This is a genomic window from Bacteroidales bacterium (assembly GCA_023228145.1).
Taxonomy (GTDB): Bacteria; Bacteroidota; Bacteroidia; order Bacteroidales; family CAIWKO01; genus CAIWKO01.
In genome coordinates this window covers 1-46206 of record JALOBU010000023.1, presented here as the reverse complement: position 1 = coordinate 46206, position 46206 = coordinate 1, and the positions used below count along the sequence as shown (strand labels likewise).

General features: G+C 41.6%; 32 protein-coding genes and 1 riboswitch. Of the genes, 15 read left to right on the top strand and 17 right to left on the bottom strand.

Going from position 1 to position 46206, the window contains the following annotated elements; genetic code table 11:
* The 3 genes from M0R16_10790 to M0R16_10780 form a co-directional block, all read right to left on the bottom strand.
* Positions 1-9176: HYR domain-containing protein (locus M0R16_10790; protein ID MCK9613360.1), on the bottom strand; the 9176-nt coding region annotated here is incomplete at its 3' end.
* Between the two features lie 639 nt (positions 9177-9815).
* Positions 9816-10742: a 4Fe-4S cluster-binding domain-containing protein gene (locus M0R16_10785; GenBank protein ID MCK9613359.1), complete on the bottom strand. Its 927-nt coding sequence runs from the start codon at positions 10740-10742 to the stop codon at positions 9816-9818.
* A gap of 8 nt (positions 10743-10750) precedes the next feature.
* Positions 10751-11632: a hypothetical protein gene (locus M0R16_10780; protein ID MCK9613358.1), complete on the bottom strand. Its 882-nt coding sequence runs from the start codon at positions 11630-11632 to the stop codon at positions 10751-10753.
* Positions 11633-11727: 95 nt separating this feature from the next.
* Here M0R16_10780 and M0R16_10775 point away from each other — a divergent pair, with 95 nt between their 5' ends.
* Entirely contained in the window at positions 11728-12444 is a 717-nt protein-coding gene (locus M0R16_10775; protein MCK9613357.1) for a hypothetical protein, read from the top strand.
* A gap of 20 nt (positions 12445-12464) precedes the next feature.
* A complete protein-coding gene (locus M0R16_10770; protein MCK9613356.1) occupies positions 12465-13607 on the top strand; it encodes a 1-acyl-sn-glycerol-3-phosphate acyltransferase in 1143 nt (380 codons plus the stop codon).
* Between the two features lie 2 nt (positions 13608-13609).
* Here M0R16_10770 and M0R16_10765 read toward each other — a convergent pair whose 3' ends face one another.
* Positions 13610-14062 carry a hypothetical protein gene (locus M0R16_10765; GenBank protein ID MCK9613355.1) on the bottom strand — a complete coding sequence of 151 codons (453 nt, stop codon included), beginning with the start codon at positions 14060-14062 and terminating at the stop codon, positions 13610-13612.
* A gap of 223 nt (positions 14063-14285) precedes the next feature.
* On the opposite strand from M0R16_10765, the gene M0R16_10760 reads away from it, so the two are divergent.
* From M0R16_10760 to M0R16_10730, 7 genes are all read left to right on the top strand, one after another.
* Positions 14286-14840: a DUF5063 domain-containing protein gene (locus M0R16_10760; GenBank protein ID MCK9613354.1), complete on the top strand. Its 555-nt coding sequence runs from the start codon at positions 14286-14288 to the stop codon at positions 14838-14840.
* Positions 14841-14845: 5 nt separating this feature from the next.
* Entirely contained in the window at positions 14846-15958 is a 1113-nt protein-coding gene (locus M0R16_10755) for a DNA replication/repair protein RecF (protein MCK9613353.1), read from the top strand.
* On the top strand, positions 15958-16245 hold the full coding sequence (locus M0R16_10750; protein ID MCK9613352.1) for a DUF721 domain-containing protein: 288 nt from the start codon (positions 15958-15960) through the stop codon (positions 16243-16245). The genes M0R16_10755 and M0R16_10750 overlap by 1 nt, the downstream gene beginning before the upstream one ends.
* A gap of 7 nt (positions 16246-16252) precedes the next feature.
* On the top strand, positions 16253-16978 hold the full coding sequence (locus M0R16_10745) for a DUF2807 domain-containing protein (protein ID MCK9613351.1): 726 nt from the start codon (positions 16253-16255) through the stop codon (positions 16976-16978).
* A 3-nt stretch (positions 16979-16981) separates the two neighbouring features.
* A complete protein-coding gene (locus M0R16_10740; GenBank protein MCK9613350.1) occupies positions 16982-17524 on the top strand; it encodes a hypothetical protein in 543 nt (180 codons plus the stop codon).
* 40 nt (positions 17525-17564) lie between these two features.
* On the top strand, positions 17565-19652 hold the full coding sequence (locus M0R16_10735; GenBank protein ID MCK9613349.1) for a hypothetical protein: 2088 nt from the start codon (positions 17565-17567) through the stop codon (positions 19650-19652).
* Between the two features lie 119 nt (positions 19653-19771).
* Complete coding sequence (locus M0R16_10730; protein ID MCK9613348.1) at positions 19772-20731, top strand: aminodeoxychorismate synthase component I; 960 nt, start codon at positions 19772-19774, stop codon at positions 20729-20731.
* 17 nt (positions 20732-20748) lie between these two features.
* On the opposite strand, the gene M0R16_10725 is transcribed toward M0R16_10730, so the two are convergent.
* Positions 20749-20946 carry a hypothetical protein gene (locus tag M0R16_10725; GenBank protein MCK9613347.1) on the bottom strand — a complete coding sequence of 66 codons (198 nt, stop codon included), beginning with the start codon at positions 20944-20946 and terminating at the stop codon, positions 20749-20751.
* 171 nt (positions 20947-21117) lie between these two features.
* Between M0R16_10725 and M0R16_10720 the strand changes: the two genes are divergently transcribed.
* The 4 genes from M0R16_10720 to M0R16_10705 all read left to right on the top strand — a co-directional run bounded on the left by M0R16_10720 (position 21118) and on the right by M0R16_10705 (position 26530).
* Positions 21118-21495 (top strand): RidA family protein, encoded by a 378-nt coding sequence (locus M0R16_10720; protein ID MCK9613346.1) that lies wholly within the window; start codon positions 21118-21120, stop codon positions 21493-21495.
* A 150-nt stretch (positions 21496-21645) separates the two neighbouring features.
* Positions 21646-23808: a S46 family peptidase gene (locus tag M0R16_10715; protein MCK9613345.1), complete on the top strand. Its 2163-nt coding sequence runs from the start codon at positions 21646-21648 to the stop codon at positions 23806-23808.
* A gap of 76 nt (positions 23809-23884) precedes the next feature.
* Positions 23885-25330, top strand: coding sequence for an LptF/LptG family permease (locus tag M0R16_10710; GenBank protein MCK9613344.1), 1446 nt, complete (start codon positions 23885-23887; stop codon positions 25328-25330).
* A 3-nt stretch (positions 25331-25333) separates the two neighbouring features.
* Entirely contained in the window at positions 25334-26530 is a 1197-nt protein-coding gene (locus M0R16_10705) for a glycosyltransferase (protein ID MCK9613343.1), read from the top strand.
* Positions 26531-26603: 73 nt separating this feature from the next.
* Here the strand turns inward: M0R16_10705 and M0R16_10700 are convergent, their stop codons facing one another.
* Positions 26604-28979 carry a TonB-dependent receptor gene (locus M0R16_10700; GenBank protein ID MCK9613342.1) on the bottom strand — a complete coding sequence of 792 codons (2376 nt, stop codon included), beginning with the start codon at positions 28977-28979 and terminating at the stop codon, positions 26604-26606.
* A 54-nt stretch (positions 28980-29033) separates the two neighbouring features.
* A riboswitch (TPP riboswitch) is annotated at positions 29034-29130 on the bottom strand.
* Positions 29131-29163: 33 nt separating this feature from the next.
* On the bottom strand, positions 29164-32043 hold the full coding sequence (locus M0R16_10695; protein ID MCK9613341.1) for a PD-(D/E)XK nuclease family protein: 2880 nt from the start codon (positions 32041-32043) through the stop codon (positions 29164-29166).
* A 190-nt stretch (positions 32044-32233) separates the two neighbouring features.
* Between M0R16_10695 and recR the strand changes: the two genes are divergently transcribed.
* A complete protein-coding gene (recR, locus tag M0R16_10690; GenBank protein ID MCK9613340.1) occupies positions 32234-32914 on the top strand; it encodes a recombination mediator RecR in 681 nt (226 codons plus the stop codon).
* A gap of 10 nt (positions 32915-32924) precedes the next feature.
* Here the strand turns inward: recR and M0R16_10685 are convergent, their stop codons facing one another.
* The 10 genes from M0R16_10685 to M0R16_10640 form a co-directional block, all read right to left on the bottom strand.
* On the bottom strand, positions 32925-34271 hold the full coding sequence (locus M0R16_10685) for a TolC family protein (GenBank protein ID MCK9613339.1): 1347 nt from the start codon (positions 34269-34271) through the stop codon (positions 32925-32927).
* Complete coding sequence (locus M0R16_10680) at positions 34234-37296, bottom strand: efflux RND transporter permease subunit (protein MCK9613338.1); 3063 nt, start codon at positions 37294-37296, stop codon at positions 34234-34236. Before M0R16_10680 ends, M0R16_10685 begins: the two co-directional genes overlap by 38 nt.
* Positions 37293-38417, bottom strand: coding sequence for an efflux RND transporter periplasmic adaptor subunit (locus M0R16_10675; GenBank protein MCK9613337.1), 1125 nt, complete (start codon positions 38415-38417; stop codon positions 37293-37295). Before M0R16_10675 ends, M0R16_10680 begins: the two co-directional genes overlap by 4 nt.
* A 187-nt stretch (positions 38418-38604) precedes the next feature.
* Positions 38605-39516: a ribonuclease Z gene (locus tag M0R16_10670; protein ID MCK9613336.1), complete on the bottom strand. Its 912-nt coding sequence runs from the start codon at positions 39514-39516 to the stop codon at positions 38605-38607.
* Positions 39517-39590: 74 nt separating this feature from the next.
* Complete coding sequence (locus tag M0R16_10665; GenBank protein MCK9613335.1) at positions 39591-40862, bottom strand: alginate export family protein; 1272 nt, start codon at positions 40860-40862, stop codon at positions 39591-39593.
* Between the two features lie 63 nt (positions 40863-40925).
* Complete coding sequence (locus M0R16_10660) at positions 40926-41681, bottom strand: phosphate ABC transporter ATP-binding protein (GenBank protein ID MCK9613334.1); 756 nt, start codon at positions 41679-41681, stop codon at positions 40926-40928.
* Between the two features lie 2 nt (positions 41682-41683).
* Positions 41684-42541 carry an ABC transporter permease subunit gene (locus tag M0R16_10655; GenBank protein MCK9613333.1) on the bottom strand — a complete coding sequence of 286 codons (858 nt, stop codon included), beginning with the start codon at positions 42539-42541 and terminating at the stop codon, positions 41684-41686.
* The gene (pstC, locus tag M0R16_10650; protein ID MCK9613332.1) at positions 42538-43428 is read right to left on the bottom strand and encodes a phosphate ABC transporter permease subunit PstC; all 891 of its coding nucleotides are present in this window, start codon (positions 43426-43428) and stop codon (positions 42538-42540) included. Before pstC ends, M0R16_10655 begins: the two co-directional genes overlap by 4 nt.
* Before the next feature lie 12 nt (positions 43429-43440).
* Positions 43441-44406, bottom strand: a complete 966-nt coding sequence (locus tag M0R16_10645; protein ID MCK9613331.1) for a substrate-binding domain-containing protein — start codon at positions 44404-44406, stop codon at positions 43441-43443.
* 68 nt (positions 44407-44474) lie between these two features.
* The gene (locus tag M0R16_10640; protein ID MCK9613330.1) at positions 44475-44909 is read right to left on the bottom strand and encodes an Rrf2 family transcriptional regulator; all 435 of its coding nucleotides are present in this window, start codon (positions 44907-44909) and stop codon (positions 44475-44477) included.
* Positions 44910-45033: 124 nt separating this feature from the next.
* Between M0R16_10640 and M0R16_10635 the strand changes: the two genes are divergently transcribed.
* On the top strand, positions 45034-46200 hold the full coding sequence (locus M0R16_10635; GenBank protein ID MCK9613329.1) for a DUF4831 family protein: 1167 nt from the start codon (positions 45034-45036) through the stop codon (positions 46198-46200).
* The last annotated feature ends 6 nt before the right edge of the window (positions 46201-46206 follow it).

Genomic DNA, 46206 nt, shown 5'->3' with positions numbered 1-46206 from the left:
CGGTTGAACACGGTGAGCTCGTTGTCGGGGTATTCTTCAATGCCAGCCACCATAAATCTGTCGTTTATTCCGTCTCCGTCGGGTGAGAAGGCCTGCGGGAATCTGACATCGTAAGGTGTGATGGTAAGGGGCGTACAATCGTCTTCTCCTTCGTCTCCGGCGCTGCCGTTTCCGTCAGAGTCGCTGATGTATCCGTTGTCGGAGATATCTTCCACGTACACGCCGAGTGAGCCGAAAGCCGTTCCCAGTGCACTGTTGCAAAATTCCTGCGTAGCACCGTAAATTTCGAGGTTGACGGTGAAAACGATGGTAGCATTTTGCCCCACTTCGAGGTAACTTTGTGAAGCGTCGAGCAGGTTGATGTCGGCGTTGCCGTCAAAGAGGTTGTTAGGTGTGATGGTATTGTTGGTGTTTGGCGGGTCGATGATGGAGTATTTTAACGGCCATCCGAACACGGTGTGCAGGTTGTCTGTCACCTGTATATTTGTGAGCAGGTCGTTTCCGAGGTTTTCCACCGTAATCATATAGGTAATGTTGAAGGTATGGTCTGGCATCTCTTCAACATTTGAGAGCATTTTTGCAATTCCGAGCACGGGATTGATGATTTGTTCAACGGTGACGTAAACAGTGGCAACAGAGCAGAGTCCTGTAGAGTCGCAGACCTGGTAGTCGAACTGGTCGTTACCATAGAAGAGGTAGTCGGGTGTGTAGGTTACGGTTCCGTTCACATAATCTATGGTTACTGTTCCGTTGTCGGGTCCGTTGAAAATGTTGATGGAAGCGGGGTTTAGGTTGTTTCCGCAATCGAGGTCGTTTTCGAGTATGGGGATGATAACGGGCGTGTTTTCAGCAGTAATAACGGTATCGTTTATAGCCAGCGGCATGCTTTCCACATACACGGATTGTATGCAGGTGCTGGTGTTTCCGTGAATGTCCGACACTACCCATGTTACGTTTGTGAATCCGAGCGGGTAAATATCTATGTCGTCATTGTTCACGCCAGATATGACACAGTTATCTGCGAAAGTGGGGAACCCGAGGTTAATGATGGTCGCATTGCATTCTCCCGGCAGTGTGTTCACGGCGAGGTTTTCCGGGCAGTTTATCACAGGTACGATGGTGTCAAGCACGGTAACCACGGCGGAGCATGATGCCACATTTCCATAAATGTCTGTTGCTGTCAGGGTAACGATATTTTCTCCTACATTGGAGCAAAGGAATTCGTTGGGGAATACTGTCAGCGAGGCGATGCCGCAGGCATCATTGGAGCCATAGTCCACATCTTCCGGTAGGATAGCCGCTTCTCCGTTATTGTCCAGATAAATGCTGATGTTCTGGCAAAGAGCCTGTGGCGGGATGTTGTCCACCACGGTAACAATGGCGACACAGGAGCTGAAGTTTCCGCTGGGGTCTGTTACAGTGAGTACCACGGTATTTGGCCCCACACTGCCGCAGTCGAAGTAGTTGGGCGTTACTGCCAGTGTGGTTCCGCAGGCATCGCTGGAGCCGTTGTCCACGTCTTCAGGAATAATGGCGAGGTTTCCGTTCACGTTGAGGTAAACGGTGATGTCGTGGCAGAGCGCCACAGGAGCTATGGAGTCTTTCACGGTGACGGTGGCGGTGCATGTGGTGGTGTTCATGTTGTTGTCGGTAACGGTTAATGTTACGATATTGTCGCCGACATGGCTGCAGGTAAACACATTGGGGCTCACATTCAGGAAAGCAATGCCGCAGGCGTCGCTGGAGCCGTTGTCCACATCTGCGCCGGTGATGCTTACGTTGCCTGCATCGTCAAGATATACGGTGATATCCTGGCATACGGCGACGGGCGGTACCACATCCTGCACGGTAACGGTGGCGGCACAGCTTGCAGAGTTTCCGTTCACGTCTGTAACGGTGAGTACCACGGGGTTGTATCCGACATTGCCGCAGGTAAAGGTGTTTGGCAACACAGTCATGATGTCAATGCCACAGGCATCATTGGAGCCGTTGTCAATATCGGCAGCTGCTATGGAAGCGTTGCCAAATTCATCTAATTGTATGGTGATATCGTGGCAAAGGGCTACAGGCGGCACCAGGTCTTCCACAAAAACATTGGCAACACATGATGAGATATTTCCGTTGATATCGGTTACGGTGAGCACCACGCTGTTGTCGCCGACATCGGTACATGAGAAATCATACACATCGAGCACCATGTTTGCGATGCCGCAGGCATCCCAGGAGCCGTTGTCCACATCAGCGGTGGCGATGGCAGCATTTCCTGTTTCATCAAGCTGAATGGTAATGTTCTGGCAGAGTGCCACAGGCGGCACTGTATCAAGCACGGTAACGGTGGCGTTGCAGGAAGAAACATTTCCGTTGACATCGGTTACGGTAAGCACCACGCTGTTGTCGCCGACATCTGTACATGAGAAATCATACACATCAAGCGACATGTTTGCGATGCCGCAGGCATCGCTTGAGCCATTGTCAATATCATCGCTGGTGATGGAAGCATTGCCAAATTCATCAAGTTGTAAGTTGATGTTCTGGCAAAGCGCTACAGGAGGTACTGTATCCATTACATTTACTGTAGCTGTACATGAAGACATATTTCCGTTAACATCAGTTACTTCAAGAGTAACAATATTGTCCCCCACTTCGGCACATGTAAATGTATTAGGTATTACACTCATATTGTCAATACCACAGGCGTCAGATGAGCCTCCGTCCACATCGTCTGGTATGATAGAAGCATTGCCTGAAGCGTCAAGGTAAAGGTCAATATCCTGACACAGAGCAACGGGCGGTACATTATCTTCCACAGTAACGGTAGCCGTGCAGGAAGAAACATTTCCGTTGATGTCTGTTACGGTCAAAATCACGCTGTTGTCACCGACATTGACACAAGAGAAATCATACATGTTAAGTGTCATGGTGTCAATGCCGCAGGCGTCGGTAGAGCCTCCGTCCACATCGGCAGGAATAATGGAAGCATTACCTGTTGAGTCAAGTTGTACGGTAATGTCCTGGCAGAGTGCCACAGGGCGGATGGTATCTTTTACTATTACGTATGACGTGCAGGAAGTGATGTTTCCGTTAACATCTTCAGCAAAGAGTGTAACGGTATTGAGCCCGATATTTTCGCATGTGAAGCCGTAAGTGTTCAGAGTGAGGGTGTCTATGCCGCAGGCGTCTGAAGAGCCGTTGTCAATATCCGAAGCCAGAATGGCGGCGTTGCCTGTGGCGTCGAGATACACCATAAGGTCGTGGCACAATGCGATGGGCGGGGTATTGTCTTGCACAGTTACTGTGGTGATGCATGTTCCGATATTTCCGTTGACATCCTGCACGCTGAGGGTAACGGTGTTGTCTCCCACTTCCGTGCAGGTGAATGTGTTGGGTGCTATGCTCATCAGTGTGGTTTCGCAGGCGTCGTAGGCGCCGTTTAACACTTGTTCGGGCAGCAGGGTGGCGTTTCCTGTGGCGTCAAGGGCAATGGTGGCGGGGTTGCAGAACACCACGGGAACAATGCTGTCAATGACCGTTACGGTGGCGGTTACCATATCGAGGTTGCCGTGGGTGTCATACACGGTGAGGGTGACGGTGTTACTTCCCACATTCGTGCATGTGAAGAGCGAAGGGGTTACGGTCATATTGATAATGGCGCAGTTGTCTGTGGAGCCGTTGTTGACAAAGGCGGGTGTGATGCCGACGATGCCATTGGCGTCAAGATAGATGGTGGTATCCATGGTCATGGCCACGGGGGGCTGGTCGTCGAGCACTTCGATATAATCTATGCAGGTGTTGGTGTTTCCATGTATGTCAAAGACGGTCCATGTTACTGTTGTGAGTCCCACGGGATAAGTTCCGCTGGCGTCGTCGGTTCCGGTGAAGTCGTTGATGTAATAATCCCATGCGCAATTATCTCCGGGCAGGGGGGGGGGCACGGCGATGTATGCCGAGCAGGAATCGGCGTCAGCGGGGCGAACGGCACCGCCGGGGGAGAAGGGGCAAATGATGGTTGGGACTTCATCGTCGGTAACGATGATGGTTTGGGTGCAGGTGGAACTATTTCCCGAAAAGTCTGTCACTGTCCAGGTCAGTGTGGTGGTATCCACAGGATAATAAGCACTGGCATCAGAGGTTCCGGTATAATCGTTGGTAATGGAAGCGATACCGCAGTTGTCGGTGGCAATGGCATCGCTGGGAACGATGACCTGCGCGGGTGCAGAGAAGTTTTCAATGAATACTTCAGAGCTGCTCACCGGCTGTCCGTCCCAGTTGTTTGAACTCAGGTAAAATCCGAAAGTATTGCCGGTTGCCACAGGAATGCTTGCGTTTCCGTTTTGAATAAGTACTCCGTTATTGTCTGACAATTGTGTGTATATCCCGTCAATATAGTATCCGAAGGGGTCATACTCAGGAGCTAAGTCGTAAGACTGATAGTTCCATGTAAAATTGATGTATCCGTCGCAGGGTATGGTGATTTCATAGAACAGAACAGAAGAGGAATTAGAATAATTATCTCCGCCGTTCATATAAATGCTTGCGGGAGCTCCTGCAGTGTCCACATATCCGATGCTTCCGAATTCTTGTTGCATGAGCCAGTTAGCGGGGTCATAATACCCCTGGAAATCCGGTGTCATTTCGCAGCTCACTCCATTGAAGGGCGGCACGCTAACCATGGCGCCGCACACGCCCGGGTCGTTGGTTTGCGAGATGTCGGAGCCGCAGGTAATCACTGGTGCTTCATCATCAGTAACTTCGATGGTCTGTATGCAGGTGCTGGAGTTGCCATGAATGTCAACCACAGTCCAGGTAACAGCTGTAAAACCGAGGGGATATACCGCGCTGGCATCACCGGTACTGGTGTAATCATTATACAGGGTGTCCACAGCACAGTTATCACCAACAGTAGGTGGTACAACGGTTACGAGAGCTGTACACACGCCCGGGTCGCTGGGTTGCGACTGGTTAGGAGCGCATGCGATGGTTGGAGGCTCGTTGTCGGTAACTATGATGTTCTGGGTGTATGAGAATGAGTTCCCGTGAACATCAACCACAGTCCATGTGATAGTTGTGGTATCCACAGGGTAAATGCCGCTGGCATCATCCGTGCCGGTGTAATCGTTATAAATGGTGTCAACTCCGCAATTATCGGTTCCACTGGGTTCTGGCACAGTAACTAATGCCTGGCAAACACCGGAATCAGCAGTTTGAATGATATTGACCGGATAGCTGACGGAGAGGGTAGTGCCATAAGTAGGTTGATAATATTTTAATCTCAGGCAGTATCCGCCGCCATCAAGACACATGCTTGGCCTGTTGCTGCCGCACTGGCCGCCACCGCTAAAGTCAACCACCTGTTCATCAGGGCTTACCGTTGAAGAACCCCATTGCGCCCAGCCCACCGGAATCCAGATATCATTGACTGCAAAAGAAGTACCTCTCAAATCTACATTTCCTGTACCTGGAACTCCCCACCAGTTGCAGGCACCCGCCTCGCCATAAGGGACTTGTGTTAGTCCCGAGCCATCAATATACCCGGTGGAAGTTGAAAACAGGAAGTCCGCAGTGTTTACCGTCATGGTCAGCGGGTCAAAACGTATTTTATCCCAGTAAGTATTTACATCGGTGCCGGTAATATGGCCACCGGCTAAGTACTGGGAATGATTATATGCGACACCGGTATATTGCAGGGTGATATATTCTGTTGGCGTTCCGGTCATGTCGTGGCAATAAGCCCTGAAGGGCTTGGCAGGGTCGCCGCCAAAATAAAGAGTGTATTCCCCATCTGGTGTTCCCGGAAACATATTGACAATATCCTGAGCTGTTTGTGGATAAAAAGGAAAGCTCAGTGCGGGGGCTTCATCGTCGGTAACGATAATCGTCTGTACGCAGGTATTGGTGTTGCTGTTCACATCCGTTACAGTCCATGTTACAAAGGTGGTATCCACCGGATAGTTCCAGCTGGCATCTGAAGTTCCGTTGAAATCATTGATGAGGCTTAAAATGCTGCAGTTATCGCTGTATGCCGGACCTGTAACTATAACATTGGCGCTGCAAACTCCGGGATCGGCAGTCTGCGTCTGATCTGTTGCGCAAATGATGGCAGGCGTTGCGGTGTCGCTTACCGTGATGGTCTGAATGCAATCATCAGTCAATCCTGCATCATCGTAAGCCATCCATGTGATGGTGGTGGCCCCAACAGGGTAGGGGTCTGTTAATGGCAAAGCATCACTTCTCATTCCGATGATAGTATCAATATTACAATTATCTGTTGCCGTGGCATCAATAATAGTGATAGACGCTGAACACAATCCGGCATCGTTATCCGCGCTGATGTTTGATGGGCAGGTGATTACAGGATCTTCATCATCAGTGACAGTCACATTAAAGCTGCATGCCGCCGAGTTTCCGGCAGCATCAGTAACAAAATAAGTATGAGGTGTAGTGCCAATAGGATACGTGGAGCCACTGGCTAATCCACTAGTCATGCTTAGGACAGCCCCAGGGCAGTTATCCGAATAATCTACGGTATAATTAACCACTGCACCGCAAACTCCCGGGTCATTGCTTACACTGATATCTGCCGGACAGCTTATCAGAGGAAGCGTGCCGTCGGTAATGATAATGGTTTGCAGGCATGAATCCACATTTCCTGCTTCATCATAAGCATACCACTTGATAGTTGTCGTATCGACAGGATAAGGTTCTGATAAAAGCAAGGCATCGCTTCTGATACCGTAAATGGTATCAAGTGCGCAATTATCTGTGGCTGTAGCATCCGTGATTGTAACATTCTTACCGCATAAGGTTTCACCAACAGTTGCTGTGGCTTCATTGATGTCAGCAGGGCAGGAAATGACCGGCGGCTCATTGTCTGTGATGGTTATTTCCTGAGTGCATGAATTGGTATTTCCTGCCGAATCGGTGGCAGTCCAGATGACGGTTGTAGTTCCCACAGTGTAAGTTCCGGTGGCATCAGCCGTACTATTAAAATCATTGGTAATAGAAGTTCCCGGACAATTGTCAGAGAAAGTGGGAGCAGGAACAGTAACATAGGCATTGCAAGTCCCTGGTAAGAAGTAATATAATGTGATTGTAGCGTTCTGGAAATTGACATCATTCCAAAATGAATATAACCTCATGTTATTGGTACCACCATAAACATATCCCGGAATATTTCCTGAGAAATTAGTCGTATAAGTGTAGTTTCCTGCCGGAGCAGAGGGGTAAGTAGAGCCCACATTGGTCCCGCTGATAATCCATTCATTTTCTGCAGTGGCAGTACTGTAAGGATAATACACAGTAGTATTCAGTGTCACACCTGTAAGCGTAGATCCTGAAGGAATGGGGTCCGTGAAGTCAAACTGGTAGTAAGTGCCATTGTACACATAATAATTCAAAGACGGGGTGCTAATAATTACCGATCCGCTGGATGGTGGTGTACTTTGTTGTGTGATTTCGGCCGCACAGGTGATTACAGGAATTTCATTATCGGTAACAGTTACGGTAAATGTGCAGGTATCGCTTCCGCAGGAGTTGGTTGCAATGGCTGTAACTGTTGTAGTGCCAACAGGGAAGAAGGTTCCCGCATCCTGTGAATAGGTTATCACCGGGGCGGGCTCGCCTGTGGCTGTTGCAGGGGAATAATTCACCACCGCACCGCAAAAACCGGCATCGTTGGAAACGGATACATCAGCGGGGCAGGTAATGACAGGTATCGTATTTATCGTGATATCGCTGCCATTATCCGTTCCTGTAACCACTGGGTCGGAAGAAACCACTCGTATGCGGTATGCTGTGCCCTCCGTTGTGCCTAATGGAATGGTACAGGAAATAGTACCATCAGTAGTGGAAGCCAGGGTGCCTATGGCAACAGGTGTAGCAAAGCTGCCGGTTGCATCACTGAGTTCTGCCGTAAAAATGTTGCCCGCATTGAAAGTGCCCGAAACTGTATAATCCACATTTAAACTCTCGCCTTCACACAAAGTGTTTGACGCCAGGGGAGAGGTGGCAATGGTTTCACCGGCCTTGGGGGTTTCTAAAAGATTTGTAAAATAAGGATTACCTCCGTTTGTACCATCGTAATCCAATTTTTTGGTGTAGGTATCTGTGGCGGGGTCGTAAGCAAATAAAACACCCATATCGTTTGCACCTCCATAAAATGTCATGCCATATAACAGCCCGTTGCCTGCCTGCATTAAAGAGCCAGAAGGGTTAGCTCCATTGGTAGCCCCGTTAAAATCTAATTTTTCGGTGTAGGTATCTGTGGCGGGGTCGTAAGCAAATAAAACACCCATATCATTGTCGCCTCCATTAGCCGTCATCCCATATAACAGTCCGTTGCCTGCCTGCATTAAAGAGCCAATAGGGTAATTTCCATTAGCGGCTCCGTTAAAATCTAATTTTTTAGTGTATGTATCTGTGGCGGGGTCGTAAGCAAATAAAACACCCATATCGTTTGCACCTCCACTACGTGTCATGCCATATAACAGCCCGTTGCCGGCCTGCATTAAAGAGACATAAGGGCCACTTCCATTAGCACTCCCGTAAAAATCTAATTTTTTGGTGTAGGTATCTGTAGCGGGGTCGAAAGCAAATAAAACACCCATGATGTTTGCACCGCCAGAAGCCGTCATCCCATATAACAGTCCGTTGCCTGCCTGCATTAAAGAGCCATAAGGGTATCTTCCATTGGTGGTGTTAAAATCAAATTTTTTAGTGTATGTATCTGTAGCGGGGTCGTAAGCAAATAAAACACCCATATCGTTTGCACCTCCACTACGTGTCATCCCGTATAACAAGCCGTTAGCGGCCTGCATTAAAGAGCCATAAGGGTTAGCTCCATTGGTAGCCCCGTTAAAATCTAATTTTTCGGTGTAGGTATCCGTGGAGGGGTCATATGAAAATAAAACACCCATGTTGTTTGCACCTCCAATATTTGTCATCCCATATAACAAGCCGTTGTCGGCCTGCATTAAAGAGCCACAAGGTGTAATTCCATTTGCAGCACCATCAAAATCCAATTTTTTGGTGTAGGTATCTGTGGCGGGGTCGTATGAAAATATCACACCGCCACCATTGCCACCCCGGGAGGTCATGCCCCAGAATTCGGTTTGTGCGTATGAAAATGTTGCTGCAAAGCAGCACAGAAAAACGATGAGGAGATTGTAGATTCTTTTCATATTATTGTTTTTTTTAGTTTATAGATTGATAGGATTTTTCATTTTATTCAGAAAGTAAAATTATATACTGTCCGCCCTTGCTTTTTTAAAGCAAAGCGGGTTGCAAAAAAAATGATATGGAAGTGATAATGTAAATTTTATTCAAAAAAATATTTTTATTAAATATGCAAATATAAGTAAGAAATTAAAAAATAATGAAAAAATTTTTAAAAATAATTTAAAAAAAACAACTCATTCGTTTAAAAAACTGATGTGCAAGCTTTTAAAAAAAATTATTTTTTACCAGAGCAGCTAAAAGGAAAAGATATGAATAGCCCGCATCAAGATGGAATAAACAATCCTCTGTGATCTCCATTTTTAACTTCGTTAACCTCTGTGGTTGAAAAAATCGTGTCTCAATTCATAAACCACAGAGTACACAGTGTGTTTCACAGAGAGCACAGTGTAAAGAAAAAGTTCATTACAAAATATAACTTAATTGTTTTGTCACGTTGGCTCCGTCGAAAAGTAGACAAAACACAAATGTGAATTATCTGCAGTCGGCTTCCCCGCCTGCCGTCGGGCAGCAATAAGTTCTGTCTGACTGCAGAAATTGCAACTCTTTCTTCCCCAACCTTTTAACTTCTAAATTTCAACCCCCTAACCTTCAAACGGATGCTTCTTCCCAAAGTCGGGCCGGTAAAAGTCATTGCTATCAAGTTCCTGTATCCAGCCGTTCGACAATCCCAGCCTTTCCATCTCGTTTACAACCCTGTCATACTCATTCTTTCGGAGTGTACGGTTTAAAGGACTGATTTTTTTTGTGTTCATGGTCGGATAATATTGCGACATCAGCGAAATGTGGAGTTTGGGTGATAATTCTTCCGCGATGAAACGCAACACCCCGAGGCTGTTTTCAACATGTCCCGGAAGCACCATGTGGCGTATGATGATGCCCGATATGGCCAGCCCGTCATCGTCAAGGTGCAGTGCAGATCCTTTCTGGCGAAGCATTTCCTGCAGCGCCTTTTTTGCAATTTCAGGATAGCAGTGTGCCCCGGAATATATTTTCGATAGGTTTCCGTCCACATATTTCATGTCAGGCAGGAAAACATCTATAATACCTTCGAGCTCTTTCAGGGCCTCTGCTTTGTCGTAAGTATTGGTATTATAAACAAAAACGGGTCTGGGATGGTAGTTTTCAAATGCCCTGATGATAGAGAGCATCTGCGGCAGCTGGTGCGAAGGCGAAACAAAACCTATAGCTTTACAGCCTCTCCGTAAGCATTGTTCAATGTCGGAAATAACCTGCTCCAAATCATCGTACTTAGATTTTAACTTGCTATTGTTAGCACTTATCTGATGGTTCTGGCAGTAAACACACTGCAAGTTGCAGTGATTGAAAAAAATATTACATATCCCTTTTCTGCCGCTGATGACAGGTTCTTCGCCGTGATGGTTCACGATGGAGCTAATGTTGTAATTGTAGTCGATGCGGCAATATCCGTCGGCGTCTGAAAAACGCCTTGCCTTACAGTTATGAGGGCACAAACTGCAGGATGTTAATGACCTGAATGATATTTCCATCAGGGCTGCTAATAGGATTTAATGAATTCCGAAGAGAAAAGAAAACGCAGCATTACATTATAATGCAAGCGAAAAGTATTGTAATGCATTAGGTTTATTTTTGCCCAGTAAATGCTCCCCAGCAGGTCAATGGCAATGTTTTCATTAAACCTGAATTTTATGCCCGGGGAGAGAAAAGCCCCCAACCCTATGCCGCCCTGCCTAACAGGGTATTCCTGAAGCTGAGTGTTGGGAATATATGGCTGGTCGCCATAGACATTTACTATACTATATTCCAGTGTTTCAATAGCAATCTTATTTTCCCTGACTTTTGTATTATTTAGATTAAAGCCTACTTCAAGAAACCCATAAATCTTTTCTGCAAAAGGTATTTCCCCGCTGGCGCCTATATCAATGTTGATGCGGTCTTCCTTGCCCCATATGGGGTAGTCTTTGGTATTGGGGTAGGCTTGAGAGGGTGGTGTGGCGCCCAGTTTCAGAGTTAAGAAACCCTCGGATGTGAACCTCGAAAAATTAAATTGTATAAAAGCTCCGAAATTTGTTGTAAAATTTTTTTTGATATACATCCCGACACAAAAAGTGGGTTTGTATCTCATAATGGGCATGCTGTAAATTTCAAATGAATCGTTGAGCACCTGGTAGATTTCGTCTCTATAATATTTATTTGAAAAAATATAGGATATTTCATTTTGGTTGCCTTCTTCACCGCTGTAAAAATTCGCATGGTATTTGTTTGCGAAACCAGCGCCCACATTAATTCCAAAACTCCATGCCCTGTTCTGATGTTTTATATCCTCTTCATTATTTTCCTGAGCAAGGGCAATAGTGATACTTGCCAACAGGAATAACCATATACTTAAATGAAAGAAAAGACGTTTGATCAAAGTCATTGAATTATTTTAGCGTTAATATCACTATGCAAAAATAAACTCTTTTAAGGGATTTCTATATCGAAGTTTTTTATTATTTTGCAAAAAAATATCTCATGAAAAAGATATTCCCCTTATTTATATTGTTAATATTGTGGAATGCTCTCATTGCTCAGGATGCTAAAACTGACCAGGACACACTGAAAAACCCTAAGGTGTTTATCAGCGGTTTCGGCGGCTTAATGAGCGAAACATCTATATTGAAGAAAAACATTTCAGAATCTCTGGGAGTAGGCGGAGCCTTGATGATCAATAATTATTTTTTTATCGGTGCTTACGGTCTGACACTGGTTACATATCATTCAATCAACGACCTTGTTATTCCGGCAGAATATGTTTTAGATGGCAAGCCTGAATATTATAAGGGAAAACCCCTCAGAACCAACTTCAGTCATGCAGGTGTCTGGATCGGGGGCGTTTTTTTTCCAAAAAAAACAGTGCATCTGGGGATAAGTTCACGATTTGGATGGGGAAATATACATTTGTCGGATTCTGTGAACAATTCTTATGTTGATAATGTTGATTATCGCTTGGATTATACAAATGACAAAGTGTTTGTTATTACCCCTCAAGTCGAACTTGATATCAAAGCAACATCATGGCTCAAAATAAACATAGGCTTGGGATACCGCTTTGTTACTGGAATCAGCTTCGACCGGTATAAGGAGTTTCGTTTTAACACCCCGCAGCTTACAATAGGTGTTTATTTCGGAGGTTTCGGCCCTGAAAAAAACAACAGTTTGCCTGAAGAGGAAGATGAAGAAAAAAACTAATCTAAAAAAAACATAACGGCATGCAAAATCATTTCGACGAAATAAGGCCCTATCACGATGAGGAAGTAAATGCTGCCATACAAAATCTTGTGAATGACCCTGAATTTATTGTTTTTGCCCGCTATCTCTTATCCGGGTTCAACAGGATGGTTTTTACCAAAGAGATGGAAAAAATAAACGACATTGCCGGGTTTCAGAAAAACTTTGTTGTCAGGGCGCTCGATGTTGTTATCAGCCGAAGCATGAAAACCCTCGGGTGCTCGGGCATAGAAAAGCTTAACAAGCACACACCCTATCTTTTTATTTCCAACCACCGTGACATCGTGTTGGATTCATCATTCATCAACCTTTTGCTTTTTCGTCACGGCCATGCTACCTCACAGATTGCCATAGGTGGAAACCTCTTGATTTCTCCCATGATTACTAACCTGGTAAGAATCAACAAAAGTTTTATTGTTAAGCGTAACCTTCCGGCACGTCAGATGCTTGAATATTCCATGCTGCTTTCATCGTATATTTCATATGTCATCCATGAAAGAAAAGAATCGGTATGGATTGCCCAGCGGCAGGGCAGGGCCAAAGACGGCAACGACAAAACACAATATGGCCTGCTGAAAATGCTGGTGATGCACGATGAGAAAAATTTCAGGGAAGTGTTTTTTAATCTGCCCATAGTCCCGGTGGCCCTTTCATACGAATACGACCCATGTGATGTGCTAAAAGCCATAGAATTATACCACAAGGATAATAAAATGGATTTTGTAAAAACCCCCGCTGAGGATTATAAAAGCATGATAAAAGGAATACTGGAATACAAAGGCAATGTGCATGTTGCTTTCGGAAATTTGTTAAACTCACGTGCTTTTGATGACAAAACGGCCGGCATTAACGATTGGCTCAAAAATGCAGCTTCATGCATAGATAGAAATATTCACTGCGGATATAAGCTGTGGAAACCCAATTTTATAGCATACGATGTTCTCAACGGTAAAACCGGTAACAAGGAACTTTATTCCGACAGTGAGCGGGAAGCATTTATTAAATACATATCCGGAAAAGTAAAAAAAGAAGCTGCCGAATATCCCGAAAAAGAGATGATAAATATTATCCTAGCTATGTATGCAAACCCTGTGAAAAATCAGCTTGCATTAAAAGGCAACTGATATCAGAAAATGTCAATAATTTTTTGTTTACTGCCTCTGAACTCAAAAGTGTCGCCAGCTTTCAGTCCCTTCATGGCCTGAAAAAGCGGTACGGAAGGTGATATGGAATAATATTCTTCTTTATTAACAATAATTTTTCCAATTCCAACAGCGATAAACAGCTTTTGATTATCTGTGATAATCACGGAGCCAAATACTGCTTTTTCATGAATAATAGTGGTGTCAATTCGTTCAACAATTCTTATATCCTCCTGAATCTTCTGAAGCTGTTTGCTGAAAATGTTTCGTTTGTTCAGCATATCAGCTTTATATGTGTCGAACCAATCTTCAGGCGTACCATATTCCGTGGCGTTTTGGTATGCTTCTTCCATCTCTGCTGTGGCACGTTGTGCTGTTGTATGCTGAATTTCAAGGCAGGCCGCAACTATTTTCTTCTTCAGTTCTTTTTTATCCATAGCTCTGTGGTTGGTTTAGAAAATAAAAAAAGAAAAAATATTTTTCCTGACACTGAAACAACAAAATATTAATGCAGGGTTCTGCGTTATTTCAGTGCTAAATTGTTTGAGATTTTTTAAACTACTTTTTTTAAGAGATTAAAAGACAAATGTAAGTGTTTTTTTTGAAAAAGCAAATTTACAGTCATAATTTATTTTTTTGTATTATTGTAAAAATTATTCTATGAAGAAAGAATCTGAGGATATGGTAAAATCTAAAAATGTCCTTGAATTTATTACTGTGGCTAACGAATTGTGTTTGTTTCTTGAAGAAATTGAAAAATACGATGTGGCTTTTATTTTTGCCTACCTTCAGCGTGTGCTTCCGCTGGTGTATATTAAGGGCTCTATGTTGCCGGATATAGAGCCGGTCAACAAAGAGCTTACCGAAAGATATGTAACACAGGAAGATTGGGAACGTATATTTAACCTGTTGCGAAACAAAATTGGGAAATGCGACCGCTTTGAGGATAGCGAAATACCCGGCAATCCTGATGAAGCAGACAGTCTCAGCATCTCTGAAAACCTTGCCGATATTTACCAGGACCTGAAAGATTTTTTAATATTGTATCAGAAAAACACACATACTGCCCGTGAAAACGCAGTGTATTCGTGCCGCATGCACTTCGGCAGCCAGTGGGGCTTAAAAATACTGAACGCCCACAAGTCTATTCACCAGATGATATTTGGAAACAATAAAAAATCTGGGAATCTATTTATAGGCTTTTCTTCAAACTGAAAATCATGTACCTGAAAAAACTATCTCTTAAAAATTTTAAAAATTATCAAGAAACGGAATTGTTTTTTTCAGAGAAGATTAATTGCTTTGTAGGAAATAATGGCGTAGGGAAAACCAATCTGCTTGATGCTATACATTATTTGTCATTTTGTAAAAGTTATTTTAATGTGATTGACACCCAGAATATCCGCCATGGCCAGGAATTTTTTACCATACAGGGCAGCTGGGTAAAACAGAATACACAACCCGAAACAGTACTTGTAACACAGAAACGCAGCCACCAAAAGGTTGTGAAGTTGAACAAAAAGGAATACAGCCGCCTGGCCGACCATATCGGGTTGTTTCCCGTTGTGATAGTTTCACCGCATGATTCTGATATGATTTACAGCGGCAGTGACGAAAGAAGGCGTTTTCTCGACAGTTTCATCAGCCAGTTCGACAGGATATATCTTGATGACCTGATTAACTATAACAAAGCTCTTTTTCAGCGCAATAAACTGCTTAAATTGTTTTTTGAAAGCCGCTCCTTTGATGCCGACGCCCTTGAAATATGGGATACACAGCTTGTTACACTGGGAACGAAAATTCACAGCAAAAGAGATAATTTTATCAGAGATTTTGAGCCTTATTTCAACAGATATTATAAGCTTATCAGCGGCGATAAAGAAAAAGTAAAGCTTAAATACGAATCACAGCTTAACGATGCGCCTCTTACCGAACTGTTGGCGGCCTCACTGTCAAAGGACCGCAGCGTTCTTTATACCACTGCAGGAATCCATAAAGATGACCTGAACTTTATTATAGGCGGGCACCCTTTGCGGAAATTCGGCTCACAGGGACAGCAAAAATCATATACCATTGCTATCAAACTTGCCCAGTTCGACTATATCAAAAATGCCAAAGGCTACAAACCGGTGTTGCTCTTTGATGATATCTTTGACAAACTTGATGATGAGAGGGTGGAACATATCGTGCAGCTGACCTCCGAAAATAATTTCGGACAGGTTTTTATCACCGACACTCAAAAAGAAAGAATCGTGTACACCATAAAAAAAATCAATTCGCCGGGCAAAGTGTTCATTATCGCCGGCAACAACGCTAACGAAATTGAACTCTGATGAAATACGGAGAAAGGCCATTGAAAGATATTATTAAGGAGCTAATCGAAGAGTATAATTTCAGCGATAAACTGAACCGATATAATGTTGCAGATAAGTGGGAAGAAACAGTTGGCAAGGCCATAGCTGGGCATACCACACGATTATGGGTCAGCAAACGCACCCTGTATGTTGAGTTAAATTCTTCTGTGGTGCGCAGCGAGCTGAATATGATAAAATCCATGATAGTGGAACGTCTGAATAGCTATTTTGACAAACCGGTTATTGACAAACTTGTTTTAAAATAAATGCACTATGAAAAAACATATTTTTGTTTCTTGTATCTTTATTTTCACTCTGCTGTTTAATATGGCTTCCTGTATAAATTCCGACCCCGTAAAGGGAAACGGAATAATAAAAAAAATATCACGGGAAGCGGGAGATTTTAAATCTTTGCAAATCAGCGGGCCATTCAAAGTTTTTTTGATGTCAGGCAACACAACGAAAATTGAAATAGAAACCGACGAAAATCTTTTGGAGCATATTGAGACGAAAATTGTGAAAGGCAAACTTAAGGTGGATGCTAAAAAAATCATGCTCAGTACGAAGGGAATAAACATTTACATTACCTGTGCAGTACTTGAAAAAATTGAGCTGTCGGGAGCCGTTGACCTTGTTGCCAATGAAAAACTTCAATTCAACAAGTTAGAGTTGAATATTTCTGGGGCATCTTCGGTAAAAGCTGAGATGAACTGTGTGGAACTTGATGCATCTTTTACGGGAGGCTCAGCGGCTATACTGAGCGGCGTGGTTTCCAAAGCAGATTTTGCCATTTCCGGGGCATGCCGCTTTGATGCATCAGAAATGATTGTTGATGTTGCCAATACAGAAGTGTCGGGAACTGCCGATGTTCAGCTCCATATCATTACAAAGTTGGACATTAAAGCATCAGGGGCGTCCAACACCAGATACTTCGGAGAGCCCGAAATGAAATGTGAGAAATCAGGCATGGCATCAGTTTTAAAAGGTTTTAAAAATTAAATTATGGAAAAGGAACTCACGGTGAGCACACGGGTTGACCACGAAAAGTATGGCGAAGGAGTGGTCAGCAAAGTGAATATTTCTAATTATGAAATTATTTTTACACGCGGAGGGAAAATAGAATTTTCAAAAAGCAACCGCGAGCTGGAAGTGCTTGAATATAACGAAGAGCAGGGCGGGAGCGAAGTAGCTGCCCTTGACCTCGAAGCCTTTGAGCAGATATTGAAATATTTCCTTGACAAATACGGCACTTTGCAGGAAGTTGTGGATATGGGTGAGAAATGGGAAGGCGGAAAACTGATTATGCAACCCGGAAACACTGACCTCAAACCTAAAGAAATCCCCATAGAAGCCTTTTTTCATAAGATAGTCATGCTTCGTGACCGTCTTCGTGTGCTGGAACAAAATATCAACAGCCACCCAAAACTTTCCGACCATGAAAAAGTGGACATGCAGCAATACATCACTCGTATCTATGGTAGCCTGACAACATTCAATATTTTATTTGCAGAAAAGGAAGATTATTTTGTGGGCACCGGAGGGTGATATTTATGTCAGGATTTTTATTAATACAAAATAATACACTTTGAGCTTTAAGATTATCACCGAATATTCCTTATGGCTCTTACCTTTATGCCTATTGCTGGGCTTAGCTTATGCCTTTATGCTTTATTACCGCGAAAAGCGCTATGAATGGAAAAAGTCGCTGGTCAGGATATTTTTTGTACTGCGCACATTGGCTATTTTTCTGATATCCTTTCTTTTACTCTCACCTTTGGTGATGACACGCAAGCGCACTATCGAAAAACCTTTGATAATCGTTGCACAGGACAATTCACAGTCGCTGTTATTTCATAAAGATTCTGCTGCAATGAGAACGGATTACCCAGAGGAGATGAAAAAACTGATAGAGAAACTTGAAGACGATTATGAGGTGAAAACTTTTTCGTTCGGCGACAAGGTTACAGACAAACCTACATTTGATTTTAATGATAAACAAACGGATTTTGCAGAGCTGTTCGATGAGGTTCAGGCGCGCTATGCCAACCGTAATATTGGCGCTGTGGTGCTTGCATCTGACGGGTTGTATAACAAAGGCAGCAACCCCTTGTATCTTGCCAACGAAATGAAATTCCCTTTTTATACGGTTGCTCTCGGAGATACAAACATCCAGAAAGACATGATTATCTCAAGGGTTAACTATAACCGCATCAGCTACCTTGGTAACCAATTCCCTCTTGAAATTGTTGTTTCCGCCGATAAATTTTTCGGGCAGAAAGCTACACTAATTGTCAGCAAAGGAAACGAAACATTGTTCAGTAAAACCCTTGATATTAACGGTGAGCGCTATATCGAAACCACACAGGTGGTGCTGGAGTCGAAACAGCCGGGGGTTCAGCACTACCGCATCAGCATTTCGGCATTGCCCGGAGAAATAAGCATCATAAACAATGTGCAGGATGTGTATGTGGAAGTGCTTGACGGCAGGGAAAAAATACTTTTGCTGGCCGGCGCTCCCCATCCCGATGTGGCTGCGCTCAAACAGAGCATCGAAAACAGCAATATTTACCAGGTGGAAGCGTATATCGCCGATAATTTTAACAAATCTGTCAGTGCATACAATATGGTCATATTGCACCAGATTCCTTTTAAAGGCAAAAACCATCAGGCATTGCTGCAGGGTATCAGCGAACAGAAAGTACCGGTATTGTTTGTTATTGGTGCTTCAAGTGATGTTTCCATGTTCAATTCATTGAAAACAGGACTGAACATAAAGAAATCTACCGACAAATATGATGAAGCCGCGCCTTCTGTGGCAAACGATTTTGCTTTGTTCACCATTTCCGATGAGCTGAAAAAACTTTCGGCAAATTATCCTGCTTTGCTGGTGCCTTTTGGTGAATACAACATAAGCAATGCTATCAATGTTCTGTTTTACCAGAAAATTGGCAGTGTGCAGACACAAAGGCCCTTGCTGATGTTTAACAATACCGGTGACTCCAAAATAGGCATCATCTCCGGGGAAGGCATCTGGCGCTGGCGGCTGAACAACTTTCTGCAGTCGGCGAACCACAATGCTTTCAACGAGCTTACCAACAAAATGATACAATTTCTTTCGGTGAAAGTGGATAAAGGCAGGTTCCGGATTAACAACAAAAACCGTTTCATGGAAAACGAGCCCGTGGAGTTTGATGCTGAAGTATATAACGAAAGCTACGAGCTTATCAACGAACCCGAAGTGAAAATAGCAATTATCAATTCCGAAAATAAATCTTTTCCATACACATTCAGCCGCACAGCCCATGCCTATCACCTGAACGCAGGCGTGTTTCCACTAGGAGAATACCGTTACAATGCACAGGTGAAAGTAGGAGGAGAACTTTTGCAGAAATCAGGCGCTTTCAGTGTGGTGCCTGTCAATGTGGAAGCTCTTAACCTTATTGCCGACCACCAGATGCTGTATTCCATGTCGGTAAAAAATAACGGAAAAATGCTTTATCCCGGGCAACTTAGCAGAATTCCCGAATTGCTTAAAGTACGCGAGGATGTGAAATCAATATCGTACTCCAGAAAAAGCTTCAGTGACTTAGTGAACATGATATGGGTGCTCACCTTGATTATTCTATTGCTTTCGGCGGAGTGGTTCCTGCGGAGAAGATACGGAGCTTATTAGCAGTGAACAGTTAGAAGTGAACAGTGAACAGTTAACAGTGAATAGTTATTTGTTACAGTATTTTTTGTTTATTAGGTCTGTCTTCTTTTTGTTTATTTTTACTTCTGCAAAATAATGCTATGGCTGATTTTCGAAAAATGAACGAATTAGGCAAAAGAGGAGTGCCTTTTTTGTTTATCATAGATTTTGATATGAAAGGGCTTTATGTATCAGCAATTGATAAGGTTGAAAATAATACAGTACTGTTTGATATTGAAGGGTTCAGGAACTTTTCTGATACTATATCAGTAAAACCGGCTGCTATTGAAGTGGTGGATGTTGTTGCCAGAGAAAGGTACATGCAAGCGTTTGACTTTGTCCAGCAGCATATCAAAGCCGGCAATACCTATCTGCTTAACCTCACTTTTCCTACGGAAGTAACTTGCAATTTGGGCTTAAAGGATATTTTTTTTGCTGCAAGATCGAAATATAAGTTTTGGTATCAGAATTCGTTTGTCTGTTTTTCACCGGAAACTTTTGTAAAAATTCAGGACAACCGCATTTTTTCTTACCCGATGAAAGGCACGATAGATGCTTCAATCCCTAATGCCCGTGAAATAATTATGAGCGATCCCAAAGAGACCGCTGAGCATTACACTATCGTTGATCTGATACGTAACGACCTTAGCATAGTATCGGAAAAAGTTACCGTTGAAAAATTTCGTTATATTGATGAAATTAAAACAAGCAACAAAACGTTGCTTCAGGTAAGTTCTGCTATCAGTGGTAAACTACCATCAAACTACAGGGAGCATATCGGCGATATATTGCAGGCGATGCTTCCTGCGGGTTCAGTTACAGGTGCCCCGAAAAAGAAAACAGTTGAAATTATTAAAGAAGCAGAACAATACGACCGCGGTTTTTATACCGGTGTCTTCGGTTATTTTGACGGCAGCAGCCTGAACAGCGCTGTGATGATTCGTTTTATTGAGAAGCAGGGCGATAAATTATTCTATAAAAGCGGAGGTGGTATTACCTTTGACAGTAAATCCGATGATGAATACAGAGAGTTAAAAGAAAAGATTTATATTCCTGTTTAGAGCAACAGTAATAATTCCTATATGTCAATATTAGCGCCTACACCTGTTGCCAGGGCTTTGTCGTAAACAAGTTTTGCTGTGGCAGCATCCTGTATTGCAAGCGCCCCATCACTTTCAGACAGGCATGAACAAAAGCAAGGCCTTCGGGAGGCGTAATCCCGATGCGTATCGGCAATACCGTAGTACCTTGCTGAGTTCGGCAAAAGCGTTTTCAACAAAATTCATGCAGTCCTTCATGGTAAGGGCAGACATAACATCATTACGTGTGAGTATAAGTGTCATGGTTTTATTGTTTATTTTCTTTACAATAATAATATTTTGCAAAACTGTCGTTAATTAGTCAGTCAATAATATGTATTTTTGTATTAATCAAAATATTTTTTTATATGAGAAAAACCATCAACATTCCAGGGACGTCGGCACCTATAGGCCCATACAGCCCGGCATTGCTTAACAACGGAACCTTATATGTTTCCGGACAGTTACCTATTAATCCTGTTACTGGCGAAATGGTGCAAGGCGATATTTCTGTGCAAACCAGACAGGTGATGGAAAATATTTCCGCACTATTGAAAGAAACCGGCATGGACTTTTCAGATGTGGTGAAAACAACTATTTTTCTTGCCGATATGAATGACTTTGCTCAAGTGAATGAGGCGTACAGCGCATATTTTAAGGATAACTATCCTGCCCGCGAAACCGTTCAGGTGGCACGTTTGCCGAAGGATGCGAGGATAGAGATTTCCGTAATAGCCTCTTTGTAAGAAATCAGTTTGAAAATGTTTTAATTGATTAATTTGAAAATGACATGAAATTGTTAATTATGTAAAATAAAATCTAAAGAGTAACAACATGCCCCACAATTTTCAAATTATAAAATTTTCAAATTGACCAATTTTTAAATCAAATCTTATATGAAAAAAATCCTGTCAATCTTCCTGCTAACCTTCGTTATGTTCTCTTCCAGCAAAGCCGACGAAGGCATGTGGCTCCCCATTTTGCTGTCGCAAGGTCCCGAAGCAGAAATGAAACGCCTGGGAATGAAAATTTCTGCTGAAGACATTTTTAACCTTAACAAACCGAGCCTCAAAGATGCCGTTTGCCTGTTTGGCGGCGGATGCACTGCCGAGATAGTTTCCTCAAAAGGCCTGATACTTACCAACCACCACTGTGGCTACAGCGCCATACAATCGCATAGCAGCGTTGAACAAGACTACCTTACTCATGGTTTCTGGGCTAATTCTTTTGAAGAAGAACTTCCCAACACAAAACTGGAAGTATCTATTCTGACATACATGGAAGATGTTACTGAAAAAGTGCTCAAAGGCACCACGGACAAAACTCCCAAAGAAGTAAAAGATGTATTAATTGAATCCCAGATTTCAGCAATTATAAAAGAACACACAAAAGATAATAGCTACGAGGTAACAGTTCAGCCTTTTTATTACGGGAACCAATACATATTGGTTATCTCGCGGGTTTACAGAGATATTCGTCTGGTAGGTGCGCCTCCTTCTGGCATCGGAAAATTCGGAGGTGATACAGATAACTGGATGTGGCCACGCCATACAGGGGATTTTTCTGTATTTCGTATTTATACCGACAAGGACAATAACCCTGCAGAATATTCAAAAGACAATGTCCCCTATACACCACCTTATCATTTTAAAATATCAACGAAAGGCGTTCAGGAAGGCGACTTTACATTCGTATTCGGATATCCCGGAAGAACCAACGAATATCTGGTTTCTTACGCTGTTGACCGCATAGTAAATTTCGAAAATCCTGCGGCCATTAAGGCACGTGCCGAAAAGCTTCAGGTGTACCGAAAATATATGGAACAAAGCAAAAAAACCAGAATACAGTATTCTGCAAAATATGCCAATGTGGAAAACTTTTATAAAAAAATGATTGGTGAAAACAACGGTGTGAGAAGGACTGACATAATTGCAAAAAAACAAGAGCTGGAAAAACAATTCCAGAAGTGGGCTGTGTCGGATGATATGAGGAAAGGAACTTACGGTGAATTGATGGATAAATTTCGCGATGTTTATACAAAATATGGAATCTATAACCTGGCCTTCGAATACCTGATAGAATGCGGGTTGGGTATCGAAATTGTTCGTTATGCCCGCTCCTATGAACAATTGATTAGTGTGAGCAGGAATAAGAAGAAAAACGATGCGGAAATTTTTAAAACATTGGAGTCATTGAAAAAATCCGCAGAAAGTTTTTTTAAAAATTATGACAGCCGTATTGACAAAGAACTGATGGGCAAATTACTTGGAATTTACTATAAAGGCCTTGAAAAATCATGGCTCCCCGAAGAAATATCACGAGTTGCGGAACTTTACAAAGGGGATTTCGGAAAATATACCGATGATTTTTTTGCAAAATCATTTATGGTTGACCAGGATAAAGTGTTATCTTTTTTGAACGGATATAAGCCCTCTGCAGTAAAAACCCTGGAAAACGACCCTGCTTTTAAACTCAGCGCAAGTATTTATAATTTTTACCGAAAAAATCTGGACGCAAAAATTGCGGAATATGAAAGCATCACAGCAGGTTTAAACCAGACTTACATGCTAGGATTGATGGAAATGCAACCTGAAAGAAATTTTTATCCCGATGCAAATTCTACATTGAGAATTGCCTATGGACAGGTGAAGGGATATAAACCGAGAGACGCTGTTAATTACAAATATTTTACCACCCTTACCGGTGTGATGGAAAAAGAAGATTCGACCATATATGATTATACCGTTGACAATAAATTAAAAGAACTATATAATCATAAGGATTATGGTATGTATGCCGATAATGACGGGAGTATGCATGTGGCGTTTATTGCCAGCAACCACACTACAGGGGGCAACTCCGGTAGTCCGGTGATTAACGCAGAAGGGCATCTTATTGGAATAAATTTTGACCGTGTGTGGGAAGGCACAATGAGCGACATCGTTTATGAAGCCGATATGTGCAGAAATATTTCTATTGACATAAGATACTGCCTCTTCATTATTGACAAATATGCCGGAGCAAAGAGGCTTATTAACGAAATGACGCTAGTGAAATAATTTTTCTGTGCTTTGTAATGCATAATTATTTCATAAATTATTTCAAATAAGCTAATTTTGCTATAAAACAATACAAATGAAGAAAGTTTATAGCTTCGTTCTGAAGTCGTTTATGGGCCCTCTGGTGCTGACTTTCTTTATTGCACTTTTTATACTGGTAATGCAGTTTTTGTGGAAGTATGTGGACGATATGGTGGGAAAAGGTTTTGAATGGTATGTGCTGGCCGAGTTACTGTTTTATGCTTCTGCAACATTTGTTCCTCTCGCCCTGCCGCTTGCCGTGTTACTGGCATCGTTAATGACATTCGGGAACCTGGGGGAACATTATGAGCTGGTTGCCATCAAAGCATCCGGCATTTCTTTCCGCCGTGCTATGATGCCGCTGGTTATCTTTATAATTTTTCTCAGTGGATTTGCATTATATTTTTCGAATTATATTTTACCGATTGCCAACCTCAAATTCGGAGTGCTGTTGTTTGATATCCGCGAGAAAAAACCTGCCCTGAACATCAACGAAGGAGTATTCTACAGGGAACTGGAGGGGTATGTGATACGTATCGGAAAAAAAGAAAGCAATGGAGAAGATATCAGCAATGTCATCATTTATGACCATACGGAAGATATGGGAAACATTAACGTAACGGCAGCCGGTAAAGGTAAAATGCACAATCCCGATAAAAACACGCTCTTGTTTACTTTGTACAACGGATATAATTATTATGAACCCATAAACAACAGGGATCGTAACCCTTCTAACCCATTTCAGCGAACCAACTTTGAGGAAGAAACACGTCGCATTGACCTTACGGAACTTAACATGATTAGAAGTAAAGAGGATTTTTTTAAAGATAATTATCAGATGCTGAACTTGTCACAACTGGAAGATGCTGTTGACACCCTTATCATGCAAAGAGTGGAAAGGGAAAGGAGTTTCTATAAATATTATACCAACAACTATTATTTTTATTTTCGTTGCGACACGGCATCGTTACTTCCGCTTAAGTCAGCAGGCATGAAAGAGAATTTTATTTTGAACTTTCCAAAGTCAGAGCAAAAAGAAATAGTGAACCTCGCCTTGAGCGATTCACGTGCTGTTTTACAGCAGACAGATTACTTTTCCAGAGAAATAAAAATGAAAAAAGAAATCATTGCACGTCATGAAATAGAGTGGTACCGCAAATTCACTCTTTCGCTGGCATGCCTGATATTGTTTTTTATCGGGGCGCCCCTGGGGGCTATTATCCGTAAAGGAGGACTGGGACTGCCGGTAGTCTTTTCCACCCTGTTTTTTATTATTTATCATGTCATTTCCATGACAGGAGAAAAGTTTGTCAGGGAGGGCGTCCTAACCCCTCCATCAGGAATGTGGCTGCCATTGGTTATTTACTTGCCCATAGGAATAGTGCTGACTTATACTGCCAGCACCGATTCTTCTCTGCTGAATTTTGACTGGTGGATAATTTTCTTTGAAAAAATATGTAGGCTTATAAAAAAAATCCTGAGAATAAAACCCAAATCCTAAGCAATGAACATACTTCAGCTCTGCCATAAATCGCCATATCCCCCGAAAGAAGGAGGCCCTATTGCCATGTACAACCTTTCTGGCGGACTGATGGAAGAAAATCACAAAGTGCACATTCTGGCAATGAATACTCATAAATTCTCTGTGGATATTGACACATTGCCGGTAGATTATCGCTATAAAACTAATTTTACCCTGGTTCATGTTGACACACGCATACGCCTGAGAAATGCTTTTTTGAACCTGTTTTCAAAAAAATCTTTTCACATCGAACGTTTCGATTCTCCTGATTTTCATGAAGCTTTGAAACGTATCCTGAAAAAAAATTCTTACGATATTGTTCAGCTGGAAACCATTTATGTGGCGCCCTATATTGAAACCATTCGAAAATACAGTAAGGCAAAGATTGTACTGCGGGCTCATAACATTGAACATGTTATTTGGTCAAGATATGCTGGCACTGTAACTAATAGAATCAAAAGAAACTACCTTTCATACCTGACAAAAAAACTGAAAAGCTATGAGGAACAAGTGTTTTCAGATGTTGATGCCATTGCCGGAATAACCGATGTGGATACTGATTTTATCAAAAACTATGGATTAAATGTTACTGTTGCAACAGTCCCATTCGGGTTGCATTTATCAAAATACATTCTTTATCCCGAACAGAAAAAAAATCTGACTTTTTTTCATATAGGTTCCATGGACTGGATGCCAAATCAGGAAGCCATAAGATGGTTTCTTGATAAATGCATGCCAGCTGTTTCAGAACAACTGCCTGATGTTTATGTTTATTTAGCAGGCAGAAATATGCCATCATGGATTTATTCGTATAAATTTCCTAATATGAAAGTTATCGGAGAAGTACCGGATGCCGGAGAATTTATGCTGAAAAATTCAGTGATGTTTGTCCCATTATTGTCGGGAAGTGGAGTAAGAGTCAAAATTATTGAGGGCATGGCTTTGGGGAAAACAGTTATTTCAACTGCTGTCGGCGCAGAAGGAATTAACTATACCGATGGTGAAAATATTCTTATAGCAAATACTCCGGATGAATTTCTCGGGAAGTTCAAATATTGCGTGGACCAGCCTGAGCAATGCAGGCAAATAGGTTTAAATGCCCGTAAATTAATCGAATCGGAGCATGATATTCCTGTGGCTTCAAAAAGACTGGTGGATTTGTACCAATCGATTATTTAGAAAAAAAACTCTGATTTTAATTACTGCAGTTTTCTTATCCTTTTTGAGCATAATGTAATCAAATTTATCGCTTTTATAGCTTGATTTTAAACCCTGCCATAAAATTAAATCCAGCCTGAGGAAAGTATCCGTCCATAACATTGTATGTTCCGTTATAATAATACCTGTACACCCAGGCATTGTTCTCATATTTTTTGTTGAATATATTGTTCAGCATCAATGAGAAGTCAATTTCTTTTATTACGGACAATTTGAATTTGTAGTCAATCAGAATGTTACTGATGCAATATGGGTTTAGAGAACGCTCCCTGTCAGAAGTATTATCAATGTATTGCCTGCTCACATATTTGCTTGTAAGTGAAATATTTAGGTTTTTAATAATGTTTACAGTGAAATTATTGCCAACGACCCAATCGGGCGAAAAGGCAATATCGGTATTGCCCAGTTTATTTTGAATCTGTCCTCCGTTGTCCCAGTCATCCACATACTCGGTGAAATCAATTATTTTGTTCTGGCTGAAACAGGCATTCATTTCCCAGGTCAGCCGCTTAAAAAGCTGAGCTACTGCAGTTACTTCAATACCTGCGCGGTAGCTTTTTGGTACGTTGGTCATGATAGGATAGCCCGCTTCGTTTATTTCGCCTGTAAGAACCAGTTGATTAATGTAGTGCATATAATATCCGTTCACAGTGCTTTTTACGAATTTGCTTTTGAAGGTATATCCGGCTTCGGCATTCAGCAGGGTTTCACTCACCGGCTTAGGCTTTTCAGGGTTGGCATCTGCGTAATTGTTCCCGTTTGGCTCACGGTTCGACATGGCTATAGCGAAGTACATATTATGTTTATTGCTGATATCATAAGTAAAGCCGATTTTCGGGTTGAAAAAGTTAAAGCCATGCGCTTGTGTTATATCCCGGAGTTTAGAATCTATGCTGTCGAGGCAGAATTTTACGCCGCGGTATTGCAGGTCAAGGTAGGCGTAAACTTTTTTGCTGAAATTCAGATTTATTTTTGTGTAGATGCTCAGTTCGGATTTTTTTGCTGTATTGAAATACCATCGCAGTGAGTGGTCTGATAAGGAAAGGTAATCGCCCCTGATGATATCACCGAAATGGTCGCCCAGATATTGGTTACCCGAGCCTCCCAAAATTATTTTCAGGTTTTTATGGTTGTTATAAGTACCTGAAAACGTAAAACCGTAAAAATAGTTATTTAACCATTTTTGCCTGACAAGATTTGTGGCTGTGATGGTATCTGCTCCGATGATGACATTGGGCAGACCGTAAGATGCAAAATCCGAGTTTTCTTCGTACTCTTCATAATATCCGCGGCCATAAGTTAAATGCATCGCTGCGTTTAGCAGGAAACGTTTTCCGATTTCCTGCGAAAAAAGCAGCTGGTAATTATCCTGCTGGTAATTGTCGGTCTGGTTGTCGTATGTATAGGGATTGTAAGTGCGGTTGCTTTGCAGCGAATCTTTGGGCACACCCATCCATGCCTGGTATGTCTTCTCTTTTCCAGAGAAAATGACTGCTTTCACAATTGTTTTTTCTCCGTAGTAGCCACCACTGAAAAACAATGATTTCAGGTCGGATTTTGCTCTGTCAATATATCCGCTGGAGTTTAGTTTGGAAAGCCTGACATCCACTGTCCAATGTCCTGCCAGTAAGCCTGTTCCGGCAAGTAGCGAATGTTTCCATGTATCAAAAGAGCCGTAAGAAAGATTATATTCCGCATAAGGTTCGGGATTGAGTTTTGTGGTCTGGAAATTGATGCTGGCTCCGAAGGCTGCCGAACCGTTTGTGGAAGTTCCAACGCCACGTTGTATCTGAACATTGTCAATAGAGGAAGCGATATCAGGCAAATCCACCCAGAAAACGCCCTGTGATTCCGCATCGTTTACTGGAATACCGTTGATGGTAACATTTATTCTAGTCATGTCGTTGCCACGGATGCGTAAACTGGTGTAGCCTACGCCGTTGCCGGCATCGGATGAAGATACCAGGGCAGGAGTGGAACTTAAAATGTAAGGAATATCCTGTCCGAGGTTGGCCCTTTGTATTTCTTCCATGCTGATATTTGTGTATGTGGATGGTTCGTTTTCGCCGACACGCGTTGAACTGATGATAACTTCATCCTGTAAAATGGTTTTTTTCTCAAGTACTATATTCAGAATAATGTTCTCGTTTAATTCTAAGGTTTGCTGGTATTCGTTATATCCAATAAAGGATACTTTAAGCAAATACGTGCCTTTTTTTAAATTTTTAATCGTAAAATTTCCTTCGGCATCCGTGGCAGCTCCAATGAATAAGCCTGTGAATCCTACCGAAGCGCCAAACAGTGCCTGCCCCGTATTTTTTTCACGCACAGTGCCAGAGATGGTGTGTTGTGCCATTGCATAAACGGATATAAGCATTGGCAGAACCAAACTTAACATAATTTTTTTCATTTTTGTTATTTTTTTGTGTTAAACTTCGGATAGCCATAGAGGCGAAAACCATCCATTAAGTTTACCCTTACTCCCTACGCCGGCATTATCCGGATCAGGTTCAGAGGGTTTGATCTCAGCCCGTTATTTTAGGGCACCCCTATTTGAAAACTAACTGCAAAAATAATAATTTTTTGTCAGATTATTATTCCTGCTTCAATTTTCCGCAAATTTTAATATATGGACAATACTTGCAATTTTCTTCATTGCTTGTCTGTGTGAAGTTTTCTGTAGAGTCAAACAGACGTTTTAGTAAATTTTCCAGCAAGTCTTCAAACATTTTTATTTGCTCTTCACTCAGGTCATAGATTTTTTCTTTTTGCCCTTCAGGTTTGATATATACTTTGCTGAGCCCAGCATCAATCTGTCTCAGTCCCCAAACTCCGCAACTGATATTTTTACCCTGAAAGTCCTGGAAATTACGACACAGTATCAAATACAACATCATCTGGAAACAATAATCGCTGTTAGGCTCCTGCACATCTGCAAGTAATTTGTCAAGGTTGAAGTTTTTGTTCTTTGTGTTTCCGCTTTTGTAATCAATAACTTCAATGTCGTTATCAATTTTATCGATACGGTCAAGAAAACCCTTGATTTTTACGTGCTGTTCTTTATTGTTAAGCTGCATGGTAAGTTCTGCTTCCAGTTTTTTTTCAGTAAATAACACCTGATAGCTTCCATACTTTTCTCTTGCGCTGTTCACTATGGATATTTGTTTTTTGAGTAGTTCGGTGATATAATCTTTCACAACGTGAAATATTAGCAGGTTTTTACCGCTCAAAAGGTCAAAATTATGGCTGCTGCCTGGGCTGAATTCTTTGGCAAGGTGGCTGTCCACTTCTTCAAAGCATTTTTCTATGTCTTTCTCGTAAATTTCTTTCTGCAGTAAAGGTTGGAACATTTCATGAAGTATCGCGTGAATCTTATTGCCAAGTTCTGCACTGTCAATGGTTTCTTCTATTTCTTCCTCTTCACTGATACCGGCGATATAGTGTAAATAATACCTCAAGCCGCATTTGCGTAAAATGTTAAGGGACGAATGAGAAAAGCCCGAAGCCGCCAGTTCTCCAATTTTGGCATTTATCGCTTCGTCTTTTGTGATGTAAATAGGCTCGCTAATAATTTTACCGGGAGGAATAGTCAGCAATTTTTCTTTTATGACGGTGTTTTTATTCCGGTAAGACAGTTCATAAAGAAGTTGGCTGGCAAAGCGGCTTTTTTCGCCACCACCGAAATCATCATCCTGAGTGTTATATACGATGTGAATATTTTTACTTCTTTGCAACAGGCGATAAAAATGGTAGGCAAAAATTTGTTCATTATGTTTGTATGTTGGCAAGCCTGTATCAAGGCGGATGGAGTGAGGGATGAATGAATTGGTGGGCTTTCCCTTTGGAAGCACGCCTTCATTCACTGACAACAGAAAGATATTTTCAAAGTCAAGAGTGCGGGTTTCGAGCATCCCCATAATTTGCAGTCCGCTGAGGGGCTCCCCGCTAAAAGGCACAGTGGCTCTGGAAACATATTGTATAAAAAGCTGATGCAGCGTGTTCAGGCTGAAGTTTATCTTTGCTTTGTCAACAGTGGTTCTTATCGTGTTGAAAATGGTGTATGTGAAAAACAACAGCTCTGTTTCAATATTCTTTTTCTTTGGCAGTTTATTTTTGATGAATAAAATCATCTCAGTAAGATTTTGCAAGGCCAGGCTTGGTTCCTGTTTCCATGGAAGAAGCAGGCGGCTGAGACTTTTCGGTAACACGATACCATTGTTTTGAAGCAAAGCCTTTAGCTCTGCAGTAGTGTAAAATATTTTTTTTGCTTCTGTGAGCAGTTTGTTGAAACTTGCATTATGGCCGGGGCCATTAGCCAGTTCGCCTGTTAATACCGGAAAGTAACTGTGGCTGAACAACAGTTGCAGGTCTTTGAAATAAAACAAAGGTTCATGGGCGTTCTTAACTTTTTTAAATTTTTGTGCGTTTTTCTGAAGCGTAAACAGCAGGTCTATCAATGAATATACCGGCGATAATTTCAATGGAAATCCCATGGTGATATTAAATTTATCAACTTCAGCAGGTATTGAATTCAGCATGGGTATCAGCAGGTTCTCGTCATTGAGTATCACAGCAATATCTTCGGGTCTGACACCTGCTTTTATAAGGTTGTTGATTTCATCCGCTGCATACTTAACCTGTCCCACATGGCCAGCAACTCCTGTAATTGTTATAGATTTATTGTCTTGCAAGAGCAGGTTTTCTACCCATTTTTTTTCAGGTTCCTGAAAAGCTTTAAAGTGTTTCCTTAAAAAATATCCCGCTTCCTGCCCGGTATTATCGATATAGTATTTGTCCGCATCCCATAACATTTCGGCATGGCCTTTGTCTTTTATGCTATGAATAATAAACTCTTCCGAACGCGTGAGTGCGTTGAGCCCTGAAAAAATAACTTTTTTATGCCTGATACGGCAGTCGTTTTTTTGCATGCACTCTGCAACAGCACGGCAACACATACCGTAAGTAGCCAGTTTGTTTTCTGCAAGCCGCTGTGAGAAATTCCGGTAAATGTCATAAAACAAAGTGTAAAAGCGAAGGTAATTTTCCTGGAATTCGCTAAGGGGTTTTTTGTCGAGAGCCCAAAGGGCAAGGTTTTTCTCTTCCTTCAGGTAAGTAAAGATATAGTGTGCATCGCCAAGGTGCTGGTCTATCTCGTCAAAATCCTGCAACAGCTTTGCTCCCCATTTCAGGAACTCATCGAAAGTCTCGGCTTCGTTTTTTTTGATTTCGGCATAGCTGGTGTATAATTCTGTGAGGGCGATAAATTCATTCACTAAGTCTTTGCCGGATAATTCAACGATGAAATCCTGTATGGAAGTGATGTGCGGAAGAAAAACCGGCTTACTGATAAGCTGCGAAATATATTTTTTCAGGAACAAGCCTGCGCGGCGGTTGGGTAGCACGATGCACAGGTTGCTGAAATCATCTTTATGCTGCTCCAGAAGATATGTTGCTGTTTTTTTTAGAAATTCCATATTAAATGCTGAATTCAGAACTGCAATAAAATTAATCTTTTCTTGCGCAGGAAGATAAATAATGCATTTAATTTTTTAAAAGAAAAACGATTTTTTAAGGATACTGTACGAAGATGTGCAGAATAAAACTACTTTTTATAAACAGAGCGTTGTTGGAAAAATCATACATAAGAAAGCATAAATCCTAACAATGAAATTTATTATTCTTAATTTTGTAAAAAAACTTATTGCAGTGGCAACCTATCCTTCCAAACTCTTCGACCAGGCTGTGAATGAATTTGCAAAATTGCCGGGCATAGGACGCAAATCAGCGGTGCGCATGGTGTTGCACCTGTTACGCGAAAATTCCGAAACTTCTGATGCTCTTGGAAACGCCATCATGAAACTGCGACAGGAAATACGTTACTGTAAATATTGCTACAACATCACCGAAAACGATGTGTGTGACATCTGTGCCAATATTAAACGCAACAAATCCATCATCTGTGTTGTTGAAGATATCAGAGATGTGATAGCTATAGAAAATACAAACCAGTACAATGGCGTGTACCACATTCTGGGCGGTATCATTTCTCCCATGGACGGCATAGGCCCCGCCGACCTGAATATAAATGAGCTTCTATCACGTGTTGCGGATGGAGCATGTAAAGAGGTGGTACTTGCTTTGCCTGCAACTATCGAAGGGGATACCACCAACTTTTTCCTGTATAAAAAACTCAGCAGCTTTGATGTTGATATTACCACTATCGCCAGGGGCATCTCTTTCGGAGATGAATTGGAATATGCCGACGAGGTAACTTTGGGTCGCTCCATCATCAACCGCACACCATACCAGGGAACGGTGCAGGTGAAACAGGATAATATTTTTTAAGCAGGATAGCTTATAAATAATCCATGATTTTTCCGGAAATCAGCTTTAAAGAGATTTCGGCAAGTTTTGCCATGTACTTAACGGAAATCAGGCGTTCTTCAGCATCCAGAAGGCTCTTCTGCACTTCCCGCAGTTCTATTCCCGACAGGTTTCCCAGTTTGTAACGCTCAATGGCAATTTTCAGGTTCTCATGGGCAATTTCCAGATTTTGCTCTTCAAGACGTATAAGCCTGATATTATTTTCGTAAGCAAAGAAAATACTCAGCAGGTCGGCCTTCACTTCCTGCTCAATTTCTTTGTATTGGAAATTTTTATTTTCAATTTCAACGCGGGCATTTTTTATTTCACGATTTCTGTTGAACCCATCAAAAATGTTAATTCCGAGCGTGAGGCCGTAATTCATTCCGTAAGCCTGTTGATTGCGAATATCGCCGCTCCCATAAGCATTATAAGCATATCCATAACCGGTTGAAAGGTTCAGGTAAGGATAGTAACGTGATTTAATTATTTTGTAATCCAATTCGGAAATGGACTGATTTTTTGATGCAATTTGCAAACTGGTATTGCTAGCAAGAGTATTTGACAAGAGTTCTTCATAAGAAAGGCTTTCGTTGATTTGAATCAAAGTATCTTTCAAAATAATGTTCACTGCGGGGTCTTCTGAAGACATCAGTTCGTGCAGTTTTATCTGTGAAGAACGCAGCACTTCATTTTGTTGTGCATATCTTGAGCTGTCAGCATTCAGGTAAACCAGGGATTGTAATAATTCCATTTTTGAGGCGCCACCCAGCAAATACCTTTGTTCATCAATGCGGACACGTTCGCGCGAAAGGGAAACAGCATAAGCCAGATTTTTACTGAGAATTAGCTGTTGAATATAATTGTTGTATTCTGACACAATCTGCGCTATAAGATTTTCAATGGCCATTTGTTTGTTGAGCCCTGCCAGTTCACTCTGCTTCCCCAGTTTTTTGTATGTGTTGATTACCTGAAAGCCTTTGAAAATCGTAATTCCTAAGTCAATACCGGCAGAGCCCGTTGTATTATGAATATTATTAGCTGAAATATCGCTGCTGTCGCGCAGGCTTTGATTTGTAGAGTTCAGTGTGCCCCCAAACTGGCCTGTGGCAGAAAGGTCTGGTAACATACCAGCATTTCCGACATTGTAATTATTGACAGCAATTTTTTCATTGTTGCGTACCACCTGCAACGAAAAATTTTGTTCCATTCCAAGCTTAATACAGCGGCTAAGGTCATAGACCTCCTGAGCAAATGCCTGGCTCAGGATAAAAAAGAAAAAAAACAAAAAGCTTATTTTTTTATTTCGTATCAAGTTCAACGGAATTATTGGATTCATTAGTTATGCTTTTTGATTCACTTGAAATAAACAGATAAATGGATGGCACCACATACAGTGTCAGGAATGTTGATAATGTCATTCCTCCCACTACGGCTACCCCCATCGCCACTCTGCTTTGAGCGCCTTCGCCCCATCCCATTGCCAGGGGCAACACTCCCAGTATGGTGGACAGGCTGGTCATTAAAATTGGTCTGAAACGGGCTGCTGCTGCATAGCGTATAGCGTCAAATTTATTCATCCCCGCCAGCTTGCGCTGATTGGCAAATTCCACGATAAGTATTCCGTTTTTCGAAACCAGCCCTACCAGCATAATGATGCCTATCTGACTGAAAATATTCATGGTGATGTCAAAAACCCACATGAACAGCAGTGCGCCTGTAATAGCCAGTGGGACAGTCATCATCACTATTACCGGGTCTTTAAAGCTTTCAAACTGTGCCGCAAGAACCAAAAATATGAGGATGATGGCCAGAATGAAGGCAAACATCAGACTGGAAGAGCTTTCCATAAAGTCTTTCGAGTCGCCTGCAAGCGATGTTCTGAAAGAATCATCCAGCACGTTAGAAGCAATTTTGTCCATTTCTTCAATACCCTGGCTCATGGTTTTCCCTTCAGCAAGTCCCGAAGTAACAGTGGCGGCTACAAAACGGTTGTGCCGGAACAATTGGGGCGGGGCTGTGGATTCCTGCAAGGAAACAAAATTGTCAAGCTGCACCATATCCCCATTGTTGTTTCTTACATATAATGATTTTAAGTCAAGGGGCTTGTTACGGTCTGCCCGGGCCAACTCACCCAGTATCTGATATTGTTTCCCGTTCATGATAAAATACCCGAACCGTTGTCCGCTAAGCGCCAGTTGCAATGTCTGCCCAATATTTTCAGTAGAAACCCCGAGAAGATTTGCTTTGTCCCTGTTAATCACAATCTGAAGTTCCGGCTTGGTAAACTTAAGATTAACATCCGCCATGACAAATGTGGGGTTTTCCTGTACTTTTGTCATAAATTCCGGAAGTATTTCACGAAGTTTATCAATGTTGGGCGCCTGAATCACATATTGCACTGGAAGGCCTGCGCGGCGCCCGCCAAAAGTAGATTGCTGTATTACACTTGCTCTTGCGCGGGTTTTTTTTCGCAGTTCATTTGTTAGTTGGATAGCCATTTCCTGTTGAGTTCTTTTTCTTTTGGATGGGTCAACCAGCAAAATTTGGACAACACTCCAGTCGGTTCGAACCATCGTAGTTATTTTATCGTACTCGGGAATGATTTTTTTTACAAGTTCATCAACCTCATCAATATATTTAAGTTTAAAATCATAGGTAGCTCCTTCCTGAGAGGTAATGTTGACATTCATCTGCGACCTGTCTTCAAGGGGCGCCATTTCGGCAGGGATGCTTCTCCAAAAAATAAAAATCAATATAATTGCCGAAAAAAGGATAATTAGGGAAATGTATTTTTTATTCAAAAAAGCATTAAGGGATTTTTGATACGCATTATTAAAAGAAACAAAAAACTTCTCTGTAAAATTATATGTGTTGCTTCTTTTGTGCCTTGTTTTAAGGAGCTTGGTTGACAGCATGGGGGTCAGGGTAAGGGCCACAAAAGCTGAAATGGCAACAGCGCCTGCAATCACAATACTAAATTCCCTGAACAATCTTCCAGTCATTCCTTCCAGGAAAACTATGGGGATAAAAACTGCAATGAGCGTTAAAGTAGTAGAAATAATAGCGAAAAATATTTCATTAGACCCTTTAAAGCCAGCTTCAAGCGGTGACATTCCTTTTTCAATCTTTACATAAATATTTTCCATCATCACTATTGCATCATCAACCACAAGGCCAATAGACAGTACAATAGCAAGAAGTGTCAATACATTGATGGAGAACCCGAAGAGATACATTACGAAAAAGGAACCTATTAAAGAAACCGGGATGACAAGCATCGGAATCAATGTGGTGCGCCAGTCGCGTAAAAAGGCAAAAATAATGATGACCACCAGAAAAAAAGCAAGGTAAATCGTTGACAGTACTTCTTTTATGGAAGCCCTTATGTATTTTGAATTATCTAATCCGATTTCATAAGTAACATCAGAGGGAAGGTTTTTTTTTATGTATTCGAGCCTTTTATAAACTTCATCAGCAATTTCAATATGATTAGCGCCGGGTTGAGGTATTATTGCTGTGGCTATCATAGGCACGCCATTCATTTTGGCGATACCGCGCAATTCTTCCGGGCCCAGTTCGGCACGGCCAATATCACTCACCCTGACAATCTGGTCGCCGGTTTGCCGTAAGATAAGGGCATTATATTCCTGAGGTGTAGACATCAGGCCAAGGGCTCTGATAGTAAGTTCAGTGTTTGAGCCTTCAATACTTCCAGCGGGCAACTCGACATTTTCGCGTAATATAGCGTTCTTTACATCCAGAGGTGTAAGTTGATAGCCTGCCAGTTTTTGTGGATCCAGCCATATGCGCATCGCATAGCGCTTTTCGCCCCAGATAGCTACAGAACTCACCCCCGGTACGGTTTGCAGTTGCTCTTTGAAGGTAAGGTCGGCAATTTCCGAAATCTCCAGCAGTGACCTTTTAGGGCTTTTCACTGCAATCATGATTATAGGGCGGGTGTCAGCATCGGCTTTGGAAACAGTAGGAGGGTCACAATCGCGTGGCAAACGCCTTTGTGCCTGCGAAACTTTATCCCTTACATCATTGGCTGCCGTTTCCATATCAACGGATAATTCAAATTCCACAGTAATATTGCTACGTCCCTGCCTGCTGTTGCTGGTTAATACACGAATACCAGGAATGCCGTTTATTGCCTGCTCCAAAGGCTCGGTAATCTGAGTTTCAATAACATCTGAATTTGCACCAGGGTAATTGGTATTTACGGATATTATGGGCGGGTCAACATTTGGAAACTCCCTGATACCGAGATAAGTCAATCCGATGATGCCAAATATTATGATTACCAGTGAAAATACTGTTGTGAGAACGGGCCGTTTTATACTTGTTGATGCTAAACTCATGGCAAGGGGTTCTCAATAGTTTTATTAGTTATCAGCGTATCAAGTTTCACAGGAAGGCCTTGCCGTAACTGCAATATGGCTGTTATGAGAACGGTATCTCCAAAATGAAGCCCTTCCTGAACCTGAACATGTGATTCGGTACGCAGCCCCAGGTTTACTTTTACTTCTTCTGCTTTACCGTTCTTATAAATAAAAACCTTTTCGCCCTCCATTTCTGGGATAACAGCCTCTGAGGGTATTGATATCGCGCTGTCAATCTGAGACAACAATACCCTGACGCTCACAAAACGTCCTGGCTTCAGTTCTTCATTTTTATTGCTATATAATGCCCTGACAACAATGGTGCGAGTGTTTTCGTCCACCTTGGGAGAAACGGCATAAACATTGGCAGAATATGCCTCCGTTACACCGTCAACAAGAAAGCTTATTGGGAAACCCGGGGATACTACACCGGCGTAACGCTCGGGAATTGAAAATTCAACTTTTAACGGGCTGATTTTTATGACGCGCACAATTTTCGTTTGTGTTGTAGCATAGGCTCCTTCACTGATTAAACGTAATCCGACAATGCCATCAAAAGGTGCTCTTAATTCTGTTTCAGAAATATGTGCTTCAATGAGCATGCTGTCGGCAACAAGCGATTGCAGCTCGGTAAAAACCTGATCATAGCTTTCGCGGCTGATTGCATCGCGGTCGAGTAGCTGCCGCTGGCGAAACTCTCGCTCCCTTATAAGTTTAAGCTGGGATTTGAGTTTTAATAATTGTGCCTGTAAGGGTTTGTCATTGATTTTTGCGAGTAACACACCTTTTTTAACACGGCTGCCTTCAGTGAAAAACACGCCAACAACCTTACCTGAGGTTTCAAAAGAAAGATCAACTTCTTCGTCAGGAAGCAAAGTTCCCGTACTGTGAACAAGGTCATTCATTTTTGTCGGGACGGCAACATAACCGCTTGCCAGCAAGGGCTGCCCTTTCCCCTGAGATAATGATGAGCCTTTGAATGTGTCGGTGCCCGATTCGAAAAGGCGCTTCATTTTAGGGTATAAAATAAGCCCAAGCATAACAAAAATAATAATTACAATTACAAATATCCTGATGAATTTTTTTCTTTTTAATGTCATTGATTATATTTTAAAACGTCCTAAAGCAAATGTTCTAAAGTATTTATGGTATATAAGTTTATTTGAATAATAAAAATAAGTACAAAAATACGAATTCTTCTTTACATTTTATAAATAGGACTTATTATAGGGGATACAGTCTGATAATTATTCGTTAAGTGTGTTTTTTAAAATATTAGAATCTGGATTACACAGAATATATTTTCCCTTCCTCCGCTATTTCGGTGTTGCTAAAAACATTTTGTGTTTCTTTCAGCACTGGTTCCAACTCATCATATCTGGCCGAATAGTGGCCAATAATTAATTTTTTAACATGGGCTTTTTTTGCGATGGTAGCTGCATGGACAGTGGTTGAGTGCTGCTTGGCATTTGCGCGTTCCTCCATATCGTGCATAAATGTTGCCTCATGATAAAGTATATCGGCGTTTTTAAAAAACGGAACAATTTTAGGACAGTACCCGGTATCGGAACAATACACATAGACTTTTTCCGGAGATGGTTCCATGATAAGCTCGGCATTGGAGTGCTTTTTACCTTTGGCATCTGTGAAATCGCTGCCGTTTTTTATTTCAGGGATTTTATTTACAGGGATGTTCAGTTCCGTAATTTTATTTTTAATTATATTTCGTTCGCAGTGCTTTTGCCGGAATATAAATCCATGTGTTGGAACCCTGTGTAACAAAGGGAAACAGCTTATTGAAATTTTTTTATTTTCATATAAGTGATGTGGCTTGTTTTCCGGCAGGCTGTGAAACACCAGCGGAAAGATAAGTGTTGTGCCGGAAACCTGTAATTGTTTTTCTATGATTTCCTGAAGTTCGCTGTTGGCATACACATGGAGCTCTTTTGTGCGGCCAAGCAAATGATAAGTGAATAAAAGTCCCGCCAGTCCGAGGTAATGGTCGCCGTGCAAATGTGATATGAAAATATGGTTGATGCGCTGAAATTTGACTTTAAATTTTCTCATCTGCATCTGTGTGCCTTCCCCGCAATCAATTAAAAAAAGTTCGTCATCAATATTTAGCACCTGTGCGCTGGGGTGGCGCTCATTGGTTGGTGTTGCCGAACTGCTTCCTAATATGGTGAGATCAAACTTCATGAAATAAAAATAGGTGGTTTTAGCTTTTGAAAAATATATGAGTAAGAAATATTCATCAGCATGATTAAATTGTTTTATTTGTTTTTTTCCACATCGTATGTAAAAATAGTTGGCTTCACACATAACATCACAAAAGCCCAGTGCCCGAAATTCTTTTTACTGCTACCCTGCATGCTTGCCAATGTATTGCTGCCGAACATGGCTGAATACCCCAGCTGCAGGTCGACATATTTTACAATAGGAATTTTTGCGCTAATATCTGCTTCAGTGCCAAGGTAAGGCCTTTGCACAGTTTCGTTGAGTACATAATTATTTCCTGTCCTGAAATAATGAATATCTGCCTGAATATTATACTTATTTTTTATAATAAATATCAGCTTGGCATAGACATCTATCAGGCCGGAATACTTTGTTCCCGAAGGCTTGGAAAAATATTCCATGTTTCCGTTGAACTTGTGACCCGAACCATATAATGGTGTAAAATATTTAACGCGGGTTTCGCCGGGTTTTTCACCGTTATTCCCACTCAGGAATTCTGTTCCTCCGATGATGTTAAAAAATTCAAAAGGCCTGAATGTCAAATCAATGTTTGCATACCATGCATTGATAAGCTTTCCTGTTTCATCCTTCCCGAATTGTATAGCACTACGGCCTTCAGCAGTGATATGTTTTCCAAAGTAGCTTATAGTGCCGCCGTGGGTTCCCCTCAAATAAATAGTGTTTGTTGTAAGTTTCTTCTGGTATCCGTCAGCTATAAGGAATCCCTGAATGCCGAAATTTTTCATTTTAAATTTCAACCACAAAAAACTCAGGGTTTTGTAGTTGCCCAGGCTTGTGTTGTAATCGGTGGAGTTTATTGTATCCCTCGACTGATTATATGCCAGACCCAGGTCTGCCGAAAATCCCCTGATATTGTATTTCAGAAGGAGCGCATCATGTACTGTCCCCTTCTGGTTAAATCCCCCGTTATCAAGCAGTCTGAGATTGTCATAAGCAAATTCCTGGCGGCCGGCTTTAACAAAAAAACTGTCGCATACCTTTATTTCTGCCCATCCCTGGTAAAGACTCAGGCCGGCAACATCTTTTTTCATGGGTTCATCACCCCAGATGCGGTAATCCTGAATAGAAATATATGTGTTAACGATACCCCATTTGAATCCAACATTCAGCCGCAGCCTATGGCTTACCTGATACGCAGGTGTTTGCCCGAACTCGGGAGGAAGTAGTTTAAATCCATCTCTGAACTCAAAACGGGGGCGGTATTCGGCGCTGAGATTGAACTGGGCAAAAATGCTGTTGCCGCTTATCATCAGAATGAACAATAAAAATGCCTGGTGTTTCATCATGGTTATAAGTTTTGGCTTATTTAGCCTTAAATATAAAGAATTATGTTAAGCTATTATTAACTCTTAATTAAATATTCCCTGCAGGTATTTTTTTGTGATTTCTTGCTTTGGATTATTAAAAAAATCTTCGGCTTTACCACATTCCATAATTTCACCCAGGTACATAAAAACTACATAATCGGCAACACGTTTTGCCTGCCGTAAAATATGAGTAACCATTATTAAAGTATAACTATCTTTCAGCTGAATAAATTTCTTTTCGATGGTTGCACTGGAAAGCGGGTCAAGTGCTGAGGTGGGCTCATCTGCAAGGATTATTTCAGGTTCCACGGCAAGGCCGCGTGCCAGGCATAATCGTTGCTGCTGTCCCAGAGAAAGACGTGAAGCAGGCTCTTTGAGTCTGTCTTTCACTTCATCCCAAAGGTTCACCTGCTTGAGATAAAATTCCACTTTTTCTTTTATTGTCTTTCTGTTTCCAATTCTGTTTATTTTGAGTCCGTAAGCAATATTGTCAAAAATATTCATCGGCAGTGGATAGGGGCGCTGGGAGAGAAGTCCCATTTTTTTACGTATGCTGGATAAATCGGATTTAGTATGGAGTATATCTTCACCGTCAATCAATATGTTGCCCTGAATGCTGATATTTTCTTCCAGGTCAATGAGGCGGTTTAAGCATTTCATCAGAGTGGTTTTGCCGCAACCCGAAGGCCCGAGTATGACAGTAACCTGATTAGGTGGTATGTCCAGATTTATGTTTTTCAAAATGTGATGCTTTCCTATACTCAGGTTCAGGTTTTGTATGCTGATTTTCGGCTGCATGTTCAGGAGATTTTGTTTTTATTGTATTTGTTCGATAATAAGCGTGCCATAACGCTGATTATCAATATTAATATGGTGAGGATGGCAGCTGAAGCATAGGCCCGGCTTTGCACTTCGGGAATAGGAGAGGAGAGTTGAAAAAATATGGATAAAGGAAGCGTCGCAGAAGGTTGTGTTATTGATGTAGGAATATTGTCGGTATAACCGGTAGTGAAAAGCACAGAGGCTGCGTCTCCTATTGCCCTTCCGAAAGATATCATAATCGCAGTAACAATAGCTGATGAACACTGCCTGAGATACACAATGAAAGCTGTTTGCGAGCGGTTGGAACCTAACGACACAGAAACTTCCATCAGTCCGGCAGGCACATTTCTCAGCACTTCATCCATGGCTCGTATCATGATAGGAAGAATAAATAATGCTACGGTGATGATACCTGCGAGCAAAGATGTTTTCAAGCCGAGGGCAACCATCAGGGTAAATCCGAAAGCGCCATAGACAATAGAAGGAATTCCCCATAAGATATCCAGAAGAAAACGTATGGAATTGACAAAATGTTTATGTTTTTTCAGATGGACATTCATCAGCATGGCTACAGGCAAGCCGATGACAAAAGCCAGCAGTGTGGCGCCAAAAGCAAGATATAACGAACCGATAATGGCGTTAAGCACACCACCGCCCTTGCCGAAATAATAACCGCCTTTCGGCGTTTGCGAAATCATTTCCCATGATAATGACGGCATGCCTTTGTAAAAGATACTGAAAATAATGAGCAAAAGAATAAGCACCAGAAGTCCCAGGGAAATTTTCATCAGCAACTTAAAAAATGATTCCTCGAATACAAGAAGTTTTTTTCTCATAGGCATGCTTTTACTTCATATCGTGAAATAAGCCAGCGTGCTGCCAGATTGAATAACATTACTATCACCAGCAATATCAGTGCAGCGAACATGAGGGCAGAATCATAGCCGGGGATGGAAAGCATCTCGCCAAAATTATTAGCAATCAGAGCAGGCAAAGGGTAAGCAGGCTGAAAAATATCCTTTGGAATCTGAGCTACATTTCCGACCACCATCAGCACAGCAATGGTTTCGCCGAAAGCTCTTGAAAGGCCAAACACCACAGCGGAAACAATACCTGTGAATGCTTTACGCAGAACAACAAATTTTATGGTCTGCCATTTTGTTGCCCCCAGTGCAATGGATGTTTCAGGCAATTCTTTGGCAATGCTTCTGAAAATTTCAATTAGAATGTTAAGGATGAAAGGCGTTATCATGATTGCAAGCACCAAAGCGCCTGAAATAACGGAATAACCAGAAGATTCTATCTCAAAAAATGGAGCAATGTGTTTTGATATCAGCGGGACAATGAGCAACACACCCCAGATACCATAAATGATGGAAGGAATTCCTGCGAGAATGTCAATTACCGGTTGCATCACTTTAAGATAAATACTGCGTGCATAGTATGTCAGGTATATGGCTGTGAGCAGGCACAAAGGAACTGCCATCAGTAACGAGAGCAAAGTAACAAGAACAGAACTGTATATGTAAGATGCAAACCCGAATTTCCCCTGAAAAGGCTTCCATTCGGTAGAAAATAAAAGATTTATTAATGAGTTTTCCTGAAGTACATGTCCGGACTTTATGACAAGTCCTATAAACATTATTAACGGAAGCGCAATAATCACCCCCAAAAACACATACATGATGGCTGTGCTGATTTTTTCCTGCTTAGAAAAAAACATTAGTTGGCGTTGTTAGTTCAGTTTTTCGATTTCTGCTTTGACCTTTTCATCACTTAATTCTACGTAGCCTGCTTCATGAACATATTTTTGCCCTTCATTAAGAACAAACCTTAAAAACTCAATAATAACAGGCTTCTCAGGTTTGCCTTTGGTGATGAAATAAAGTTCCCTGGCAGGAGGTGAGGGAAATTGTCCTTTCTTTATTGCGTTTATAAGTTTATCAAGATTGTCGTAAAAGCTTTCAGTGCTGTCTATTATGCCGTCTTCATTGATATCCAGCGGAATTATGCCTATACCATTATAATTTTCTTTGGTTGCGGGGTCATAAGCGTAAGCTATATTATTGAAACCGATGCCGTATTTATCATTTTTTACGGCATCACATATTCCGGGGTCGCCGTAAACACCAACCCCTTTCAGGTCTTCCTGTTTTTTGCCTAAATATTTGGCCCACATCTCGGCTGCACCGCATGCATCAGAACGTGTATAAAGGTTTATCTTATTATTGCTGGTTTTCACCAGCCCGCTCCAGTTTTTTCTGCTACCGGTAATAAAAATGTCTATAAAATCCTGCCGTTTAAGCCCTTTAACTGCAAGCTCAGGAAACACAGGGTTTGATTTGTTGATGGTGGGAAGAACAGCATCTTTTGCTGTTGCGATATACCAAGCCCCTTTTGACTTTTCTTCCGGGCTTACTTCGCGTGAAAACATAGCTATATCCACCAAACCATTCATCACATCTACCATACCTTTGCCGGCTCCACCCGCAGATATATCCATGGTAACATCAGGATGTATTTTTTTAAATTCTTCAGCCCATTCCACCGTAAGAGGGTACATCGCAAAAGCGCCGGAAATGGAAATTTTTCCTTTTAAATCTTTTGATTTTTGCTCTTTTACTGGGCCGTTGCATGAAATAGTGCATGAAAAAAATACTGAGATCAAAGCTATTCTAAGCAAAAACAATAATTTTTTCATATAAATGATTTAATTTTCTGCAAATATATAAAAGTCTACTAAAATAGTAGACTATTTTGTAAAAAAAATTATTTTTTCATTAATTCTTTTTCTTTTTTTAATACGCTTGCCAATGTATAACTTTTAAGTAACTGAACAGTTTCTTCGCGAACATCTTTGATTACTGAGCGCAGGCCGCATTTTTTTTCATCTTTGCATTGAGTACAGGGTTTGTAAAATTTGTAGGCAGCACAAGGTAGCAAGGCAATGGCGCCTTCAAATAAACGTAATATTTCTGCAAGATTTATCTGCTGGGGTGGTTTCACCAGAAAATAACCGCCTCCTTTGCCTTTTTTGCTTTCGACATAGCCGTTTTTTTTAAGTTCCAGAAGTATGGCTTCAAGAAACTTCTTAGGAATTTTTTCGCTTTGAGATATGGTGCTGATGAGTACCGGCCCTTTCTGATACTCTCTTGCAAGGTGAACCAGGGCATAAAATGAATATTGTGTCTTTTTAGATAGCATGGCGTAATTTGTTCAAAATTACAAATTAATTAATTTGTCAGGTCCCTTTGCAGATTCATTTTAATGGAAAATATCGTTTTTATTATTTGTAAAATACTTGTAAGTTTGCATAAAAATAATAGCAATGATTAAAAGGTATTGTTTTTTATTACTCAGTTCACTGATGATTTTTTCATGTTCAAAGTCCATTGTTCATATAAGCCGGATAGGTGAATCAGGTGATCCTGCTGAAGGGGAAGGTTTTTATTATGCATTGCCCCGGAATATCATTCAGATTGATGTTGTTGTGAACAAAACAGAACAAATCAGGGGGCCTTATGCTGAATTTGCGGAGAAATACTTAGGCATTACAAATGTGATAAAAAACAACAGTACTGTTTATGAAATCAGCGAGCTAAAACTTTCTTCAATCAGCGAGCCTGACCCGCAGCAGTATTTTTTTGTTGAAATGAAACAAAAGTGCAGCAGTGAGATGGAACAATTCCGCATGGCGCTTGATGAATCGGGGATTATTTTGGGGACGAAAAAACATAAGGATACGGTATCGCCGGAGAAACCTGTTTGTGTTTTTAATGAAGCAGGAAACGTGTTCCCGGATATTTTTAAGTATTATACCGACCTGAACCTGTTTGAAAAAGTGGACACGATCATTGAGAAGGTCAATTTGGATTCAATCACCGTTGAGAAAGTAACGTATAAACGTTCGATGGTTGAAAAAACACCCGAGCAGAAAGCGAAAGATGCAGCCGACTTCATCATCAAGGTGAAAGATAACCGTTTTAACCTCATCAGCGGGTTTCAGGAAGTGAACTACGACAAAGAAACTTTTAAACTTATGAACGAAGAGCTGGAAAAACTTGAAAATGAATACCGCAAACTTTTTACCGGCATCATCTTCACAAAGAAGATTACTTACAGTTTTAATTACATTCCCAAGGCCGACAAGCCCTCGGATTCAGTTCCTTTATTCCGTTTTTCCACGCTGCATGGTGTGCTCGAAACCGGCGATCCTTACGGAGAGCCCGTTTACTTATCAATAAATAAATCAGAGAACACCAAAGCGCTGCAGGCATATCAAACCGGAAAAGACACCCTGAAAACCAAGCAACATGGTTTTTATTACCGCATACCCGATTATGCCGAAGTGAAACTTTACAATTCAAACACTGTAAACATAAGTGGAAAATTCCTTATCTCGCAGTATGGCGTGCTCACTTTTATGCCCGCCAATATCAGGCATTTTGATGTTTACCCGGAAACCGGCGGGCTCAAGAGTGTTGGTGGAAAGTAATTTTAT

Excerpts from the sequence above, each read along its gene's own strand:
- M0R16_10665 (MCK9613335.1), bottom strand. The coding sequence starts at position 40,862 with ATGATGAAACACCAGGCATTTTTATTGTTCATTCTGATGATAAGCGGC.
- M0R16_10700 (MCK9613342.1), bottom strand. The coding sequence starts at position 28,979 with ATGAAAAAAATTATGTTAAGTTTGGTTCTGCCAATGCTTATATCCGTT.
- M0R16_10750 (MCK9613352.1), top strand. The coding sequence starts at position 15,958 with ATGAAATACGGAGAAAGGCCATTGAAAGATATTATTAAGGAGCTAATC.
- pstC (MCK9613332.1), bottom strand. The coding sequence starts at position 43,428 with ATGTTTTTTTCTAAGCAGGAAAAAATCAGCACAGCCATCATGTATGTG.
- M0R16_10730 (MCK9613348.1), top strand. The coding sequence starts at position 19,772 with ATGGCTGATTTTCGAAAAATGAACGAATTAGGCAAAAGAGGAGTGCCT.
- M0R16_10720 (MCK9613346.1), top strand. The coding sequence starts at position 21,118 with ATGAGAAAAACCATCAACATTCCAGGGACGTCGGCACCTATAGGCCCA.
- M0R16_10705 (MCK9613343.1), top strand. The coding sequence starts at position 25,334 with ATGAACATACTTCAGCTCTGCCATAAATCGCCATATCCCCCGAAAGAA.
- M0R16_10715 (MCK9613345.1), top strand. The coding sequence starts at position 21,646 with ATGAAAAAAATCCTGTCAATCTTCCTGCTAACCTTCGTTATGTTCTCT.
- M0R16_10680 (MCK9613338.1), bottom strand. The coding sequence starts at position 37,296 with ATGAGTTTAGCATCAACAAGTATAAAACGGCCCGTTCTCACAACAGTA.
- M0R16_10640 (MCK9613330.1), bottom strand. The coding sequence starts at position 44,909 with ATGCTATCTAAAAAGACACAATATTCATTTTATGCCCTGGTTCACCTT.
- M0R16_10745 (MCK9613351.1), top strand. The coding sequence starts at position 16,253 with ATGAAAAAACATATTTTTGTTTCTTGTATCTTTATTTTCACTCTGCTG.
- M0R16_10770 (MCK9613356.1), top strand. The coding sequence starts at position 12,465 with ATGCAAAATCATTTCGACGAAATAAGGCCCTATCACGATGAGGAAGTA.
- M0R16_10695 (MCK9613341.1), bottom strand. The coding sequence starts at position 32,043 with ATGGAATTTCTAAAAAAAACAGCAACATATCTTCTGGAGCAGCATAAA.
- M0R16_10635 (MCK9613329.1), top strand. The coding sequence starts at position 45,034 with ATGATTAAAAGGTATTGTTTTTTATTACTCAGTTCACTGATGATTTTT.
- M0R16_10675 (MCK9613337.1), bottom strand. The coding sequence starts at position 38,417 with ATGACATTAAAAAGAAAAAAATTCATCAGGATATTTGTAATTGTAATT.
- M0R16_10660 (MCK9613334.1), bottom strand. The coding sequence starts at position 41,681 with ATGCAGCCGAAAATCAGCATACAAAACCTGAACCTGAGTATAGGAAAG.
- M0R16_10710 (MCK9613344.1), top strand. The coding sequence starts at position 23,885 with ATGAAGAAAGTTTATAGCTTCGTTCTGAAGTCGTTTATGGGCCCTCTG.
- M0R16_10670 (MCK9613336.1), bottom strand. The coding sequence starts at position 39,516 with ATGAAGTTTGATCTCACCATATTAGGAAGCAGTTCGGCAACACCAACC.
- M0R16_10740 (MCK9613350.1), top strand. The coding sequence starts at position 16,982 with ATGGAAAAGGAACTCACGGTGAGCACACGGGTTGACCACGAAAAGTAT.
- M0R16_10645 (MCK9613331.1), bottom strand. The coding sequence starts at position 44,406 with ATGAAAAAATTATTGTTTTTGCTTAGAATAGCTTTGATCTCAGTATTT.
- M0R16_10755 (MCK9613353.1), top strand. The coding sequence starts at position 14,846 with ATGTACCTGAAAAAACTATCTCTTAAAAATTTTAAAAATTATCAAGAA.
- M0R16_10685 (MCK9613339.1), bottom strand. The coding sequence starts at position 34,271 with ATGAATCCAATAATTCCGTTGAACTTGATACGAAATAAAAAAATAAGC.
- M0R16_10780 (MCK9613358.1), bottom strand. The coding sequence starts at position 11,632 with ATGACTTTGATCAAACGTCTTTTCTTTCATTTAAGTATATGGTTATTC.
- recR (MCK9613340.1), top strand. The coding sequence starts at position 32,234 with ATGAAATTTATTATTCTTAATTTTGTAAAAAAACTTATTGCAGTGGCA.
- M0R16_10765 (MCK9613355.1), bottom strand. The coding sequence starts at position 14,062 with ATGGATAAAAAAGAACTGAAGAAGAAAATAGTTGCGGCCTGCCTTGAA.
- M0R16_10775 (MCK9613357.1), top strand. The coding sequence starts at position 11,728 with ATGAAAAAGATATTCCCCTTATTTATATTGTTAATATTGTGGAATGCT.
- M0R16_10655 (MCK9613333.1), bottom strand. The coding sequence starts at position 42,541 with ATGAGAAAAAAACTTCTTGTATTCGAGGAATCATTTTTTAAGTTGCTG.
- M0R16_10760 (MCK9613354.1), top strand. The coding sequence starts at position 14,286 with ATGAAGAAAGAATCTGAGGATATGGTAAAATCTAAAAATGTCCTTGAA.
- M0R16_10785 (MCK9613359.1), bottom strand. The coding sequence starts at position 10,742 with ATGGAAATATCATTCAGGTCATTAACATCCTGCAGTTTGTGCCCTCAT.